This window comes from Streptomyces marokkonensis (assembly GCF_008312835.1).
Taxonomy (GTDB): Bacteria; Actinomycetota; Actinomycetes; order Streptomycetales; family Streptomycetaceae; genus Streptomyces; species Streptomyces marokkonensis_A.
The window spans coordinates 571,132-628,802 of sequence record NZ_VSKS01000001.1 but is presented as its reverse complement, the minus strand read 5'-3'; the positions used below and the strand labels follow the sequence as shown (position 1 = coordinate 628,802).

The 57,671-nt window shown below is 71.4% G+C and carries 41 protein-coding genes and 4 pseudogenes (2 of these 45 only partly in view); 22 read left to right on the top strand and 23 right to left on the bottom strand.

Annotation, left to right across the window (positions count from 1 at the left end):
- The 4 genes from F1615_RS02750 to F1615_RS02735 form a co-directional block, all read left to right on the top strand.
- Positions 1-421, top strand: partial view of a YcnI family protein gene (locus F1615_RS02750; RefSeq protein ID WP_149547201.1) — the 3' portion only. Its footprint begins 305 nt before the window's first position; only the last 421 of its 726 coding nucleotides appear in the window; its start codon lies beyond the left edge, outside the window; the stop codon is at positions 419-421.
- Positions 422-529: 108 nt separating this feature from the next.
- A complete protein-coding gene (locus tag F1615_RS02745) occupies positions 530-2,068 on the top strand; it encodes a GMC family oxidoreductase (protein ID WP_149547200.1) in 1,539 nt (512 codons plus the stop codon).
- Between the two features lie 50 nt (positions 2,069-2,118).
- Positions 2,119-6,114 carry a non-ribosomal peptide synthetase gene (locus F1615_RS02740; RefSeq protein ID WP_167533636.1) on the top strand — a complete coding sequence of 1,332 codons (3,996 nt, stop codon included), beginning with the start codon at positions 2,119-2,121 and terminating at the stop codon, positions 6,112-6,114.
- A 118-nt stretch (positions 6,115-6,232) separates the two neighbouring features.
- On the top strand, positions 6,233-7,282 hold the full coding sequence (locus F1615_RS02735; protein WP_149547251.1) for an NAD(P)-dependent alcohol dehydrogenase: 1,050 nt from the start codon (positions 6,233-6,235) through the stop codon (positions 7,280-7,282).
- An 82-nt stretch (positions 7,283-7,364) separates the two neighbouring features.
- Here the strand turns inward: F1615_RS02735 and mpaD are convergent, their stop codons facing one another.
- The 3 genes from mpaD to F1615_RS02720 all read right to left on the bottom strand — a co-directional run bounded on the left by mpaD (position 7,365) and on the right by F1615_RS02720 (position 15,148).
- Positions 7,365-8,672, bottom strand: a complete 1,308-nt coding sequence (gene mpaD, locus F1615_RS02730; protein WP_149547198.1) for a daptide-type RiPP biosynthesis aminotransferase — start codon at positions 8,670-8,672, stop codon at positions 7,365-7,367.
- Positions 8,673-8,688: 16 nt separating this feature from the next.
- Positions 8,689-9,672: a ketoacyl-ACP synthase III family protein gene (locus F1615_RS02725; protein ID WP_244328617.1), complete on the bottom strand. Its 984-nt coding sequence runs from the start codon at positions 9,670-9,672 to the stop codon at positions 8,689-8,691.
- An 85-nt stretch (positions 9,673-9,757) separates the two neighbouring features.
- The gene (locus tag F1615_RS02720) at positions 9,758-15,148 is read right to left on the bottom strand and encodes a type I polyketide synthase (protein ID WP_149547197.1); all 5,391 of its coding nucleotides are present in this window, start codon (positions 15,146-15,148) and stop codon (positions 9,758-9,760) included.
- A gap of 823 nt (positions 15,149-15,971) precedes the next feature.
- On the opposite strand from F1615_RS02720, the gene F1615_RS02715 reads away from it, so the two are divergent.
- From F1615_RS02715 to F1615_RS02695, 5 genes are all read left to right on the top strand, one after another.
- Complete coding sequence (locus F1615_RS02715) at positions 15,972-17,162, top strand: cytochrome P450 (protein ID WP_149547196.1); 1,191 nt, start codon at positions 15,972-15,974, stop codon at positions 17,160-17,162.
- Between the two features lie 72 nt (positions 17,163-17,234).
- Positions 17,235-18,101: a methyltransferase domain-containing protein gene (locus tag F1615_RS02710; protein ID WP_167533635.1), complete on the top strand. Its 867-nt coding sequence runs from the start codon at positions 17,235-17,237 to the stop codon at positions 18,099-18,101.
- 56 nt (positions 18,102-18,157) lie between these two features.
- Positions 18,158-19,411 (top strand): cytochrome P450, encoded by a 1,254-nt coding sequence (locus F1615_RS02705; RefSeq protein ID WP_149547194.1) that lies wholly within the window; start codon positions 18,158-18,160, stop codon positions 19,409-19,411.
- 60 nt (positions 19,412-19,471) lie between these two features.
- The gene (locus F1615_RS02700; RefSeq protein WP_149547193.1) at positions 19,472-19,915 is read left to right on the top strand and encodes a hypothetical protein; all 444 of its coding nucleotides are present in this window, start codon (positions 19,472-19,474) and stop codon (positions 19,913-19,915) included.
- Positions 19,909-20,154 (top strand): 4Fe-4S domain-containing protein, encoded by a 246-nt coding sequence (locus F1615_RS02695; RefSeq protein WP_149547192.1) that lies wholly within the window; start codon positions 19,909-19,911, stop codon positions 20,152-20,154. Before F1615_RS02700 ends, F1615_RS02695 begins: the two co-directional genes overlap by 7 nt.
- Before the next feature lie 307 nt (positions 20,155-20,461).
- Here F1615_RS02695 and F1615_RS36805 read toward each other — a convergent pair whose 3' ends face one another.
- Complete coding sequence (locus F1615_RS36805) at positions 20,462-20,743, bottom strand: heavy-metal-associated domain-containing protein (protein WP_149547191.1); 282 nt, start codon at positions 20,741-20,743, stop codon at positions 20,462-20,464.
- A 169-nt stretch (positions 20,744-20,912) separates the two neighbouring features.
- Positions 20,913-23,114, bottom strand: coding sequence for an MMPL family transporter (locus tag F1615_RS02685; RefSeq protein WP_149547190.1), 2,202 nt, complete (start codon positions 23,112-23,114; stop codon positions 20,913-20,915).
- 314 nt (positions 23,115-23,428) lie between these two features.
- Here F1615_RS02685 and F1615_RS02680 point away from each other — a divergent pair, with 314 nt between their 5' ends.
- The 3 genes from F1615_RS02680 to F1615_RS02670 all read left to right on the top strand — a co-directional run bounded on the left by F1615_RS02680 (position 23,429) and on the right by F1615_RS02670 (position 28,415).
- On the top strand, positions 23,429-26,629 hold the full coding sequence (locus F1615_RS02680; protein WP_167533634.1) for a BTAD domain-containing putative transcriptional regulator: 3,201 nt from the start codon (positions 23,429-23,431) through the stop codon (positions 26,627-26,629).
- 155 nt (positions 26,630-26,784) lie between these two features.
- Positions 26,785-27,921 (top strand): cytochrome P450 family protein, encoded by a 1,137-nt coding sequence (locus F1615_RS02675; protein ID WP_167533633.1) that lies wholly within the window; start codon positions 26,785-26,787, stop codon positions 27,919-27,921.
- Between the two features lie 89 nt (positions 27,922-28,010).
- Positions 28,011-28,415 carry a nuclear transport factor 2 family protein gene (locus F1615_RS02670; protein WP_167533632.1) on the top strand — a complete coding sequence of 135 codons (405 nt, stop codon included), beginning with the start codon at positions 28,011-28,013 and terminating at the stop codon, positions 28,413-28,415.
- An 893-nt stretch (positions 28,416-29,308) separates the two neighbouring features.
- On the opposite strand, the gene F1615_RS02665 is transcribed toward F1615_RS02670, so the two are convergent.
- The 5 genes from F1615_RS02665 to F1615_RS02645 form a co-directional block, all read right to left on the bottom strand.
- On the bottom strand, positions 29,309-29,716 hold the full coding sequence (locus F1615_RS02665) for a DUF6278 family protein (RefSeq protein WP_149547186.1): 408 nt from the start codon (positions 29,714-29,716) through the stop codon (positions 29,309-29,311).
- 75 nt (positions 29,717-29,791) lie between these two features.
- On the bottom strand, positions 29,792-30,571 hold the full coding sequence (locus F1615_RS02660) for an exodeoxyribonuclease III (protein ID WP_149547185.1): 780 nt from the start codon (positions 30,569-30,571) through the stop codon (positions 29,792-29,794).
- Between the two features lie 45 nt (positions 30,572-30,616).
- A complete protein-coding gene (locus tag F1615_RS02655) occupies positions 30,617-31,252 on the bottom strand; it encodes an MBL fold metallo-hydrolase (RefSeq protein ID WP_149547184.1) in 636 nt (211 codons plus the stop codon).
- Between the two features lie 48 nt (positions 31,253-31,300).
- The gene (gene pcaC, locus F1615_RS02650) at positions 31,301-32,602 is read right to left on the bottom strand and encodes a 4-carboxymuconolactone decarboxylase (RefSeq protein ID WP_149547183.1); all 1,302 of its coding nucleotides are present in this window, start codon (positions 32,600-32,602) and stop codon (positions 31,301-31,303) included.
- A gap of 32 nt (positions 32,603-32,634) precedes the next feature.
- Positions 32,635-33,732, bottom strand: coding sequence for an IS110 family transposase (locus F1615_RS02645; RefSeq protein WP_167533631.1), 1,098 nt, complete (start codon positions 33,730-33,732; stop codon positions 32,635-32,637).
- Between the two features lie 256 nt (positions 33,733-33,988).
- On the opposite strand from F1615_RS02645, the pseudogene F1615_RS02640 reads away from it, so the two are divergent.
- The 4 genes and pseudogenes from F1615_RS02640 to F1615_RS02625 all read left to right on the top strand — a co-directional run bounded on the left by F1615_RS02640 (position 33,989) and on the right by F1615_RS02625 (position 42,344).
- A pseudogene (locus F1615_RS02640) lies at positions 33,989-35,166 on the top strand (IS3 family transposase).
- A 488-nt stretch (positions 35,167-35,654) separates the two neighbouring features.
- Complete coding sequence (locus F1615_RS02635; protein WP_149547248.1) at positions 35,655-40,859, top strand: DUF6531 domain-containing protein; 5,205 nt, start codon at positions 35,655-35,657, stop codon at positions 40,857-40,859.
- Positions 40,859-41,125 (top strand): hypothetical protein, encoded by a 267-nt coding sequence (locus tag F1615_RS02630; RefSeq protein ID WP_149547182.1) that lies wholly within the window; start codon positions 40,859-40,861, stop codon positions 41,123-41,125. Before F1615_RS02635 ends, F1615_RS02630 begins: the two co-directional genes overlap by 1 nt.
- Positions 41,126-41,999: 874 nt before the next feature.
- On the top strand, positions 42,000-42,344 hold the full coding sequence (locus F1615_RS02625) for a hypothetical protein (RefSeq protein WP_244328614.1): 345 nt from the start codon (positions 42,000-42,002) through the stop codon (positions 42,342-42,344).
- Between the two features lie 157 nt (positions 42,345-42,501).
- On the opposite strand, the gene F1615_RS02620 is transcribed toward F1615_RS02625, so the two are convergent.
- Positions 42,502-43,074, bottom strand: a complete 573-nt coding sequence (locus F1615_RS02620; RefSeq protein ID WP_244328613.1) for a hypothetical protein — start codon at positions 43,072-43,074, stop codon at positions 42,502-42,504.
- A 417-nt stretch (positions 43,075-43,491) separates the two neighbouring features.
- Positions 43,492-43,710, bottom strand: coding sequence for a hypothetical protein (locus F1615_RS02610; protein WP_149547180.1), 219 nt, complete (start codon positions 43,708-43,710; stop codon positions 43,492-43,494).
- 71 nt (positions 43,711-43,781) lie between these two features.
- Between F1615_RS02610 and F1615_RS02605 the strand changes: the two genes are divergently transcribed.
- From F1615_RS02605 to F1615_RS02595, 3 genes and pseudogenes are all read left to right on the top strand, one after another.
- A complete protein-coding gene (locus F1615_RS02605) occupies positions 43,782-44,762 on the top strand; it encodes a Rieske 2Fe-2S domain-containing protein (protein ID WP_425385614.1) in 981 nt (326 codons plus the stop codon).
- Positions 44,737-45,339, top strand: coding sequence for a DUF1360 domain-containing protein (locus F1615_RS02600; RefSeq protein WP_149547179.1), 603 nt, complete (start codon positions 44,737-44,739; stop codon positions 45,337-45,339). Before F1615_RS02605 ends, F1615_RS02600 begins: the two co-directional genes overlap by 26 nt.
- Positions 45,323-45,727: pseudogene (locus F1615_RS02595) on the top strand (glycosyltransferase family 2 protein); the annotation flags it as partial. The gene F1615_RS02600 and the pseudogene F1615_RS02595, both read left to right, overlap by 17 nt.
- Positions 45,728-45,833: 106 nt before the next feature.
- On the opposite strand, the gene F1615_RS02590 reads toward F1615_RS02595, so the two are convergent.
- The 4 genes and pseudogenes from F1615_RS02590 to F1615_RS02575 all read right to left on the bottom strand — a co-directional run bounded on the left by F1615_RS02590 (position 45,834) and on the right by F1615_RS02575 (position 48,571).
- Positions 45,834-46,343, bottom strand: coding sequence for a hypothetical protein (locus F1615_RS02590; RefSeq protein WP_149547178.1), 510 nt, complete (start codon positions 46,341-46,343; stop codon positions 45,834-45,836).
- A pseudogene (locus F1615_RS02585) lies at positions 46,340-47,428 on the bottom strand (molybdopterin oxidoreductase family protein); the annotation flags it as partial. The gene F1615_RS02590 and the pseudogene F1615_RS02585, both read right to left, overlap by 4 nt.
- Positions 47,371-47,643 (bottom strand): annotated as a pseudogene (locus tag F1615_RS02580) (ornithine decarboxylase); the annotation flags it as partial. The pseudogenes F1615_RS02585 and F1615_RS02580, both read right to left, overlap by 58 nt.
- A gap of 439 nt (positions 47,644-48,082) precedes the next feature.
- A complete protein-coding gene (locus tag F1615_RS02575) occupies positions 48,083-48,571 on the bottom strand; it encodes a GNAT family N-acetyltransferase (protein ID WP_167533630.1) in 489 nt (162 codons plus the stop codon).
- Between the two features lie 126 nt (positions 48,572-48,697).
- On the opposite strand from F1615_RS02575, the gene F1615_RS02570 reads away from it, so the two are divergent.
- A complete protein-coding gene (locus tag F1615_RS02570) occupies positions 48,698-50,383 on the top strand; it encodes a ribonuclease J (protein WP_149547176.1) in 1,686 nt (561 codons plus the stop codon).
- A 183-nt stretch (positions 50,384-50,566) separates the two neighbouring features.
- On the opposite strand, the gene F1615_RS02565 is transcribed toward F1615_RS02570, so the two are convergent.
- From F1615_RS02565 to F1615_RS02550, 4 genes are all read right to left on the bottom strand, one after another.
- Positions 50,567-50,770 (bottom strand): cold-shock protein, encoded by a 204-nt coding sequence (locus tag F1615_RS02565; protein WP_030052720.1) that lies wholly within the window; start codon positions 50,768-50,770, stop codon positions 50,567-50,569.
- Positions 50,771-51,120: 350 nt separating this feature from the next.
- Positions 51,121-51,429 carry an SCO5918 family protein gene (locus tag F1615_RS02560; RefSeq protein WP_149547175.1) on the bottom strand — a complete coding sequence of 103 codons (309 nt, stop codon included), beginning with the start codon at positions 51,427-51,429 and terminating at the stop codon, positions 51,121-51,123.
- 177 nt (positions 51,430-51,606) lie between these two features.
- Positions 51,607-53,097, bottom strand: coding sequence for a DEAD/DEAH box helicase (locus tag F1615_RS02555; protein WP_149547174.1), 1,491 nt, complete (start codon positions 53,095-53,097; stop codon positions 51,607-51,609).
- A 342-nt stretch (positions 53,098-53,439) separates the two neighbouring features.
- The gene (locus F1615_RS02550; protein ID WP_149547173.1) at positions 53,440-53,643 is read right to left on the bottom strand and encodes a cold-shock protein; all 204 of its coding nucleotides are present in this window, start codon (positions 53,641-53,643) and stop codon (positions 53,440-53,442) included.
- Between the two features lie 584 nt (positions 53,644-54,227).
- Here F1615_RS02550 and F1615_RS02545 point away from each other — a divergent pair.
- Together F1615_RS02545 and F1615_RS02540 are read left to right on the top strand one after the other, a co-directional pair.
- A complete protein-coding gene (locus tag F1615_RS02545) occupies positions 54,228-54,602 on the top strand; it encodes a hypothetical protein (RefSeq protein ID WP_149547172.1) in 375 nt (124 codons plus the stop codon).
- 204 nt (positions 54,603-54,806) lie between these two features.
- The gene (locus tag F1615_RS02540; RefSeq protein WP_149547171.1) at positions 54,807-55,172 is read left to right on the top strand and encodes an ArsR/SmtB family transcription factor; all 366 of its coding nucleotides are present in this window, start codon (positions 54,807-54,809) and stop codon (positions 55,170-55,172) included.
- Between the two features lie 55 nt (positions 55,173-55,227).
- On the opposite strand, the gene F1615_RS02535 is transcribed toward F1615_RS02540, so the two are convergent.
- The 3 genes in view from F1615_RS02535 to F1615_RS02525 are tightly spaced (each overlapping or abutting the next) and all read right to left on the bottom strand, a layout consistent with a single transcriptional unit that may run on beyond the window.
- On the bottom strand, positions 55,228-56,139 hold the full coding sequence (locus F1615_RS02535; RefSeq protein ID WP_244328612.1) for an endo alpha-1,4 polygalactosaminidase: 912 nt from the start codon (positions 56,137-56,139) through the stop codon (positions 55,228-55,230).
- Entirely contained in the window at positions 56,136-56,810 is a 675-nt protein-coding gene (locus tag F1615_RS02530; RefSeq protein ID WP_149547170.1) for a spherulation-specific family 4 protein, read from the bottom strand. Before F1615_RS02530 ends, F1615_RS02535 begins: the two co-directional genes overlap by 4 nt.
- Positions 56,807-57,671, bottom strand: partial view of an NAD-dependent epimerase/dehydratase family protein gene (locus F1615_RS02525; protein ID WP_149547169.1) — the 3' portion only. The gene runs 59 nt beyond the window's last position; the window shows 865 of its 924 coding nt (coding positions 60-924); its start codon lies off the right edge, out of view — the gene reads right to left on this strand; its stop codon occupies positions 56,807-56,809. Before F1615_RS02525 ends, F1615_RS02530 begins: the two co-directional genes overlap by 4 nt.

Sequence of the window (57,671 nt, the reverse complement as noted above, 5' to 3'; positions counted from 1 at the left end):
CTCCGTGACCTGGGTCGCCCGCACCTCCGCCACGTCCATCCATGCCGGCGAGTTCGAGGAATTCAAACTGACGGTGGGACGAATTCCCGACACCGAGAAGATCTACTTCGACGCCGTGCAGACGTACAGCAACGGTGAGGTCGTCCGCTGGGACCAGCGTCCCACTGCCGAGGACCCCCACCCGGCACACCCCGCGCCCGCGCTGAAGGTCGTGCCGGCCGCCGATGCGTCCACGTCGGCCACGCAGACCATGGCCCTCGCGGGTTCCACCACGCCGGGCAACGAATCCGGCAATTCCTTCGCCGGAACGCCCGCCCTGGCCTCCGCCTCCGCCGCGGCGTTCCTCGCCGGCGCCGGCGCACTGATGTGGAAGCGCCGCCGCTCGCAGCGCGACGACGTGGTCACGAGCCTGAACAGCTGAGAGCCCGTCAGCCGCCCGCCCGCTCGAAGGCAGGACGCGCCATCCGCGTCGGCTGGAGCGGGCGGCCGCTCGACTGCCCCGCGCGGAAGCCGACCCGAAGAGGCACACATGCCCGAAGACCCATGGCTCCAGCACTGGGACGACGTGATCGTGGGGGGTGGCTCCGCCGGCGCCACGCTGGCCGCCCGGCTGTCCCAGGATCCTGAGCGTTCCGTGCTCCTCCTGGAGGCCGGCGTCGACCGCCTCGGCGAACCGCAGGACTCCTATCCACTGGGCATGTCCGTACTGTCGGGCTACAACTGGGACTACACCGCGTACATGGGCACCGAACCCAGGGGACGGCACGGCCCCTACGGTGTGGGGAAGCTGCTCGGCGGCTCCTCGGCGGTCAACGGCGCGATCGCGCTGCGCGGCCTGGCCGCCGACTTCGACTCATGGGCCGCTGGGGGCAGTCCGGAGTGGACCTGGGACGCGGTTCTGCCGTTCTTCCGGGCCCTGGAAACGGACGCCGACTTCACCGACGCGACACACGGTTCCGAGGGACCGGTTCCCGTGCGCCGGCCGGCCGTCGACGAGTTCGACCCGGTGGCACTCGCCTTCCTGCATGCCTGCAAGGAGCTGGGGATACCGCAGACCGCCGACATGAACACCGGCGCCGTCGGAGCGGGCCCCCTGCCCAGCAACGCACGTGACGGTCGCCGGATCTCCACGGCGGACGCCTACCTGGAGCCCGCGCGCCACCGGCACAACCTGAGTGTGTGGACCCGGACCGAGGTGTCCCGGGTGCTGTTCGACGGCAACCGGGCCGTCGGGGTGCAGGCGCTGCGCGAGGGGCGTCCCGTGCAGGTCCGGGCCGACCGGGTGACCCTGTGCGCCGGAGGCATCAACACGCCGCTGATCCTGGAGCGTTCGGGCATCGGGGAGAACCGCCGCCTGGCATCGCTCGGCGTGCCGGTCGTGGCCGAACTGCCCGGCGTGGGGGAAGACCTGGCCGACCATGTGGCGACGGTGGTCTGGGCGGTGCCCCGGGCGGGTGTGTGCCGCAAGGGCGTTCCCTGGCACCAGGTCATGGCGCGCGTGGCGCATGACGGGGGTGCGCCGGGCCTGGGCGTGTTCCTGGCGAGCAACGTCACCGAGGAGACCATCCCGGAGATCGGGAAGGTCACCGAGGACCGCATCGCCATCGTGCTGTCCGCCATGCTCCTGGATCCGGACTCCCGCGGCGCCGTGCACGCCACTGGCCCCGACCCCGCCCACGCGCCCGTGATCACTCTGGGGCTGCTGTCGGAGCAGTCCGACGTGGAGCGCCTCATGGAAGGCACCCGGCTGCTCTGGTCGCTGATGAACGCCTCGGCCATGACGCGGACCCTGGAGCACGTCCTGCTGTGGACCGAGCGGATGATCCAGGACGAGGACCGGCTGCGGAAGGCCGTCAGACGCTTCGCCACTCCGATGTGGCATCCCTCGGGCACGGCCCGGATGGGGCCGGAGCGTGATGCCTCCTCCGTGGTCGACCAGTACTTCAGGGTGCACCAGGTCGACGGTCTGCGGGTGGTGGACTCCTCGGTGATCCCCTCGCCCCTGCTGTCGCCCATGAACCTCAGCTGCATCATGCTCGCCGAACGTGCCGCCGCGTGGATGGCATGACGTCCCGCGCCGGGGAAGCCACAGGACACTCACAGAACGGGGTGCGCACCGTGAGGACAACAGACGAAGGACCCTCGGCCGCCGTCACGCCGTCCGGAGCCTCCCCCGGGTTCCCGCTGACGGACATCCAGTCCGCGTACATCGTGGGCAGGAGCCGTCTGCTGGAACTCGGCGGCCGCCAGCAGTACTACATCGAACTCGACGCGGTGGACCTCGACCCGGCCAGGGCGGAGACCGCCCTCGACGCGCTGGTGGACCGGCACGAGACGCTGCGCACGGTGTTCGGCAGCGACGGCTACGGACGCGTCATGGAGCCGGGCCGGCAGCCGAGGACACGGCTGGCGGTCGTGGACCTGACAGGCCGGAGCGAGGACGAGCAGGAGGCCGGCCTCGCACGGACCCGTGACCGCATGTGCACCCAGGGGCTCGACCCCACCGACTGGCCGCTGTTCGAAGTGGTCGTGAGCCGGCTCAGGCGGCATCGTTGCCGCGTCCACTTCCGGTACAGCCTGATTCTCGTCGACGCGCCGAGTCTGAACACGCTGGTCGACGAATGGCTGGAGCTCTACCACGCCCCGGACGGGCACCTCCCGCCCGTGGAGCGGACGTTCCGCGAGTGGCGCGGCGAACTCCTGGCGCACGAGCGGAGCGAGGACTTCCAGAAACAGTGGGCGTACTGGGAGAGCCGGCTCGACACACTGCCCCAGGCGCCCGGACTGCCCCTGGTCCGCGAGCCCAACACCATCGAGTCGGTGCAGTTCACCGCTCGCACCGCCTACCTCTCCCGGGAGCAATGGGACACCTTCTGCCGCAACTTCCGCGCACACAAGGTGCTCCCCGCCACCGCCCTGATGCACGTGCTCTCCGAGGCGCTCGCCTCCTGGGCCGGGACACCGCACTTCTGTCTGAACGTCGTCCACCTCAACCTGGTGGCGCGGCACCCGGGCCCGCCGGTGGTGGGCCAGCGCACCGCGACCCTTCCGCTGGAGGTGGACCACCGCGGCGACGCCGGCTTCTGGCAGCGCGCCAAGCAGCTGCAGCGCCGGCTGTGGAAGGACATGGCCCACAGCGACGTCACCGGCGTACGGATCAGCCGCGAACTCGCCGCCCGCAGCGGCTGGACGCAACGAGCCGCCTTCCCCTATGTCTTCACCAGCAACCAGGGCCCCGGCTGGGACACTCCGCCGCCGCAGTCCCGGCCGGCCTTCCGGGCGGTGGAGCGCGTCCAGCACACACCACAGGTGCTCGTCGACAACCAGATACGCGACCTTCCGGACGGCGGTGTCGCCTCCAACATCGACTTCGTCGACGAGGCGTTCCCACCCGGCCTGCCCGAACGGGTCGTCGCCGCCTACCAGCACATGCTGGACGTACTGTCCCGTCCGGACGGAGCCGAGAGCGAACCCGACCCGGTGCCCGACGCACACCGTGAGCTCGTCGCGGCGGTCAACGACACGGCGAAGCCGCTGCCCGAGGGGCGCCTCGAGGACCGCTTCCTGCTACAGGCGGACGCCCACCCCGACCGACCCGCGCTGCTCACCGACGCCCGCACCGTCACCTACGGGGAACTGGAGGCCCTCTCCCGCGCGGTGGCGCACTGGCTGCTGGAGCGGGGGGTGCGGCGCGGTGACGTCGTCCCCGTCGTCATGGTGAAGGGATGGGAGCAGGTGGTCGCGGCGCTGGGTGCGCTGCGGGCCGGCGCCGCCTATCTGCCGATCGACGCACGCATGCCCCGAGGTCCACTGCGCGACCTGCTCACCGAGTGCTCGGCGTCGGTGGTGCTCGCACAGTCCCACGCCCTGCCGGAACTCGGCGCGTCTTCGACGCTGCCCGTCCTGGCCGTGGACGGGACGGACCCGGCTTCGCGCCCGCTGCCGCAGGTGGAGGCGGCACCCGACGACTTGGCGTATGTCATCTACACGTCGGGCTCCACCGGCCGGCCCAAGGGTGTGATGATCGAGCACCGTGCGGCCCTGAACACCGTCGTGGACATCAACGAGCGCCTGCGGCTCAGCCCCGACGACCGGGTGTTCGGCATCTCCTCGCTGGCGTTCGACCTGTCCGTGTGGGACGTGTTCGGGACGCTCGCCGCCGGCGCCGCGCTGGTCATCCCGGATCCCACGGACCTGCCCGATCCCATCGCCTGGTCGGCCACCGCACGCCGGCACGGCGTGACCGTGTGGAACTCGGTGCCCGCTCTCGCCGAGATGATCGTGGAAGTGGCGGAGGAGCGCCCGGAGCTCGGGCACGCACCGATACGCGCCTTCCTGCTCAGCGGTGACTGGGTACCGACCACGCTGCCGGACCGTATGCGGCGGCGCCGGAGTGACGTGCGTGTCATCGCGATGGGCGGCGCGACCGAGGCGTCGATCTGGTCGAACATCTACGAGGTCGGCGAGACCGACCCCGCATGGCGCTCCGTTCCGTACGGCAGGCCGCTGACCAACCAGACGATGACGGTGCTCGACCACCGCCTCGACATCCGTCAGCCCTGGGCGGTCGGTCACATCCACATCGGCGGTGCCGGGCTGGCCCGGGGCTACTGGCAGGACGAGGAGCGCACCGCCGAGCGGTTCATCACCCATCCGCGTACCGGGGAGCGTCTCTACCGGACCGGCGACCTGGGACGGTACTGGCCCGACGGCACCATCGAGTTCATGGGCCGCGAGGACCGCCAGGTCAAGATACTCGGCTACCGCGTGGAGCCCGGATCGGTGGAGGCAGCGCTGCGCTCGCACCCCGGGGTCCGCGAGTGCGTCGTGTGCGTGGACGACGCGCCCGGCGGACAGCGGCGCCTGGTCGCCCTGGCCGTGCCCGAACCGGATGTGACGCTCGACGGCGCGGCCGTCTCGGCCCACCTTCGCGCACACCTGCCGCACTACATGATCCCCGGGCACACCGTGATCGTGGACCACCTCCCGCTCACGGCGAACGGCAAAGTGGACCCGGTCCGCGCCCTGGAACTGGTCTCCGCTCCGGGCACGGGTCCCGACCGGCACGACGGCACCGGCGGAGTGCCGGACGACGACCCGCTGCTCGAACGGCTCACCGAGCTGTGGGGTGAGCTGCTGGAGTCACCGTCCGTCGGCCCGGACAGCAACTTCTTCGCCCTGGGCGGCAACTCGCTGCTCGCGCTGCGCATGGTCAACCGCGTGCACGCGGAGTTCGGCGCGGACCTGCCGCTGGGACGGGTCTTCGAGGCGCCCACCGTACGGGAGTTCGCCGCATCGCTCTCGCAGAGCACGCAGGACACGCAGCGCCCGACGTGCATGGTGCAGCTCTCGGACGGTGAGGGACCCGGACTCACCCTGTTCCACGTGATGGGCGGCTCGGTGGCGCCGTACGTACCGCTGGCGCAGAGCTGGCCGGGTCCGGTGCACGCCTTCCAGAGCCGGCCGCACGTCGACACGTCGGAGGAGGCCTTCGCGCCGGACCTGCGGTCCATGGCGGCCGGCTACCTCCAGGAGCTGCTGAGAGTCCGCCCCGAGGGGCCTTACATCCTGGGCGGCTGGTCCATGGGCGGCTTCCTCGCCTACGAAGTGGCATGCCAGCTCAGGGAGTCGGGGCGTACCAGCCATGTCTTCATGCTCGACAGCCGCATCACCGATCTGCGGGTGGCCGACACCGAGCCGGAACGGCATCTCGCCTTCATCGTCACGCTCAACCTGGGCCCCGCGCCCGAGGCCGTGGCGGCCTCGGTCCGCTCGGCGCGTCCCGAGGACCTCTCCCAGGTCGCCAGGGACACCTGCGTCGCCCACGGTCTGCTGCCCGCCGAGGTCGACGTAGCGGGATACGAGCGGCTCATGCGCATCCAGCAGCACGAGACGCGGCTGACCGCCGCCTGGCGTCCGGGGCCGCACGACCAGCCGACGCTGCTGTACGTCGCCGACAAGGAACCGCTCGCCGACCCGGTACCCGTGTGGCTCGAGGTGTGCCCCGGCATCGACATCGAGCGGATGGCGACCGACCACGCGGGTATAGGACACCCCGAGCGCCAGCAGGCCATCGCCGCCCACCTCACCACCTGGCTGGCGCGCACCCGGTGAGCCATCCGGGCCGGGCCCGGCGACCGGGCCCGCCCGGAAGCCGGAACGGAGCGCGCCCCCGAAGCCGCCGAGCCCGGGCTCGCCCCGGAGAAGGACACCCATGAGCTCTCTGTCCGCCATGAAGGCCGTCCAGCTCCGCACCCCCCGACGCACGCCCGAACTGGTCGAGCTGCCAGTGCCGCGGCCCGGGCCCGGGCAGGTGCTGCTGTCCGTCACCGGCGTCGGCCTGTGCCATTCCGACTTCCTGCTCCTCGACACCCCCGCCGGCATGCTGCGGCGCATGGGCGTGTCACTGCCGCTGACGCTGGGACACGAGGTGGTGGGCACGGTCGCGGCGCTCGGGGCCGGCACGAGCGGCGTGAGCGAGGGAGAGGCCGTCGCCCTGTACGGCCCGTGGGGATGCGGGCGGTGCAGACGATGCGCCGACGGTGCCGAGAACCTCTGTGTACGGCGTGAGGTGCTCGGCATCAGTCCGCCCGGGCTCGGCTCCCCCGGCGGCCTCGCGGAGTACATGCTGGTGGACTCGCCGCGCCACCTGGTTCCGCTCGGCGGGCTGGATCCGCTGCAGGCCGTTCCCCTGACCGATGCGGGGCTGAGCGCCTACCACGCCGTCAAGCGCTCTCTGCCCAAGCTCCGGCCGGGCGGCGCGGCCGTCGTCATCGGCGTCGGCGGCCTCGGGCATCTGGCCGTGCAGTTGCTGCGGGCACTGACCCCGGTGCAGGTGATCGCGGTCGATGTGTCCGAGGAGAAACTGACGCTGGCCTCCGGGCTCGGCGCCCACGCCACGCTCGTTTCGGACGACTCCACCGCCCAGCGGGTGCGCGAGCTGACCGACGCCACCGGCGCGGACGTGATCCTCGATTTCGTCGGCACCCAGTCCACGGTGGAGATGGCGGGCGGCTGCGTGGCTACGGGCGGCGACGTGACGGTGGCCGGCGTCGGCCGGGGCGCCCTGCCGGTCGGCTTCGACACCCCCGCGTACGGGGTCTCGGTCGCCGGCACGTACTGGGGTACGCGCACCGACTTCACCGAGGTCATCGAGCTGGCCCGAGCCGGCGTGCTCACCGCCCGCCTCGAGACCTATGCCCTCCAGGAGGTACCCAGGGCGTACGACAGGCTGCGTCAGGGCCGGATCAGCGGCCGCGCCGTGGTCCTGCCCGACAGGTGAGGGGGCGCCCCACACCGGGACCCGGCGCAGGGCTGCCCGCCGTCCACGGGCCCGCCCCGCGCCGCGTCCCGGTGCGCGCGGCTCAGGCAGTGCGGGTGGCTGCCCTGGCCGCGGCGCGCGCCTCGCGCGCGGCGGCGAAGTCGCCGAGACCGTCCTCCAACGCCCGCAGGCACGTTGCCACTTCCTCTTCCGACCAGGTCAGCGCGGGGAAGACCTGGAGCGAGCTGGGCCCGGGGTAGACCAGGACGCCGCGGGCGCGGACCGCGTCGATCATCTGCATGACGTGCGGCTGCCAGAACGGCGCCCCGGTGTGCGTGCGCAGGTGCAGGGCCTGGAAGCAGCCGGTGCCCGTCGCCTCCGCGGCCAGCTCGGAGCGCGCCACGATGCCCGCGAGGCCCTCCGCCATCAGCCGGCCGTTGCGCCGGGCGGTGTTCAGCGCGTCCAGTTCCTCGATCTGCTGGAGGGTCGCGAGGATCGCCGCGCAGCTGGCCGGCGTGCCCGCCTGGGTCTCGCCGTGGATGAGCGTCGCATCGTGCCGGGCGAACTCCTCCCAGACCCGGTGGGCGGCCAGGACGGCGGAGGCGGCGCACGTGCCGTTCGTCAGCCCCTTGGAGGTGAGCAGCAGGTCGGGGGACTCGGGCCACAGCTCGCTGGCGAACAGGGTCCCGGTACGGCCGAACCCCGCGGCGACCTCGTCGCAGACCAGCAGGAACCCGTACTCGTGGCGCAGGGTCACCAGGGCCTTGATCATGTCGGTACCGAGCGCGAGCGAGCCGCTGCCCAGGACGGGTTCGACGACGACGGCCGCGACCCGGGAGCCGCACGCGCGCATCAGCGCCGTCAGCTCCTGCGGGTCGTCGTGCCCGACGTGCCGGATCAGGCTGGTGTCCGCCCCGTACATGGGCTTCTGGAAGTCCTCGCCCGACAGCGCGAATCCGCCGTAGGTCTGACCGTGGTAGCTGCCGTGCAGACCGACCACGAGTTTGCGGTCGTCCTCGCCGCGCAGACTGGCGTACTGACGAGAGATCTTCATGGCGACGTCGTTGGCGGAGCTGCCCGACGTGGAGAAGAGCACACGGGCGTAGCGGTCCGCCCCCGCCGCCTCGATGAGCGCGCGTGCGGCGTCCCGGGCGTAGTCGTGGCTGCGCCGGAACGTGCCCATGTAGGACGCCTCGGCCGTGGCCTCCGCGACCGCCCGGGCGATGACCTCGTTGCCGTAGCCGAGGTTGGCGTTCCACAGGCCGCAGGTGGCGTCGAGGACGTCGGCACCGTCGGCGAAGGTGAGACGGTGCCCGTGGGCGCGGACCACGTGCCGCTCGGGGGTGCCGTGCTCGCTCGGCGGCAGGAGCAGGTCCCACACGGGGTGGTCCGCTGCGGACTGTTCGATCATGGAGTTCCCCTTCGGTTCAGTCGAGCCAGGGCGGGCGTTCGGCGATGCGTACGGCGAGGGTGGTTCCGGTCCAGCCGGGCGCGGCGGCGTGGAGGATGACGTGGTCACCGGGCCCCACCGCCCCGGAGGCGAGCATGCGGTCGAGCGAGATGAACTGATCGCATCCGCCCACGTGGCCCACGGCTCTGCCGATCTCCCAGCTGGTGCGCCCCGCCGGGATGCCCAGTGGCTCCAGGAACCACTGCTCGAGCGCACGGCCGTCGGCGTTGACGGATATCAGTGCGGCGACGTCCGATGCGTTGATGCCCGCGTCGACGATGGAACGCTGGACGAGGTCGAGGCTGAACTTGCTGATGAGTTCGATTGCTTCGGTCATCGCCATGGTGGTCTTGGTGAACTGTTCGACGGTCCTGCCGAGGCTGAGCGGTGTGAACGCGGCCTCCTGAGGCGGCAGCAGGTCGTCGTCGCCTCGGTGCCAGCCCTCCAGCGCGGGCAGCGTGCTGGAGTTGGCCGCCACGATCTCGGCGAAGCCGCCCTCGGAGCTGAGCGTCACGGCCGCCGCCCCGTCCCCCATGACGATGCCGGGCGCGGAGTCGCGCCAGCGGTCGACCAGCGGTGTCGAGTGGTTCTCCGCCGAGGTGATCAGGGCACTGCCGCAGCGCGCCACGCCGGTGAGCCGGCCGACCGCCACCTCGGCGCAGGCCAGCATGCCGTTGCAGCCCTGGCGCACGTCCAGGGACGGAATGCCGTCCAGGCCCAGTTCCCGCATGATGTAACCGGGCACGGAGATCTCGTCGGGGCCCTGGTAGAACGCACCCGAGTGCAGGAAGGACTCGACGGGTTCGCCCGTCCCGCCCCGGCGCCTGAGGGCTTCCCTCGCGGCGAGCACCGCCATGTCCGGGGCCGACTGCCGGCCGGCCACGTGAGTGCCGCGCCAGCCGACGGTGTCGTACAGCTCCTGGTCGTACAGGCCCTGTGCGAGCGCCTCTTCGGCGCTCATGGGCTGAGGCAGGTACGTTCCGATGGAACTGACGTACACGCCGTGCACTTTCATGGATGGCCTTCCTCGGGTGGACGGTCGACGGTCAGCGGAGTTGTTCCGCGAGGTGCCGCACCAGCAGTTGCGCGGTGGGGAACGCGCGGACCAGCGTGGTCGGCAGTTTCAGCCCCGTGGCCCGGCTGAGACGGTTGCGGAACTCGATCGCGCTCAGCGATTCGAGTCCCAGGTCCTTGAACGAGCGCCCGGTGTCCACGTCGTCGGGTGAGGCCTGGGAGAGGACGGCTGCCACCTGGTCGCGCACGAGTCCGGTCAGGAACGCGTCGCGTTCGGTGTCCGCGAGCGCCGCGAGACGGGCGCGCAGCGCGCTGCCCGACCGGGGGGCGGCGTCCGTCGTGACGACTCTCCTGTCCGGCCACGGAACGAGGTGTCGCAGCAGGGGGTGGAGCTCCCCGGCCCGCGCCCGCAGCGCGCCTGCCCGGACCCGCGCCGGGAGGACCACCGCGGCAGGGCCTGGAGCGAGTGCCGCGTCCAGCAGGGCGGTGACGTCCCCGGTGCCGAGCGGGGTGAAGCCCGTGCAGTCGTCCCGGCGCACCGGCTCCCGCCCGCCTGCCGTCCCCTTCCCGCTCGCTCCGGCGCTCCAGCCGACCGAGACGCCGATGGCCGTCCGGTGGTTCGCGCGCCGCATGTGTGCGAGGGCGTCCAGGAGGCAGGCGTCGACGGCCGGGCCCGGAAGGTGCGGGGCGCCGAACGTTCCGTCCGCGGAGACGAACAGGACGAAGGCGTCGAGATCGTGGCCGCGCGTGAGCCGGTGCAGGTTCCAGGCGGCGATGGCCCCGGCCGGTACCTGCTCGGCTGCCTCGTCCTGGGGCGCGTCCGCCCCGGCGCCGGCCGTGTGGACGACAGCGGTGACCGGATGCGCGTCCTCCACGGTGTCCAGGACCGCGGCCAGCGCCCCGGCGTCGGTCACGTCGCAGTCGGCGACGGTGACCTCGGCCCCGAGCTCCGTCAGTTCCTCGACCAGCGCCCCGGCCTCCGGGGTCGCGGACGCGTGGGTGCCGGTCAGCAGCAGATGGCGCACGCCGCGGCGGACCAGGTCGCGGGCGACTTCCGCGCCGGGCGCACCCGTGCCACCCGTGATCAGAACGGTGCCGCCCGGGGTGAGCTCCCGCGGTTCCGGCGGACGTGCCGACGGCTCGAGCCGGGGTACGCTCCACGCCCCTCTGCGCAGCGCGAACTCCCCCGGGGCGCCGGACAGGGCTGCCGCGACGGCGCGCGACGACGCGGGCCTGTCGTCGACGTCGAGCAGGGTGACGCCACCCGGGTGCTCGTCCCGGACCGACCTGATCACTCCCCGGAGCGCGGCGTCCAGGAGTCCGGGGACGTCCTCGCCGTCCCGGGTCGCCACCGCGCGCCGGGTGACGAAGACGAGCCGGGTGGCCGCGAACCGTTCCTCGTCGCACCAGTTCCGGACGACCCGGCGTGCGCGCCCGGCGCTCTCGCACAGGTCCGTCGCACTCGGACCGCCTTCCGTGATGCCACCGGTGCCGCCCACGGAGGCGCCCAGGATCAGGACGGAGTCCGGAACCCGGTCGCCCGCGTCGATCGCCTCGCGCAGGGCGTCGAGATCGTGGTAGGCGTCCGTGTACGTGCCGGTGGCCATGAGGGCTCCGCGCAGACCCAGCGCGTCGGTGCCGACCAGCGCGCACCGCCCCGGTTCCCTCACGGCTTGCGGGGGCGGCGCGGCGGCCCAGCGCACGTGGTACAGGGCTTCCCGGGGCGCGGGGCCGTTCTCCGCGCGGTCCGCGTCGGCGGCATCCGCTGTGACGGCGTCGGGGGACGCCCCGTCCGTCGTGGGCCGGTGACCCGCCGGCCGCAGGCCACGCACCGACAGGACCGGCTCTCCGGCGTGGTCGGCGGCGTCGAGCGTGCAGCCGTCGGGACCCGGCGCGACACGCACTCGCAGCGACGTCGCACCGGTCGCGTACAGCTCCATGCCGCTCAGGCTCAGTCCGCGCGCATCGGCCGGTCGGCCGGACCGCGCGAGACACGCCACGTCCAGGGCGCTCTGCAACAGCGCGGGCTGAATGCCGTACGCCCGCGCGGTGTCGTGCAGGGCCTCGGGGAGTGCCACCTCCGCGAACGTCTCGGCACCGCGCTGCCACAGCCGGCGCACGCCGGGAGCGGGCGGCGCCTGGCCGCCGGTGAACTGTGCCACGGCGTCCGGCGGCGGCCAGGCGCGCAGGCCCGTGCTGCCGCCCCGCGGTCCGCCGTGCCCGGGGTCCGCCGCGGTGACACCCCCGGTGGCGTGGCGGGTCCACGGCCGGCCCGGCAGGGAGTCGTCCGGCCTGCTGTGCACGGTCAGGGGACGCAGTCCGTTCGCGTCGGGCGGACCCGTCGTCACGGTCAGGGCCAGCGCCTCGTGCTCCGGTGGCAGCAGCGGGGTATGGATGGTGAGGTCCTGGACCCTGGCACACCCCGCCTCGTCGGCCGCGCGGACCGCCAGCTCCAGGAGCAGGCCCGACGCCGGGGCGGCGGCGTTCTCCACGGGCGGAGGCAGGGTGCGCGCGGTCAGCCGTCCGGTGAGGGCGACAGTCTCGGAGTCCGGGAGCTCGAGTACGGCGCCGAGAACCGGATGGCCCGCGGAGGCGAGCCCGGCCGCGGTGACGTCACCGGCGGCCGACGGCTCCGGCTCGGCCCAGTACCGACCGCGCTGGAAGGCGTACGTCGGGAGGTCCACCCGCACCGTGGGATCGGTGCCGCCGGTCACCGCCGCCCAGTCGACCGGTATGCCGTGGACCCAGATCTGACCGAGTGCGGCGAGCAGGGAGGCGTGCTCCGGCCGGTCTCCGCGCAGCGCGGCGGCGAACACGGGTTCCTGCCCGGCCGCGTCACGAGCGGCGAGCGCCTCCGGTCCGAGGCCGCTGAGCACGCCGTCCGGGCCGAGTTCCAGGAAGACCGAGGCGCCTTGGCCGGCCATCGCGTTGACCCCGTCGCCGAACCGCACGGCTTGCCGGACGTGCCGCACCCAGTAGTCCGGCGAGGTCAGCTCCGCCTCCGTCGCCGGGCTGCCGGTCACGTTGGAGACGACGGGCAGCCGCGGGGCGTGGAAGGACAGTGCCTGCAGCTCTTCGAGGAACGCGTCGAGCATGGGTTCCATCCGCGGCGAGTGAAAGGCGTGCGACACACGCAGCCGCTTGGCCTTCCTGCCTCGTGTCCGCCACACCCGGGCAAGTGACACGACGGTGGTCCCGGTGCCCGAGATCACCACGGAATCGGGCGCGTTGACCGCCGCGACGCCCACGTCCCCGGCGGTGCCGATCAGCTCGAGAGCCTCCGCCTCGGTGGCTTCGAGGGCCGCCATCGCGCCGCCCTCCGGAAGGTTCTGCATCAGGCGCCCGCGCGCCGCCACGAGCCGGGACGCGTCCCGCAGTGAGAGGACCCCCGCGGCGTGCGCCGCGACGACCTCGCCGATGGAGTGTCCGCCGAGGAGGCGGGGCCGGACGCCCCAGGACTCCACCAGTCGGAACAGCGCGGTCTCCAGCGCGAACAGCCCCGCCTGGGTGTACACCGTCCTGTTCAACAGCTCTGCCGCGTCCGGCACTTCCTCTCCCCCGGGCCTGACGCCGAACACCACGTCGGCGACCGGCTCGGGAACGTGCCCGGCCAGTTCCCGGTCGAGCGCCGCGCAGGCGGCGTCGAAGGCCTGGGCGAACACCGGGTACCGGCACCGCAGTTCCCGTCCCATGCCCAGCCGCTGTGCGCCCTGCCCGGTGAACAGCACCGCGAGGCGGGCATCACCGCGCGCGACTCCTTCGACGACGCCCGGGGCCGGCTCTCCCTCGGCCAGCGCACGCAAACCGTCGAGGAGTTGGCCGAGGTGCCCCTCGGGCGCGATCACGACACCGCGGTGCTCCAGTTGCGCCCGGCCCCGGGCGAGCGCACCGGCGACGTCCGCCACCCGGTGGCGGCCCACCGCGGCACCGTCCACCGTGTCCCCCGTCGGCGGCGCGCCGCCGACGGCGGCCCAGGACCGCAGTCGCCGCGCCTGCTCGTGCAGCGCCTGTGCGCCGCGCGCGGAGACCACCCACGCCACGGCGCCGTCCGGGACGGCGTGGGCGTCCCGGCCCGGTGCGTCCGGCGGCACACCGGGACCCGGGGTCCGCGCGGCGGCACGCGGAGCCTCCTCCAGGACGAGGTGCGCGTTGGTGCCGCTGATGCCGAACGAGGACACCGCCGCCCGTCTCGGGCGCCCCGTCGACGGCCACGGCCGGGCCTCGTGCAGCAGCTCCAGCCCGCCCCGGCACCAGTCCACGTGCGGAGTGGGTTCGGCCGCGTGCAGCGTTCTGGGCAGCACGCCGTGCGTGAGGGACAGCACCATCTTGATGAGGCCGGCGACTCCGGCTGCGGCCTGGGCGTGCCCGAAGTTCGACTTCACCGAGCCGAGGTACAGCGGACTGCCCTGCCGGCGTCCGGGCCCGTAGACCGCGAGCAGCGCCTCGGCCTCCACCGGATCGCCCAGAGCGGTGCCCGTGCCATGGGCCTCGACGGCGTCCACGTCGGCCGGCGAGAGCCCGGCGTCCGCCAGGGCCTGCCCGAGGACCTGCTGCTGCGCACGTCCGTTCGGCGCGGTCAGACCGTCGCTGGCACCGTCCTGATTGACCGCGGAGCCGCGTATCACCGCGAGCACCGGGAGGCCCTGCGCCAGCGCGTCCGAGAGCCGCGCGAGGAGGACCACGCCGACGCCCTCCGCCCACGCGGTGCCGTCGGCGGCCGCGGAGAACGGCTTGGCCACACCGTCCGGAGCGAGACCCCGCAGCTTGCTGTACTCCACGAACATCGCCGGGGTCGACATGACCGTCGCGCCGCCCGCGAGGGCGAGCGTGCAGTCACCCTGCGCCAGCGCCCGGCACGCCAGGTGAATCGCCACCAGGGAGGCGGAGGACGCCGTGTCCACGGTGATGGCGGGCCCCCGGAGGCCCAGCGCATAGGCGACACGGCCGGACATGACGCTGCCCGCGGTGCCCGTCAGGGTGTGGCCCGCCGCCCGGTCCTGTGCCCGTTGGAGAACGGTCAGATAGTCCTGTCCAGCGGTGCCCGTGAAGACACCGACGGGTTCGCCGCGCAGGGAGGTCGGTGCGATACCGGCCCTTTCCAGAGTCTCCCAGGAGACTTCGAGGAGAAGCCGTTGCTGCGGGTCCATCGCCAGCGCCTCGCGCGGGGAGATCCCGAACAGGGCGGGGTCGAAGCCGGCCGCGCCGGACAGGAATCCGCCCCGGTGCGGGGTGGAGACTCCCGGGAGACCGACATCGGCGGACCGCAGCCGCTCCACATCCCATCCCCGGTCGTCGGGGAAGTCCGAGAGGCCCTCGCGTCCCTCGGCGAGAAACGTCCAGAACTCCTCCGGCGAGGTGACACCCCCCGGAAGCCTGCATCCCATGGCGATCACCGCAACGGGTTCGCGTTCCCCGGCGCTCACTGTCCCACCCCACAATCACCTCACGGCTCAAGCCCACACCAGCGGTCGGCCAGGGGCTCAGGGGGCCGGCCGTCCGGCCCGGACGGATGCTGCGGGCGACGGCCGCCCGACCCGTCGGCCCAGCCAAGACTGCGACGGCCCACCGAACCTGTCATCGCCCAGATTGCTCAGCTCGTCGCGGGCGCCGTCCGGTGCCGGAGGCCGGCCGGAGAGCGGGGTCGGCGACGGTGTCGCGGCGCTCACCTCGGATCCGCCGTGCCCGGTGTCGACACGCGGGGTGTGGAGCCGGGGGGCCGCCGGGCCCCTGTTCCTCGCGCCGCTGCCTGCCTCCCGCACACGGATGGGTGGGCTGCGCGGGACGAGACCGCCGTGATCGAGGCGATGCGCCGGGCCGGGGTGCCCGGCCTCGCGGACCGGCCCGTCGACGCCCGGCGTCGGCTGGTCCCGCTGGTCCCGCTGGTCCCGCTGGTCCCGCTGGTCATGGTGCTCGCCCAGCAGACGCCCGTCCTGCTGCTCCACGAGCCCCACCACGGCACGCGGACCCCACCCCGGCAGTGGGGGCACGTACGATGCCGGGCCGCCCCACGCCGGCGGCCGCACGAGCCCCGATCCGCCCCTCCGTCAGCGTCCCTCGCCCCGGCTCACGGCGTGGGCATCATGTGCAATCCAGGAGTTGAGCCGCTTCCACGCGGGGTGCGACGCTGTTCCGGGCCGACACCGCGCCCCGCCAGGCGGCGCCAGTCACGGATTCCGGCCGCACCCACACCTGATCCCGTGCGCACACGCCCCAGGCGCCGAATCCGGCTGAGCAGAGAGATTCCCGATGACTCAGACCTCCCCGGAACCGGTGGCCCTGCCCACGGTCCGCGACTGCCCGTTCGACCCGCCCCCCGAGCTGATACGGCTGAGCACCGAAGCCCCCCTGCAACCGCTGGCGTTCCCGGACGGCAGCGTGGGCTGGCTGGCGACCGGACACGAGGTGGTCCGCACCATCCTCAACGACGCCCGTTTCAGCGCGCGCATGGAACTGCTGCGCATGCCGGTTCCCTACCCGTGGCAGGCGACACCCGCGCCGCCCGGCTTCTTCGTCGGCATGGACGCCCCAGAACACACGCGCTACCGCAAGCTCCTCACCGGCCAGTTCACTGTGCGCCGCATGAAGCGGCTCACCCCGCACGTCGAGCGGATCACGGAGAGCCTGCTGGACGCGATGGAGGAACAGGGCGCGCCGGCCGACCTGGTGGACGACTTCGCCCTGCCCCTGCCGTCCCTCGTGATCTGCGAACTGCTCGGCGTGCCCTACGACACCCGCGACTCCTTCCAGCTCCACGCGGCCACCACGGTGTCCACCAACGGCACTCCCGAGCAGATGATGGCGGCACACGCCGCTCTCGACGAACTGATGCTGCGGACGGTCACCGGCAAGCGGGCGGCACCGGCCGACGACATCATCAGCGGCCTGGTGGCCGACGGCGGACTCACCGACGCCGAGATCGCCGGCGCGGGCAAACTGCTGCTCGTCGCAGGGCACGAGACGACGGCGAACATGCTCTCCCTCGGAGCGTACGCGCTGATCAGCAAGCCACGGCAACTGGCCCTGCTGCGTGAGGACCCCGGACGCGTCGACTCCGCCGTCGAGGAACTGATGCGCTACCTGAGCATCGGCCAGTTCGGGCCGTTGAGGGCGGCACTGGAGGACGTGGAAGTGGCCGGGCAGGTCGTGCGCAAGGGCGACGTGGTAATGACCTCGATCCCCGCCGCGAACCGCGACCCGGAGCGCTTCGAGCGCCCCCACGAGCTCGACGTCGGCAGGTCGGCGGCCGGCCACCTGGCCTTCGGCCACGGGATCCACCAGTGCATCGGCCAGCATCTGGCCCGGATCGAGATGCGCGTCGGCTACTCCGCCCTGTTCCGCCGCTTCCCGGGCCTGCGCCCGGCAGTGCCGGCCGAGGAGCTCCCGCTGCGCACCGACATGTTCATCTACGGCATGCACCGGTTCCCGGTCACCTGGTGAGCCCCTCCGGACGCCGGCCCGGGCCCCCCGTGCCGTCGCCGGCCCTTCCCACACACGAAAGGTGTGACGCACGTGGACGAAGCACAGGGCACCGGAGCAGCGCAGGACGGCCCTGCCGCGGCCGGACATGACCGGACGGAGGTCGGCGGCTTCTACGACCGCTTCACCAGGCTGACGCTCGGCAATGCTCCCGGCGCCAATCTGCATTACGGGTACTGGACATCGCCGGACGATTCCGCCACCTTCGAGGAGGCGGCCGCGCAGCTCACCGCCCTGATGATCCAGGAGGTACGGCTCCCGGCCTCCGGTCACCTGCTCGACGTCGGCTGCGGCATCGGCGGGCCCGCCGTCCAGCTGGCCCGTGTCACCGGCGCGGAAGTCACCGGGATCACGGTGAGTCACGATCAGGTCACCCTCGCCAACCGGCTGGCGGCCGACCTCGGCCTGGCCGACCGGGTGCGGTTCGAGTACGCCGACGCCATGGAGCTTCCCTACGCGGACGCCTCGTTCGACGCCTCGTGGCTGCTGGAGTCCATCATCCACATGCCTGACCGTGGCCATGTGCTCAAGGAGATCGCCCGGGTCGTCCGTCCGCGCGGGCGCGTGGTCTTCACCGATCTGTGCGAGCGGTCCCCGCTGACCGCCGACGAGCAGAGCACCGTCGACGAGTTCTTCCAGGCCGCGAAGATGAGCCCGATGGTGACGCTCGACTCGTATCCGCGCCTGGTGCGAGAGGCCGGTCTGGTGCTCGACGAGGTCCGCGACATCAGCGACAACGTCATGTGGCGCACCACCCGGGAACTCTCCCGTCAGATGCGCGAGGCCCGCGCGGAGATCGACGAGAAGTTCGCCAGCGACCCGGCCTATCAACTCGATCCGGCACGACTGAGCGACATCACCGCACTGGGGTACGTACTGGTGGTGGCCCACTGCCCGTAGACGTGACCGGTCCAGCGGCAAACAGTCCAGACACGAAGGCAGGTGAAGAGGCAGCCATGGAACAGACGCCGGCCGCCACATCGACGGTCACGGCCCGCCGCGACGACGACGCCGAGTCCGTCTTTCTCGACATCATGCAGAATCCCGCTTCCGACGATCCCTACTCGCACTACCGCGAGCTGCGGGACATGGCACCGGCTCTGATCACGAGCGACGGAACCCTGGTCCTGACCGGGCACGCCGAGTGCGATGCCGCGCTGCGGCACCGGTCGCTGGGGCGGGGTGACGACATGGACGGTTTCCGCCTCGCACCCGTGCCCCAGGAGCAGGTCACGGAGGTGATGGCCACGCTCAGGCGCAGCATGGCCTTCGTGGACCCACCGCACCACGCCCGGCTGCGCAGACCAGTCAGCTCCGTCTTCACCCACCGGCAGGTCGAGGGGCTGCGCCCCGCCGTGGTGGCACACACGGACCGGCTGCTCGCGCGCCTCGACGGGGCCGCGGGCGGCGACTTCATGGAGGCCGTGGCCAAGCCTCTGCCGGAGATCGTCATCTCGGACCTGCTCGGCATTCCCGAAAGCGACCGCGCTTCCGTCCTGCCCAACTCGCAGGCGCTGGCGGCGCTGATGGAACCCGTCACCGACGCGGCGGTGTTCCGCGCCGCCGCCGAAGCGCAGCGCGCGCTGTGCGACTACTTCGCCGAGCTCCTCGCCCGCCGCAGGGCCCGACCGGCCGACGATCTGCTGAGCCGGCTCGGCACCGCTGCCGAGGGCGGCGGCCTGAGCGACGACGAGATCGTCTCCACCGCGCTGCTCCTGCTGGGGGCGGGCATCAAAACCACCACTCATCTGCTCGGCAACGGCGTACGGGCCCTGCTCGACCACCCCGAACAGTGGGAGCGGCTGCGCGAGGACCCCGCACTGATCCCGTCCGCGGTGCAGGAGCTGCTGCGGTACGACACTCCGGCCCAGCTCGACGCGCGGGTGGCGCTGGAGCCGACGTGGTTCGCGGGCGTGGAGCTCGAACCGGGGCAGACGGTGATGACCGTCATCGGCGCGGCCAACCGGGATCCCTCGCGCTTCCCGGACCCGGAACGCCTCGACGTGGGCCGGGGCGAGAACGCCCATTTGTCGTACGCGGCGGGGGTGCACTTCTGTCTCGGTGCCCAGCTGGCCAACCTGGAGGCGGAGGTGCTGCTGCAGCGGCTGGTGACGGGTGCCGTAGCGATCGCCCCGGCGGGGCCTGCCCGGCGGCGGATCGGCCTTGGGCTGCGGGGTTTCGACACGCTGCCCGTCGCGCTCACCCGGTGAGGTGACCAAGACCCCGGGGACGAGGCGGATCAGACCGAGCGGAAGTCGAAAGGCCACCGGATGACGGAAACTGCCCAGGAGCCGGTGGCACTGCCCACGGCGCGTACCTGTCCCTTCGCCCCTCCCGAGGAACTCGCGAGGCCCGGCAGCCGAAGCCCGGTCGGACGCCTCACCTATCCGGACGGCACGCTCGGCCGGCTCGTCACGGGGTACGCACAGGCGCGGAGCGTGCTCGGCAACCCTTCGTTCAGCTCCCGCAGCGAGCTGCAGCGCCTGCCCGTTCCCCATCCGTGGGTGGCCGAACCGGCGGCGCCGGGGCGATTCATCAGCATGGATCCGCCCGACCGCACCCGGCTGTGCAAGCCGCCGGCCGGCCTGTTCACCGTCCGCCGGACGAACCGGCTCCTGCCGCGGGTCGAAGAGATCACCCGGGAGCGGCTCGACGTGCCGCTGCGGTCGGAGATGATCGTCCACGGCGTGCACGAGCTGCCGGTCACGTGGTGAGCGGCCGTGTTCTCCGGGTCGAGGCGGATCCCGGGCGCTGCTGTTCGGCGGGGATGTGCGCTCTGACGGTCCCGGCGGTGTTCGACCAGTCCGATGCGGACGGCACGGTGGTCGTGCTGGACGCGCAGCCGGCCGACCGGCATCACGCGGCACTCCGCGACGCGGTCCGGTCCTGCCCGAGCGGAGCGATCAGGCTGAGTACGCGGGATGCGTCAGGACAGATGGTCGCAGGTGAGTGAGGGGACATCGGCCATGCGAGGGATCAAGGCGCCCGACCCGGTCGAGGTCGGCGGTTTCACGACCGGTTCGCACAGTTCTCGGCCATGGCGGACCCGGCGGCCGATCCGCACTTCGGGTACCGGAACTCTCCGGACGACGGCTCCTCGCCGGCCGAGGCGGCTGCCCCTCTGACGGAAGTCATGATCGGCAAGGTGGGAATCGGACCGGACCGGCACCTGCTCGACGTGGCGCGTACCGGCAGAGGGCCGGGTACGGAGGGGGCGGCGACCTCGGCAGGTCGCCGCCCCCTCCGTGTCCGGCGGCCGTTCAGACACGGCCGGACATCTCGTACCCGATGTCGTCGAGGGCCTGGGCGAGGGCGGCCTCCTCGAGTTCGTGCTCGGAATCGACGGACACGTGCCCGCTCTGGACGTCGACGTCCACGTTCCGCACGCCGTCGAGGCCGGTGATGGCCTCGGTCACGGAGGTGGCGCAGTGCCCACACACCATGCCTTCGACGGCGTAGGTCACAGTGACGCCCCCGGCCTCGGAGGCTTCACCGGACCCGCTCGTCGCGGGATCATCATGGGAAGTTTCGGGGGAGCCCATGAACCACTCCTGTCGTCGGTACCCCGGTCCATTCCTCAGCAATACCCCAAGGGGGTATGGACAGGCTATCCTACCCGACGATTGATGACACCCTCGATCGCACGACTTCCCGAACGCGCCCTCGAGGGCGCAGGGCCCCGCGCGGAGCGCGTTCGGCAAGTCCGTCCGGTCACCGCTCGGTGACGAGGTCGTCCCGCTTCTGCGACGCCGGTGCTACCTGATCGGCCGGCGCCTCCAGGGCGACTCGCGGCAGTACTCTGCCCAGCGGGCCGGGCAGCCACCAGTTGGCGTCGCCGATGATGTGCATCAGCGCAGGCACCAGCAGCATCCGCACGATGAAGGCATCCACGGCGACCGCCCCGGCAAGCGCGACACCCGTCATCACGGCGGCCTGGTCGGCGCTGAGAAGGAACGAGCCGAAGACACACACCATGATCAGAGCGGCACAGTTGATCACCCGGCTGGTGTCCGTCAGGCCCAGGCGCACAGCGCGCGCGTTGTCCCTGGTGTGCACCCACTCCTCATGCATCCGGCTCACCAGGAACACCTGGTAGTCCATGGAGAGACCGAAGAGCAGCGGCAGCATGAACGCCGGGATGTACGAGGTGATCGGTCCTTCCTTGCCGAGGCCCAGCAGGTCCAGGCCCCAGCCCCACTGGAAGACCGCGACGATGATGCCGAACGCGGCACCCGCGGCGAGGACGTTCATCAGCGCCGCGATCAACGGCACCACGACGCTGCGGAAGGCCACCATCAGCAGCAGCGCGCCCAGCACGGCGATCAGCGCGATGAACAGCGGCAGCCTGTCGGTGATGGCCTCCGCGAAGTCCTTCTGCACCGCGGTGTTGCCGCCGATGGACACCTCCAGGGTGCTGCCCCGCTCCGCCTGAGGCACGATCGACCCACGTAGTTCCGCGATGAGCTCGTCGGTCGCCTCGTCCTGCGGCGCATGGGCGGGAACCACCTGGTACACCCGTGTCCCGGTACCCTCGGACACGGTCAGCTCACCGACGTCCGCGACGCCGTCCAGGGCGCGCACCCGGTCGACCAGCCCCTCCACGGCACGTAGGTCGGCCTCGCCGCCGGGGACGTCGGCGACCATGTGCAGCGGGCCGTTGAACCCCGGTCCGAAGCCGTCGGCCAGCAGGTCGTAGGCCTGCCGGGTCGTCTGCGACTCCGGGTGGTTCCCCTGGTCGGTGGCCCCGAGCCGCAACGAGAAGGCGGGGAGCGCGAGCAGCACCATCACCGCGACGGCGACGACGGCCACCACCCCGGGCCTGCCCTCCACGAACGCCGCCCAGCGCACGGCGAGCGAGCCGGCGCCGTCCTCGGCCCGCCCTCCGCCCTCTGCCTGCGCGCGGCGTTCACGCCGGCTGAGCACCTTCGTCCCGAACAGCCCCAGCAGGGCCGGCAGCAGGGTCGCGGCGCATGCCACGCTGAGCAGCACCACGACGATCACCGCAACGGCCAGCCCGTTCAGGAACTGCATGCCGAGCGCGAACATCGCGAGGAAGGCCACGCACACCGTGCCGCCGGCGAACACGACCGCACGTCCCGAGGTGTTCAGCGCCCGCTCGGCGGAGACTTCGGGGGACAGCCCCGCCTTCAGTCCCTTGCGGTGCCGCGTCACCACGAACAGCGCGTAGTCGATGCCCACTCCGAGCCCGATGAGGGAACCGACGATCGGCGCCGAGGCGGGAAGCGTCATGACGTGGCTGAGCACTCCCAGCAGCGAGACAGCCGTGCCGACGGCGACGATCGCCGTGATGATCGGCAGGAGCATGCCGAAGAGCGAACCAAAGGCGATCAGCAGGACCACGGCCGCGGCCACGACGCCCACCAGCTCGGCGGCACCCTCCGCCGGCTGCTGCGCGTACTCGACCGCCATGCCGCCCAGTTCGACGTCGAGGCCGTCGGTGCGGGCGTCCTGGGCCCGGTCGATCACCTTCTCGGTGTCGCCCTTGTCCAGCTCGTTCGCCTGCTCCGTGAAGATGACCTCGGCGTAGGCGATCTTGCCGTCGTCGCTGATGTGCGCGGTCTCCGCCGAGTCGTACGGACTCAGCACATCGCCGACGTGGGGCAGGTCCTCGATGTCCCGCAGCGCGTCCGTCATGCGGTCACGGACCGCGGGGTCGCGCACCGTACCGTTCTCGGTCCGCCACACCACGGTGGACACATCACCCGCAGCCTCGGGGAAGACCTCCTCCATGCGCTCCATGGCACGCGTCGACTCCGTGCCGGGCACGTCGAAGGCGTTGGAGAAGGCGCTGCCTCCCACCGATCCGCCGGCCGCTGTGCCGAACAGTGCCCCCAGCCACAGGAGCAGGACCACGATCCGGTGCCTGAAGCACCATCGTGCCAGGGCAGTCATGTCAATCCTCGTATCTCACGTCCCGCGGCACGGAGGACCGCGGGAAATCGGCGGGGCGGAGGGAGGGGCCACTGGACGACGGGGCGCCGGACGGGGGTGGCAAGCAACTCCACGTCGCCCCCGTGCCCCCTCCCGCATCGGCCCAACGGCCAACGCCGTCGAGGGTGCCGCCACCCGCTCACAACCCGCCTACACGTCGCTCACATTGAGCAATTATTCGCAGCTCGTCCGGGCGATCCGGATGGCACCATGGGCCCATGCATGTGGGCTTACTCGGACCATTGGAAGTCCGGAGCGGCGAGAGGTCCGTCGCTGTGGGCGGCGTCCGGCTCCGAACCCTCCTGATCAGGCTGGCACTCGAGTCGGGCAGGTCCGTCCCGGTCGGTTCGCTGGCATCCGCGCTGTGGTCCCAGGAGTCACCGGCCGACTGCGGCCACGCCGTGCAGGCGCTCGTCAGCCGTCTGCGCAAGACCTTGCCCGACGGAACGCCCCTGCGGTTCGCGGGCGGCGGCTACCGCCTGGACATCGGGCCGGACAGTGTGGACGCGCTGAGGTTCGAGGCCCTCGCCCGCAAGGGCAGCCGACTGCTCCAGGAGGACAATCCGCGTGCCGCCGCGCGGGTCCTCGGCGAGGCGCTCGGCCTGTGGCGCGGCGAACCGCTCGCCGACATGTCCGATTCGGCCTACGCGCAGGGCACCGTCGTACGTCTGACCGAGCTGAAGCTCACCGCCTTCGAGGACCGCGCCGCGGCCGGCCTGTCGCTGCGCACCGAACCACCCGGCATGATCGCCGAGCTGGAGTCCCTGGTCTCGCTGTACCCGCACCGTGAGCGTCTGTGGTCGCTCCTGATCCGAGCCCTGCACGCCGACGGCAGGTCCGCGGAGGCGCTGGGCGCCTACGAACGCTTCCGCACCTGGCTCGCCGACCAGCTGGGCACCGACCCGTCGCCGGAACTGCAGGAGACGCACCTGAAGGTGCTGCGTGGCCAGAACGGCGCGGACCGGCGGCACGGTACGGCCAGGGACGTGCGCCGCGACAACCTGCGCGCGGAACTCACCAGCTTCGTCGGGCGGAACAAGGAGACACTGCGGCTCGGCGAGCAGGTCGCGAAGCACCGCCTCGTCACTCTCGTGGGCACGGGCGGGACCGGGAAGACCCGCCTGGCCACCGCACTCGCGGGCGAACTGGCGGACGGCATGCCCGGCGGCGTGTGGCTGGCCGAACTGGCTGCGGTGACCGACGAGAGGGACGTGGCACCGGCCGTTCTGGCGGCTCTCGGCACCCGCGGAGTCAGCCTGTCCGAGTCCGCCGACGGCAAGGGCGACAGCACGGACCGGCTGATCCAGGTGGTCCCGGCCGCCGAGACGCTGATCGTCCTCGACAACTGCGAGCACGTCATCGGGGCGACCGCCCGGCTCGTCGACGACCTCCTGTCCCATTGCCCGCGGCTGACGGTCCTCGCGACCAGCAGGGAGCCGCTCGGCATTCTCGGGGAAACACTGTTCCCCGTTCCTCCGCTGGAACTTCCCGCGCCGGGCTCCAGCGCGGCCACGGTGGCGGCCTGCCCGGCGGTGCAGCTCTTCGCCGACCGTGCGGACGCGGTCCGTCCCGGCTTCACGGTGACCGCGGACAACGCCTCGGCGGTGGCCGACATCTGCCGCAGGCTCGACGGGCTCCCGCTGGCCATCGAGCTCGCCGCGGCCCGGCTGCGCACGCTCTCCGTGGAGCAACTGGCCGCCCGGCTCGACGACCGGTTCCACCTCCTGACCGGCGGCAGCCGCACCGCACGGCCCCGGCACCGCACGCTGCGCGCCGTGGTCGCCTGGAGCTGGGACCTGCTCACCGACCACGAGCGGGGACTCGCGGAGACGCTGGCGGTCTGCCCGGCCGCGATCACGCTCGAGACCGCGGAGGCCCTGGGCGGCCTCGGCGTCCGCACCCTCGACACGCTCACCTCCCTCGTCGAGAAGTCGGTGGTGCAGGTCGTGCATGTTCCGCAGACACGCTTCCGGATGCTCGAGACGATCCGTGCCTACGGTCTGGAGCGCTTGGCCGACCGCGGTGCGGTGGACGCGGCGCTGCGTGCCCACGCCCGCTGCTTCCTCGCCCTGGCCGAAGGCGCGGAACCGCATCTGCGGGGCGGTGCGGGCCAGATCGGCTGGACCAGGGCGCTCACGGCCGACCGCGACAACCTGCTGGCCGCTCTGCACTTCGCCTGCGAGTCGGGCGACGCCGATACCGCCGTCCGGCTCGGCGCCGCGCTCTCGTACTTCTGGACCCAGCGTGGCGAGTACGGCCAGGCGGTGCACCTCCTGCGGGCCGCACTGAGGGTGCCCGGCCCGACTCCACCGCAGCAGCGAGCCGTTGCCACGGCGGGGTGTCTCCTCAACTGCGTCCTTTCCGGCGACTCGGTCAACGCGCTGAGCATGCCGGTGGACACGGGGCCCGGCACCACCCGCGTGCCGCAGCCCGGTGACCATCCCGCCGCCGCCCTCCTGGCGCCGCTGCTCGCCTGGACCGGGGGCGACGCGGACAAGGGGCTGCGGGCGATCGACCAGCAGCCCTCCTCGCCCGGCCGATGGACCCAGGCGATGCTGTGGCTCATCCGTTCCATGATCAGCCTCAACGAGGGGGACCTGCAGCAGGGCTGTCACGATCTGCGCCGGAGCGCACGGGAGTTCCGTGTCATCGGCGAACGCTGGGGCCTGGCCACGTCGCTGACGTACCTGGCCGTGGGGCTGATCTCCCAGGGCGAGTACGACGACGCCGTGGAGGTGCTCACGGAGGCGATGGCCCCGGCCCGCGAGCTGGGCGGAGACGATCTGCAGCGGGTCTGGCTGGCCATCGCCCACCGGCACGCGGGCCGGGGGGAGGCGGCCCGCGAGGAACTGCTGCGCGTCGTCAACAGCCCCTCGTCCGCACCCCACCTGCGCATGGCGCGCCTGAACCTCGGCGACCTGGCACGCCTGGAGGGCGACGTCGGGGAAGCGTCGAGGCAGTACGCCCTGGCCCACGAGGCCTGCTCCTCCGACACCTTCCACGACGTGGCCTTCCACACCCTGTACTGGACGGGCACCGCCCGCATCGCCCTCGCCCGGGACGATCTCGAGGGAAGCCACCGAGCGCTGCGCAAGGCTTTGGACCTGGCTCTCGACGCGGCCGACATGCTGCTCGTGGCGATCGTCTGCGCCGCCGTGGCTCATCTGCTGCAGCGCCGCCAGGACCCCGAGTCGGCGGCGCTGCTGCTGGGCGTCTCCCACGCCCTGCGCGGCGCCTCCGACGCGGGCAACCCCGACATCGCCCAGCTCGCGGCGGCCCTGACCCGGGACCTGGGTGAGGCGGCGCACGCCCGGGCCTATGAGAAGGGCCGGTGCCTCGGGCGGTCCGACGCCGTCGCGGTGATCCGTACCCGCCTCGCCCGGGGCGGCATCCTCGGGACTCCCGACCGGCGCGAACCTGACGGGTGGGTTCAGCCATTACCCGCCGGGGCGGCACCAGAGCAATCGCGGACATGACACCACCCGGCCGCTGCACAACGATGGGCTGGTGACCGCCCCCATCGCCAGGAGCAACGATGGCGCCTGCCTGTGAACCACTGCCGGTCCTGCTCGGAGCCCCCTCCTCGGGAGATCCGCATGCCCGGTTCGCCCGGCTCCGGGAGGCAGGACCAGTGCATCCCGCACGTCTGCCGGACGGCACCGTCTGCTGGCTCGTCACCCGGTACGACGAGGCCCGAACGGCCCTCTCCCACCCCTTCCTGAGCACCGATCCCGCCCACGCCTCACCCCCGCACGAGCGCCCGCCCTGGGAACACGGCGCCCCGCAGGCCGTGCTCGACAGGGCCGCCGGCCGGCACCTGCTGCACACCGACCCGCCCACGCACACCCGCCTCCGGAACCTGGTGAACCGTGCCCTCAGCAGGCAGGGTTCGGCGGTCGGACGCCGTGGGGTCGAGCGGACCGTGGACCGCGCCCTGGGCCGGCTGGCGGGCCACGAGGAGTCGGAGCTGCTGAGTGAGTTCGCCCTCCCCACGGCGTTCGCGGTGATCTCCGAGTTGCTCGGCGTTCCGCACGCCCTGCGGGCCCGTCTGGAGGAATCAGCCGAGGCACTGGTGGTGATGGGCGGTCGGCCCGCGGCCCCGGATGCCGAGCGTGCCGCGGCTGGTGAGGTGATCGATCTCGTGACCGGTCTGTTCCGCGAGAAGCGCACGACGCCTGAGGACGACCTGCTCTCCCGCCTCGCGTCCGCCACCGACGAGGAGGGAACGCGCTTCGACGAGGGCGAACTCGTGGCGACCGCCTGCCTGCTGCTCTTCACCGGCTACGGGACCGTGGCCTACGCCCTGTGCAACGGCGTCATCAACCTCCTCACCCGCCCCGACCAGTTGGCGGCCGCCCGCACCTCCCCCGCGCTCCTCGTGTCCGCCATCGAGGAGGTGCTGCGCTTCGAGGGCCCGGGCGACTCGGCCGCCCTGCGCTACACCACCGCGTCGGTGCGGCTCGGCGACGTGGACATTCCTCCGGGCGAGTGCGTCGTGGTGTCGATTCAGTCAGCCAATCGCGACGGGTGCAGGTTCGCCGCCCCCGACCGGTTCGACATCTCCCGCAAGCCGGGCGGCCACCTTGCTTTCGGCCACGGAATCCACCACTGCCTCGGAGCTCCTCTGGCCCGGCTCGAAGTCGAGGTCGCACTCACCCGGCTCTTCACGCGCTTTCCCGCCCTGCGCCTCGCGGTGGACCCGGACGAGCTGGAGTGGCATCGCTTCCTGCCACTGCGCAGCGCGCACCGGCTTCCCGTACGCCTTTGAGCCACGGGAGAACAGCGCCGTTGATGCGCTTCCCGGCGGGGGTGTATACCTGGGGAGGGTATACAGCAAGCAGGGACGAAAGGAATGGCATGTCCGTCGATCTCGGCACCACCCCCGAGGAATTCGCCAGCGAATTCCTCAACTCGTACGTGAAGGACGTCATCTTCGGGGGTGAGAATCCCGAGCAGAGCATCGACCGTTACTACACGCCGGACTTCGTACAGATCACCGACGGCACCGAAACGGACCGGGCGGCACTCGCCGAGCACGCCCCCGCCGCGAGCCAGACTTTCGAGAACGCCCAGTACACGGTGCACGAGGCGCTGCTCAGTGGAAACACGCTCGCCCTGCGCCTCACCTTCGACGGCTCCCTCAAGGCCGGCGGCACCATCACGATGGAGTACTACACGTTCGCGGAGCTTTCCGACGACCGGCGCTTCAAGCGGGTCACCCAGATCACCCGCACGCTGAGGAACGACATGATGTCCTCCTGACATCAGGCGCGGCCCGGCGACCGGCCGGAGCGCTTCGGCGTACCGGAAGGGCCGGCCCCACCCGTCCGGCGCGCAGCTGACCTTCTCCTCGTGGGCGGACGACCCGTCCTACGGTGTCGGTTCGCCACGCGAGCAGTGATCTCCGGCTGCCGCCGGACGGGACTGGCCTTGTGGTGACCGCCTCCCGCGGCGAGACCCGCGGTGGGCCCCTCCCGGCGACGGTGTCCGCTCTCCTGGCACGAAGTCCCCTCCCCCGCCGGGACGGAGGGAACATCGTAGTCGAAGGTCCGGGCGGGCGGGTTTCCCGGCGTCACCCGCTCAGTGCTCGAGGATCTTCGACGCCGAGCGGGTGAAGCCCTTCTCGTGCCGGCACACGATCATGGCCGTGCCCTCATGGGCCGGTTGGCGCATGACCTCCAGGACCTCGCTGACCTCCTCCGGGTCCAGCGCGCGGGCCGGCTCGTGCCTCGAGGGCCCGGAGGGGGTGGCCCCGGCTGCCGGCCGCCCGGGAGCCGCGCCGGGTACGTGCCCGGCCGGCCGGCGACGCCGGCACGGTCGAGGCGCACACGCGAACGCCGTTCGGCGTCCCCCTCCTTGCGTCCGCGGACTATGGCCTGGACCGGCGAGGCGTTCCGCAGCGCGGGCTCGTGGGCGAAGAGGTCGAGGTCGACGTCCCGCGTGACATGCGGGTCCCCGACGTACGTGCTGACGCCTCGCAGCTCGGTCAGCGGATCGACGGCCATGCCCACCCCTACTCGTTCTCAGCCGTGTGGTGGCCGCCGCAACGTATCCGGGCAAGATCGCCGTGATGGCGCGACACGCACTTCCCGTTCATTAGCCGTATTTACACCGGCCAGTGGGGCGGGACGGCACGGAGCCGCCGGCCCCGGGCTTCACGCCTCGGCCACCTCCGCGTACAGCTGCGACAGTTCGGGCACTCCGTTGGCCGCCCACTCGTGTCCCGAGTCCACGACGTCGAACTCCCGGCCGGAGGCGAGCCGCACGACCGGCTGTCCGTCGGAACGGATCTCCCAGGCGGCCCCCGGCACGGTGCGCACGATGACGGTGCCGAGGTACAGCCCCGCGTCGTTGCCCAGCCAGGTGGACGTCTCCTCGTCGTCCCGCCAGCCCGGCACGAGCTGGTCCAGTGCCTCCAGCGAGGCCGGGGAGTCGTCCAGCCGGACTCCCGCCCGGTAGGCCTGGGACCGCAACAGTTCGCACTCGGCGAGGAGTTCGGCGATGCCCTCGGGACCGGGAAACCCGGCCTTCCGGCGCCGGTTGCCCAGGAATGGGATGTTCATACCTCCAGCCTGTCATTCGTCCCGCCCCGCGCACCACAGGGCGCGCGGGACCGGTCGGCGGCCGGCGGCGCCCCGTTACACGTCCAGGTCCACCACGACCGGCGCGTGGTCCGAGGCGCCCTTGCCCTTGCGCTCCTCGCGGTCGACGTAGGAGTCGGTGACGGCCTTCGCGAACGGCGCGTTGCCGTACACCAGGTCGATGCGCATGCCCCGGTTCTTGGGGAAGCAGAGCTGGCGGTAGTCCCAGTACGTGAAGGGGTGCTCGTACTTGAGGGGGCGCGGCACGACGTCGGACAGGCCGGCCTCGCGCAGGGAGGCGAGGGCGGCGCGCTCGGCGGGGGTGACGTGGGTGGAGCCCTCGAAGGCGGCCCGGTCGTAGACGTCGTCGTCGGTCGGTGCCACGTTGTAGTCGCCCATGACCGCGAACGGGCGGCCGCCCGCCGCGTCGCCGGCCACGGCGGCCTTCAGCGCCTCGAACCACTGCAGCTTGTAGGCGTAGTGGGGGTGGTCCACCTCGCGGCCGTTCGGCACGTACACCGACCAGACGCGGACGGGGCCGCAGGTCGCGGAGATGGCGCGGGGTTCGACGGAGCCGTCGTAGCCGGGGTCGCCCGGCAGTCCCCTGACGACGTCCTCCAGGCCCACCTTGGAGAGCACCGCCACGCCGTTCCACCGGCCGGTGGCGTGCACCGCCGACTCGTAGCCCAGCTCGCGCAGCTGCTCGGCCGGGAACTGGTCCTCGGCGACCTTGGCCTCCTGGAGGCACAGCACGTCCGTGCCGCTGCTCTCCAGCCAGGCCAGGAGCCTCGGCAGGCGGGCGGTGATCGAGTTCACGTTCCAGGTCGCGATGCGCATGTCCCACAACCTACCCGGCGGGTCCGACAACGCTCGACCGCCGGCTCACAGCTCAGCGGAGCCGCCCGGCGCGAGCCGCAGGTGCTCGGCGCCGCCGAGGGCGCCGATCTGGCGGTCGTAGATCGGCCGGGCGAGGTCGGTGAGCAGGGCGTCGTGGATGTCGTAGGCGCGCCGCGGCCGCACCTCGCGGACGTAGTCGATGACCTCGGAGATCTTGTTCCAGGGGGCCATGACGGGCAGCATCAGCGTCTCGACCGGGCGGTCGGGGACGGTGAGGGCGTCGCCCGGGTGGAACAGCTTCCCGCCGTCGACGAGGTAGCCGACGTTGGTGACGCGCGGGATGTCCGGGTGGATCACCGCGTGGAGCTCGCCGTGGACCTGGACGTCGAAGCCGGCGGCGGTGAAGGTGTCGCCGTGGCCGACGGTGTGCACGCGGCCCGGGAATGCCGCCGAGATCTGGTCCGCGACCGATTTCAGGGTCCAGATCCCGGCTGCCGGATTGGCGTCCAGGGCGGTCCGCAGCCGGCCCTCGTCGAAGTGGTCGGGGTGCTCGTGCGTGACCAGGATCGCGTCCGCGCCGAGGGCGGCGTCCTCCTCGCTGAACCCTCCGGGGTCGAGGACGAGGACCCGTCCGTCCTTCTCCAGGCGGACGCAGGCGTGCGACTTCTTCGTGAGCTTCATGGATCCATCCTGCCCCCGGTGCGCGCTGCCGGGCGGAGGAGCCTCGGCTCACTCCTGGGGCGTGGTCTCCTCGCGGACGACCTGCTGGGCCACCCGGAACGCCCTGTTCGCCGCCGGGACGCCGCAGTAGACGGCCGCCTGGAGCAGCACCTCCTTGATCTCGGCCGGGGTGAGGCCGTTGCGCAGGGCGGCGCGGGTGTGGAAGGCGAGCTCCTCAAGGTGACCACCGGCCACGAGGGCGGTGAGGGTGATACAGCTGCGGGTGCGCCGGTCGAGTCCGGGGCGGTCCCACACCTCGCCCCAGGCGTAGCGGGTGACGAGTTCCTGGAAGTCGCCCGAGAACGCGTCGGTCTGCGCCAGCACCCGGTCGACGTGCGCGTCGCCCAGCACCTCCCGGCGGACCTTGATCCCCGCGTCGTAGGGGTCAGGCCTGCCCTGCGGCTGCTGCGGCACGGCGGCCGGGGCGATCTCGGCCACGGGGACCGGCTGGGCGGGGGCGGCGGCCGGCACCGGCTGCGCCGCCGCTCCCGCGGGCAGGGCGATCTGGCCGGTGGCGGACTCGAAGGCGGGCTGCCAGGCGGTGGAGAAGTGCCGCACCAGCAGGTCGGTGACGGCGGCCGGCTGCTCCACCGGCACCAGGTGGGAGGCGCCGGGCACGACGGCGAGCCGGGCGTCGGGGATCCCGGCGACCAGGGTGCGGGCCTCGGCGGGGCCGGTCACCTGGTCCTCGGAGCCGACCAGCACCAGGGTCGGCACACCGACGCTGCCGAGCTCCGCGCGCACGTCGAACGAGGCGAGCGCCTCGCAGGCGGCGATGTAGCAGCCGGGGTCGGTGGTGCGCACCATCTGCACGGCCCACTCGGTGATCGCGGGCTGGGCGGCGGCGAAACCGCCGGTGAACCAGCGCTCGGGCGCGGAGCGGGCGATGGGGTCGAGTCCGTTCGTCCGCACGATCACCCCGCGCCGGCGGAACTCGTCCGCCGTGCCGAAGCGGGGCGAGGCGGCGATCAGCGTCAGGGACGCGAGGCGCTCGGGGTGGCGCAGGGCCAGCTCGATGCCGACGGCGCCGCCGAGCGCGCAGCCCGCGTAGCCGAAGCGCTGGACACCGAGGCTCTCGAGAGTGGTGAGCAGGCGCGCGGTGAGGTCGGCGACCGAGCCCGCGGGGTGGGCGGGGGCGCCCCCGTGTCCCGGCAAGTCGAACCGGAACACGCGCCACTGGTTGGTCAACTCGGGGACCTGCCGGTCCCACATGTGCCATGTGGTGCCCAGTGAGGGACCCAGGATCAGGACCGGAGCGTCTTCTGGCCCGTCAAAGCGGTATTGCAGGGTGTTGGGTGGTGTCTCGCTCACGCCCCAGACCCTCTCACGTCTCATGGACGCCCCTATAACGCGGGGGTGCGGGACACTGGTCTGACCAGGTTGAAGACCTCGCGGGCTGCGTACCGCTTGAGGCATCGGATGATCTCCCGTCGGCTTTTGCCCTCCTGGGTGCGGTGTTCGTAGTACGCCTGGGTGCGCGGGTCATGGCGTAGCCCGGTGAAGACGATGCGGTGCAGGGCGGCGTTGGCCTGCCGGTCGCCGCCGTAGTTGAGCCGGCGCGTGCGCCGTCGGCCGGAGGAGTACTCGATGGGGCTAACGCCGCAAAGGGCAGCAAAGGACGCCTCGGTGTTCAGTCGCTCGGGGTTGTCTCCCATGGTGATCAGGAGAGTGACGGCGCTGTCCGGGCCGATGCCCACCGGTTCGAGCAGCTGCGGGGCGTGGTGTTCGACGAGCCGGGTCAGGCGTTGGTTCAGCTCCTTGATCTGAGCGGTGAGCTGTTCGATGCGCTCGGCGAGCATGCGCAATGTCATGTGGGTGGCCTGGGCCACCGTGTCCTCGTCTCCCCCACCATCGGGTGGGCCGAGGGTCGCGCAGGTGCGGAACAATTCGGCGTTGCCCAGGCTCGACAATTGTTCCCGCAGGGCGGGGTCGGCGATGACCAGGACGGCCTTGAGCTGGTTGATCGCCTGGGTGCGGGCCTTGACCGCGGAGTCCTTGGCGAGTTTGTACATCCGGGCGCTGTGCACCGGACCGTCGCCGGACTTGGCCCGGACCCGGGCGCGACCGCTGAGCACGGCTCGCGCTGCGGCCTGCGCGTCGAGCGGGTCCGACTTCCCGAGCAGCCGACGGGCCGCGCGATCGGGCCGGTTCACTTCGAACACCTGGATCTGCTGGGCCAGCAGGTAGCGGGACAGGCCCGCGCCGAAGGTACCGGTGCCCTCCACACCGGCCCGGCGCACCGTCCCCCGTTTGCGGGCCCAGACGAGCAGCTGACGGTAGCCGGCCGCCGTCGCCGGAAAGGACTCGGTACCCAGGACCTTCCCCAGCAGGGAAACCACGGCGGCGACATGCACCTCGCCGTGCGTGTCCACGCCCAGAACAACCTCGCCCCGAACGGGCGGATCCGTGCTTGAGGAGGTGCTGCTCTGTCGGGTCGTCATGGTGGTTCGCCTCCCGCATGGTGACGTGCTGGGTGGATGGCACCGGCCTGCTCGGACGGTCTGAACCGTGATGGCGCCTGAAACTCGGCAAGGCCCCTATTGGCACACGCCCTTTGGCTCGGCGGCAGGCAGCATCCCGCGACGACAGTCGACAGGTCTGTGACTGGACGCTTCGGTCATAGATCTCACGAGTCAGACCTCCGCCTGGGACGGCACTGCACAACCGTCATCCTGGCCCGAAGGAGAACCACGAGCAGTGCCAGCACCACGTAAGTACCCGGACGAACTCCGCGAGCGGGCCGTCCGCGAAGTCCGCACCACCGGCCGTCCGATCGCGCATGTCGCGAAGGACCTGGGCATCCACAAGGAGGCCCTGCGCGGCTGGGTGCGCCAGGCCGAGGCGGACACCGGCGAACGCGACGACCGGCTGACGAGCGCCGAACTTGCGGAGTTGAAGCAACTTCGCAAAGGAGTAGCGAACGAGATCCTCAAAGCGGCGAGTGCGCTTTTTGCCCAGGAGCTCGACCGTCCCCGGACGAGGCCGACCAGGTGATCGACAGCCTGCAAGAAGACGGCTTCGGGGTCGGGCCCGTATGCCGGGTGCTCGGCTGGTCCGAGTCCGCCTACTACGCCCGCAAGAAGCGGCCGAAGTCCGCGCGCCGGCTCCGTGACGAGCAGCTCATGCGGCTGATCGAGCAGGTTCACTCCGAGTCAGGTGGCATCTATGGGGCCCGGCGGATCACCCGCGCCCTCAAGCGCAAGGGCGTCGTCGTGGCCCGCTGCACCGTCGAGCGGCTGATGGGCGAGCTGGGCCTGGAGGGCGTGATCCGCGGGCAGCGGCGGCGGACCACCGTGCCGGAGCCGTCGGCGCCCCGCCCGCCGGACCTGGTCGACCGTGACTTCACCGCCTCGCGGCCGGACCAGCTGTGGGTGGCGGACATGACGTACGTGCGCACCTGGTCCGGCTGGGCGTACGTGGCGTACGTCCTGGACGTGTACTCGCGGATGATCGTCGGCTGGCAGGTCGCGAACCACATGCGGAGTGAACTGCCTTTGGGTGCCATGGAGATGGCGTTGTGGAGACGGAGGATCAAGAAGGGCTCCGGCCTCATTCATCACAGCGACCACGGGTCGCAATACGTATCCATTCGGTATACCGAGAGGCTGTCCGAGATCGGGGCTTCGGCCTCGGTCGGCTCGGTCGCGGACAGCTATGACAACGCGATGGCCGAGGCCCTGAACGGCACCTTCAAGGCCGAGCTGATCGAGATGCAAGGCCCTTGGAGGGACGTCGACCAGGTCGAGCGGGCGATCTTCCAGTGGGTCGCCTGGTACAACGAGGAACGGTTCCACTCCGCCCTCGACTACGTACCGCCCGCCGAGTACGAACGCGCCTGGCGTCGACAACAGGAAGCCACCCCGCAGTCCGCCTGAACAAGATCACCGGACTCTACGAAACTCGGGGCAGCTCAAGCAGCCGGTTCTTTCCTTTCATGCCCGCTGCCTTCTCTTATCTCTCCGTCAAAGGTCCGTTTACCCGCCCCACCTCGCACTTTGAATCACTTTCGCGCCATATCGAGTGGCCAAGCGGGCCCTTCGGTCACGCAGCCAGCGAACTCATGGCCAGGGCGATTGGGGACCTCGTCGGGTTTCGGCCCCGCTTCCCACGGCACGTTAGTTCGAGGGTTTGCCTGATCATGCATCACCGCGACCTCTCTTCACTCCTGACTCACAGGTGATGCACTGTGCGCACACAAGCGCGAAGACTTGTCACGGCCGTTCTGGCCCTGGCTCTGCTGGCAATAGCGGGTGTCGCCCCCTCCTGGGCGTCGCCAGGGGACCGGCCTCACTCCGCAGGCCCCGGGGCCATCGCACAGGCGCAGGCCCGGACAGCTGCGGATTTGCCCAGGCCCCCCAAGCCGATGACGCTGGCCGAGCGCCGCAAGCAGGTCGGCGAGGACCGGCACGAACGGTCTCCGATGCGCGACTACATGAACGCGCCGGAGCGGGCGCCCAAGGGCAAGCCCCACGGCCGACCGGACACAGACCGCATCGAACGCGGGCCCGCCGCCGAGTCGAAGGTGGCTTTGCAGCCTCTCGCGGCGGCGGCCGAGAACCCGACCTGGGTGTCGTCCTGGGCCACCGCGTATCCGGGCATGCTGTCGATCGGCGGGCAGGTGAAGCTGCCCAAGCGGGGAGATTCGTACACCGGGATGTGGCTGTACGTCCTGGACGAGGGCGGCTCCCCGGTCGTCCAGCAGGAGATCAAGAAGTCCACGGACGATCCCAGCGGCGCCACCCCCGACACCGGGGCCTGGTGCTACGACTGGTGGTCGAGCAACTCCTACCCCACCGACCAGTGTTTCTGGTGGGCCGGCAGCGCGCTGGGCGGAATCCTCCAGGACGGCAAGGAGTACTACGCCTGGGTCTTCCTCAACAGCGCCGACGGGACGTCGAGCCCCGGCGGGACCACCTCGCCGCTGGTGGAAGCGTTCTACACTCCGGTGATCCCCGGTGCGCAGGCGGGAATCTGTACCTGCTACGCACAGGCGCACCGCGCCGACCCGGTCAACACGGCGACCGGCATGTTCTTCGAACAGCTCACCGACGCCTCCCTGGTGAGCCCCGGCGTGCCTCTGACCCTGGAACGCACCTACCGCTCCGACTCAAGTGCCGTCGGCCTGTTGGGGCGCGGCTGGGCAACGCCGTTCGACGCCAAGCTGACCGCGGCGACGGGGAAGGTGACCTACCGGACGGACGACGGGGCGTCGTTCGTCTTCACCCAGAACAGTGACGGCACGTACGCCGCCCCGGCCGGGTCGGCGGCCAAGCTGGTCAAGGGCGCGAGCGCCTACACGATCACCACGCCGGACCACACCAAGCGGACCTTCAACAGCAGCGGCCAGCTCACATCCGTGGTCGACAGAGCCGGCAAGGGACTGACCCTGACGTACGCGTCCGGCACGCTCGCCTCCGTCAAGGACGCCGCCGACCGCACCACCACGTTCACGCCCGGTGCCGACGGGCTGCTGTCCAAAGTGGGCCTGCCGGACGGCACGTCGGTGTCGTACGGCTACACCGGTGGTCTGCTGACGTCGGTGACCGACCCGGCCGGCAGGACGTCGTCGTACGCCTACGACGCGAACAAGCGACTGTCCTCCTACACGGACCCGGCGGGCGGCAAGGTCACCAACGTCTACGACACCGCGGGCCGTATCAAGTCCCAGACGGACCAGAACGGCAAGACCACGACGTTCACCTGGGACGGCAAGAGCGAGTCGCACACCACAGCGCCCGACGGCGGCGTGTGGACCGACGTGTACGCCGGCAACGTCCTGATGGAGACCATCGACCCGTACGGCAAGAGCATCGCCTACGACTACGACCGCCATCTGCGGCCCGTCTCCATCACCGACCAGCGCGGCAACACCACGGAGATGACGTACGACAGCGCCGGGCGGATGCTCACCCGTAGCGCCCCGTCCGCGCTCGGTTACGTGGAGAGCTGGACCTACGACGGTGCGGGCAACATCACCAGTCACACCGACGGCCGCAAGAACAAGACGACGTACACCTACAACACATCGAACCAGCTGACGTCCACCACGGACCCGCTGGGCGGCAAGACCGCCTACACGTACACCCCGCTTGGTTCGCTGGAGACCGTGACGACGCCGCGCGGCAAGGTCACCACCTACGGCTACGACGCGGCCGGCAACCGGACGTCGGTCACCACGCCGCTGGGTGAGAAGACGACGTTCACCTACGACAAGGCCGGCCGGATCCTGACGAAGACGGACCCGCGCGGCAACGTCACCGGCGCCGACCCGGCCGACCACACCACGTCATACACCTACGACGGCCGCGGGCTGCTCAGCTCAGCCACCGATCCACTGGGCCGGACCACGACCTACGCGTACAACGGGGCCGAGCAACTGACCTCGGCCAGGAACCCGGCGGGCGACACCGCCACGTTCGCCTACGACGACGCCGGGCACCTGACCCGGTCGACCGACCCGTCCGGCAACTCCGTCACCCGCACCTATGACGCAAGCGGACGCCTGGCCTCCGAGACCGATGCGACGGGCGGCAAGACCACCTACACCTACGACAAGGTGGGACGCCTGCTGAGCAGCGTCTCGCCGCGCGGCAACGTCTCCGGCGCCGACCCGGCCGCCCACACCACGAGTTACACCTACGACGCGGCCGGCAACACCATCAAGGTCACCGGCCCGACCGGCGCGTCCACCACCACGACCTACGACGCCATCAACCGGCCCCTCACGGTCACCGACCCGCTGGACCACACCACCAGCTACACCTACGACGCCAACGACAACGTCACCAAGATCACCGACGCCGCAGGCGAGACGGTCACCTCCGTCTACGACAAGAACAACCGACTGACCAGCAGCACCAATCAGCTGGGCAAGACCACCACCAACGCCTACGACGCCGACGGCAACCTGCTCAGCCGCACCTCCCCGCTCGGCCACAAGGAGAGCTGGACCTACGACGACGACGGCCGCCGGGCCACCGCCGTCGACCCGCGAGGCAACGCCGCCGGCGCCGACCCCGCCCCGTACACGACCACCTACGGCTACGACCCGGCCGGCAACCCGACCACGGTCACCGACCCGCTCGGCGGCGTGACCACCACCGCCTACGACGCCGTGAACAACGTCGTCAAGCAGACGGACGCCGACAAGCGCGCCACCGCCTACGGATACGACAAGTTGGACCGGCTGACCGAAGTCACCGCTCCGGACGGCGCGGTCACCACGTACGGCCACGACACGGCTGGCAACGTCACCGAGCGCACCGACGCCAACGGGCACGTCACAACGTACGGCTACGACGCGGCCCGCCGCCTCACCTCGGTCACCGACCCGCTGAAGCGGGAGACCACCTACGCCTACGACGCCGCCGGCAACCTCACCAAGAAGACCACGCCCCGCGGATCCACCGGCTACATCTACGACCCGCGCGGCCTGCTCACCAAGGTCGACTACTCCCACTCCACCCCCGACGCGACGTTCGGCTACGACGACGCCGGCCGCATCACTGCCCGCGCCAACTCCAAGATCTCCGAGGACTTCGTCTACGACCCGGTCGGCAACCTCACCAAGACCCGCGGTTTCGCCTACACCTACGACGCCGCCGGGCAGATGCTCACCCGCAAGTACTCCGACGGCAACACGATCACCTACACCTACGACAACGACGGCCGCACCGCCACGATGCTGGCCGACGGCAAGACCACCACCTACACCTGGGACCCGGCCGGCAACCTCACCAGGTCCGCACTGCCCAACACCGAGACAGAGGATCGCGCCTACGACCGGGCCGGCCGCCTCACCGCCGTCACCTCCGCCAAGGCCGGCACCACGGTCACCAAGACCGCGCACGCCCTCTCCCCTGCGGGCCTGCCCACCCACGTCGACATCACCCGTGCCAACGTCGGCACGACCGGCTACGACCTCACCTACGACACCGCAGGCCGTCTCACCTCCGGCTGCTTCCCGCAGCCCTGGGTCGCCGGCTGCGCCGCGAGCCGCGCCACGTCCTACACCTACGACAAGGTCGGGAACCGCCTGACCTCCAGCCTCGGCACCACCTCCACCAGCTACGCCTACGACGCGGCCGACCAGCTCACCTCCACCACCACCGGCACCACGACCACCGCCTACGACTACGACGCCGAAGGCAACCAGACCAAGAAGGGCGCCGACACCTACACCTACGACCTGGCAGGACAGATCTCCGCCGCCACCGTCGCGGGCACCGCCTACACCTACGACCACGACGCCAGCGGCAACCAGGTCGCCACCCTCAAGGACGGAGCGGTCACCCACCGCACCCAGTGGGACCCCAACGCACCCCTGCCGATCCTGGCCACCGAATACGACAGCGCCTGGACCATCAAGCAGTCCTTCCGCTACGACCCCCTCGGCCAGCCCACCTCCGCCAAGACCGGCACAGGTGCACTCTTCTACTACCACCACGACACCCAGGGCTCCCCGGTCGACGTCACCAACAGCACCGGCACCCTCTACCAGCGCTGGGCCTACGACCCGTTCGGTACCCGGGTCCTGGGTACCGTCACCGGCGGCGCCCCCGCGAGCCCTCCCTCCTACACCGGCGCCCGCTACGAGACCACCACCGGCAACCTCGACCTCCACGCCCGCCAGTACGACACCGCCACCGGCCGCTTCACCCGACCCGACCCGGCCACCCGCGCCCGGACGACCCCGTACATATCGCCCTACGCCTACGCCGACAACGTCCCCACCCTCCTGACCGACCCCAGCGGACTGACCCCCGACGACCCCAACAACGACCGCGTCGACAGCCTCGGCGAAGCAGCGGGCATCTTCGGTGACGCGTTCGTCGACGTCTTCAAGTCCCCCTTCGTCTTCCTCGGAGACGCGTACGACGCATTCACCGGCCAGAACGGCGGCGCCGGCGCCTTCGTCGACAAGTACCTCCCCGTCCGCCCCGCCTACCGCCTCTACCGCGCCGAATACATGCTCCGCCAGCAGGGCTGCGACGCCCTCGCCGACCTGTACGCCGAAACCGCCGAAGAACTCACCCAACAGATCGCCCTCGTAGGCATCGGCGGCCTCACCGGCTGGCGCCGGGCCGCCGTGGCCCCCGAAACCGCGACGGTCAATGTGGGGAACCTGAGGTTCGGCCTTGGAGGTGGCGGCGTGACCAGGGGATACGGAGGCATCCCCTACAAGACCCCGATCACGGAGCAGCTCAAAGCACTGGTGAACCCTCAAGGCGGCAACACGAACTGCCGTGCCTGCGCTGTGGCAGTCGACCGCCTGCTGGCCGAGGGATCTCCATCCTCAGCGCCCGGAGGTCTCAGGGCGGGCTCCACAGCACCCATCGAAGTGTTGTACGGAGGACGCCAGTTCAAAGCGTCCACGCTCTCGGGCATCGTCAATCAGATCAAGAAGGCGGGAAATGGCGCCCGAGGTATCGTGATGGGGCAGAAAGGAAGGCAAGCCCATGTCTTCAACGTGGTGAACATCAAGGGAGACGTGGTGTTCCTGGATGGCCAATCAGGGCATGCCGATCTCTCACCGTGGCGCAACTTCTCCCTCCTGAGGACAGATTGATGCTGGACATAGAAGAAGCGACCAAGCTGGCCAAGAAGTTCCTGGACGAGAAGGTCAGCCACGAGGGCACGGCCCTTGCGCTCGTCGAAGGAGAGCGCGCCCAAGTGGGAAGCACCTTCTACTTCGACTGCCAATCGGTCGCTTACCTCCATACCGGGGACCTCCGGGACCTGGCTGTCGGCACGGGCTACGTTCGCGTCGACGGGGAAACAGGGGAGTGCCACATGCTGGGAGCAACCGAGTCCGCCCAGCTCGATCTGTTCTGACCTGCCTTGGCACGCCCTTTGGTGTGACGTCATGAGAAAACAGGCCGGTGGCATGCGGCGATGTCCGGCGCATGCCACCGGTCCGGTAACGTCGCACGTCTGCGGGACACCGATCAGAACCGCGGGTCGGGGATGTTCGAAGCAGCACAGCGATGCGGCGAGTCCAAGGAAGGCCAGGAAAGGGCTCGCAGAGAATCAACATGCTGCTCCTGGCTGTGAGGGTGGGATGGTGCAGCCGTGCTGGGCCAGAAGGGGCTGGACTCGGCGAACGTCCCTGGTGACGTGTTCGGTGCCAAGGCCGCTGTCGGCCGCACCACGGTGATAGCCGACAGCGGCTACTGAATCTGTGCAGCCCAGGCGTACAGTTTGGATAACCACTCGCAGCCACCGGCAAGTTGCCCAGGGTTCGTCCGATCATGGCAAGCACAGCCGCAACATGAAAATCGCGATGCGAGAAGGCCCCGCCAAACACTCGGCGGGGCCTCTTCTTCGCACTCGCGCCAACACGGACATCCCCAGCAGCTGCGATCGCAAACCCGTCGCCACACGCGACAGCGATGCAGCCGTGGCCTGGCCACAGGCCGAGATGACGAGTTCAGCTGCCGGTGGCCAGCCAGTCGATCCGGCCGTCGATCCCACACTCACGCGTCCCAGTCGCGCTGGGAGGAAAAGGCGCCCCGGTACGGACGGATGAGCGGGTGCGATCGCAAATCAGGCACCCGAGAGAGTTACAGGCACGGCCGTCTTCCTCGTCGGTCCACTGTCCGGAGGCGGCAACTGCGTACCGCGACTCCCATGTACCCGCGCGGGTCCTGCAGCGGCTGACCGGCCTGCCCGAACGACCCGGCCCCAGCCGCTGCCGGTCAACTGGGCCATGCACTACGGCCAGGCCGCGCTCCTCGGGGTGCTCCGCTCGGTCATGGCCCAGGCCGGACTGCGCGGACCGCTCGCCTCCGCCAAGTTCGCCGTCGTCCGCCTCACCAACGACCAGATCCTGGAGAACGCGACCGGCGTCGGCGCCCCAGCGCAGACCTGGCCCCGCAAGGAACTCGTCGTGGACCTGCTGCACAAGGCCGTCTACGCCTTCGTCACGGGTGCCGTCGCCGACGCCCTGGCCGCCCGCGGCGGCCCGGGCCCCGGACAGCGCCACGCCGCCGCCCGCCCCGGCCGCCACGCCCACGTCGGACCGCTGCCCCGCAGGCACGCCTACGGGGCGTGAATCCGGCAATCGTCACAGAACTGCGCGCCGGGAGCCGCACGTCACTCACCGTCGGCCGCTCCTGACGTCCTCTGTACTCCGAGTGGGGGACGAGCGCAGCCAGGCGGCGATCCATCCGGTCCGCAGGGTCCGGCCGGGTACCCCTGCCCAGGCGCCGTCACCCCGGGCCGAGTTCGACCGTCGTCGTGACCCGGGTGACGGAGGGATTCCTCGGCGCAGAACCGAAGCCGAAGCGCACGGGCGGCTCGACGGGTGCCATCGCCCCGAGGTCCGCGCCCCCGTAGGCGGCCGAGACGGCACGGATCGGCAGCAGGTCCCGGGCGCCGTACCACTCCCGGCGGCCCTGCCCGGCGCTGCCGCGGGTGCGCACGCCGGGCAGCAGCAGGCGGGCGGGCCGGTCCGTCAGCGCGCTCCATGCCGGACGGCCGGCGAGCGCGCCGGGCACGGTCCGCAGCGCGAAGCCCAGAAGCCCTCGCCGGCCGGTGGTGAAACGCAGGTCGAGTGGCTCGGCGGTGACGGTCCAGGCGTCGTCCGTGACGCTCACCTCGACCGGGACGACACGGACCGTGTCGAAGACGTAGGTGCCGCTGATGAAGTCCGCTGTCTCGCGCGTGGGGGCCAGCAGGAATCTGTCCCCGTCGTCCCGCTCCAGCATCACGTCGCTGAACGCTCCGAAGGGTGACCGTTGCCAGTGTCCGAGCACGATCCGTGTGCCGGAGGAGGTGCCCATGCCCGCGATCCATCCGTCGAAGCGCACGCGCGGGCGTCGCGTGACGGCGCCGGAATGCCGTCGAGGGGAGTCAGGAAGGCTGCGCGACATGCTTCCGGACGCACGGCCTGGAGGGCCCGAGCCGTACATACCCGACTCCTTCCGAGAAGTGCACCAGGGGCTCACCGAGGGGGGCTTCCCGCAGGCCCGCCGCGGCGGTGAGTGTCTCCTCCAGTACATCGACGCCGGCGTCGGCCACCCCGCCCGCAGCGCCGGCAGGCGCACCCGCTGCTCTGCTCCGTATGCCACCACGGGCGTCGGGTCCCCCGCGCACGATCGAAGGAAACCCGCAGGCAGCAGCACGGCGCGCGGTACAGCACCGACCAGGTCACGGCGAGGGCCGGGACGCCGGGCGTCCGGGCGACACCCTCGCCCGGCTCAGGGAAGGTAGTAGGTCTGCCGCAGGAACGCGGCGGTGTCCCGCAGGGCCTGGGTGCAGCCCGCCTCATAGCGCGCGTCGGTGTCGGTGCGCCGGCTTTCGGCCTCCGCCCACTGGTCGAGGTGGAGGGCGACGTCGAGGTGGCCGCGGCACGATTCCTCCTTCGCTCCCCCAGGCCGAGGCGAGCAGCCCAGCCGTCCCTCCCGGCTACCCGTCATCGGACCCCAGTCGCATCCGGGCACCGGTGGTCGGCCGTTTGCGGTATGTGTGGGTGGGGACCCGGCTGCCCATGACCACGACGCCACGCCGTCGGATGCGGCAGAACCGGATCCTGGCGCTGCTGGACCAGCTGGAACGGAACCCCCGGGCCGATGCGGTGATCGACGCGATCGGCCGGGGTGTGCGTGCCCTTCCGCTCGGTCGCGGCCGGGACGCGCTGCACGGAAGGTGGCTGGGCCACCCCCTGCATCCGCTGATGGTGCAGGTGCCGATCGGCAGCTGGCTGTCCGCGGCCCTGCTCGATCTACGGCCCGGCCGCTCCCGTGAAGCGGAAGCGCTCATCGGCGTCGGCCTGACCGCCGCCGCCCCCGCGGCCCTGGCCGGCTGGGTCGACTGGGCGGAACTGCACCGCCGGCAACAACGCGTCGGCCTGGTGCACGCCCTGAGCAACGTGACAGCCGTCGCGCTGTACGCCACCTCACTCACCTGCCGCCTCAGGGGACGCCACACGGCCGGCCGAGCCTACGGCCTGCTGGGACTGACGGCGGTCGGAGTCGGCGGCATGCTGGGCGGCCACCTCGCCTACCGTCAGGCATCCGGCGCCAACCACGCCGAAGAGGTGCCGCACGTGGTCACGGAGGGCTGGCACCGGATCGGCACCGTGGACGAGTTCCCGGCCGGCCGGGCCGTGCGGCGCAGTGTGGACGACGTACCGGTCCTGGTCGTGCGTGAAACCGGCGGCAGCGTCCATGTGCTGGCCGACCGGTGCAGCCACCTCGCCGGCCCGCTGTCCGAGGGCACGATCGCCGACGGATGCGTCCAGTGCCCCTGGCACGGAAGCGTCTTCCGCCTCTCCGACGGCTGGAACGTACGCGGCCCCGCCACCGCTCCCCAGCCCGCCTTCGACACTCGGATCACCGACGGCCACGTCGAGATACGCCTGCGCCTGGACGACCGGGCTGACCACGCGGACAACAGCCGGGAGACGGAGCGGGAACCGGGCGCAGCGGAGGAGGGTGTGCCCCATGGATCCCCTGGCCACCACGGCTGAGGACAGGGCTGACACCACAGGTGACGCCACAGCTGACAAGACGGCTGACAACCGCCTCGCACCACGCCTGCGCGAGCTGGCCCGGCGCACCGGACGACGGTACTCCGCAGGGCACGACCGGCCGCTGGGCGGCTATCTCGCGTCCATGACGGGATTCGGGGCGTACACGGCGGCCTGGGCCACGGCGGTGCGGCTGCGCGGGCGCCCCCTGCCCGACCGGCCCCAGCCCTGGGACGTGGTCCTGACCTCGGTCGCCACCTTCCGGCTCAGCAGGCTCCTGAGCAAGGCGTCCGTCACCAGTCCGCTGCGCGCGCCCTTCACGCGGTACGTCGGTCCGCAGGGTCCCGCCGAGCTGCACGAGGAGGCGCAGCCGGAGGGCGGCAGGGACACCGTCGGCGAGCTGGTGACCTGCCCGTTCTGCACGAGCGTCTGGGTGGTGTCCACCCTGACCGCCGGCCAGTTGCTGTGGCCTCGGGCAACCCGGACCGCCATGGGCGCGCTCACGGCACTGGCCGGCGCGGACGCGCTGCAACTGGCGTACGGCGCACTGGTGAGCCGGACCACCGGGAACGACTGACCCGGCCCGCGGAGAGCCGGAGTACGACGGTGCCCACGCCGGCCGCGACGACGACTCGTGGTGGGCACCCGGCTCCCTGGCCGCCGCGACCGTGCTGCGCGCCGACGCATTCCCGGCCGCGGGCGGCTCCCACCCCCGGCTGTGGCTGGGCGGCGAGGAGGAGCTGCTCACCGTGCGCCGCCCGGCCGGTCCCGCGTTGCGCCGCACTCTGCACCTGGCCCGTGCGGTGCCCCGCGACACCGTGTCACTGCGGGCCTTCGCGCAGGCCGCGGCCGCGTGGCCGTGGGTACTGCGCGAGCGCCGGGTGCTGCCGGCGCAGGTCGAGGCACGGATGCGGGTGCTGGAGGAGGCGCAGCGGCGCTCGTCCGCCCGCCGTTACGTCGGCTGACGTCCGAGGAGCGCGGACACCCCGACGGGGTGGGACCCCCGGGAGCCCGGGAGCGTGCCGATGGAACGCACCGGGGTGGAGTCGACGTCGGTGTCCCGGCCGACCGCTAGAGGCTGGTCAGGATCTGCGGGCCCAGGTTCTTGATCATGGTGTTGGTCCAGCGCATCTGCCGCAGGGTCTGCGGGTGGCAGGACGAGGCGAGGGTGAGGAGCCGGTCGTCTTTGGCGGCCTGGGCGGCCTGGGCGGCCTGGGCGGCCTGGGCGAGCATCTCCCAGTACAGCGAGTTCTCGGTGGCTCCCAAGTGCAGGTCACGAAGATCGCGCAGCAGGAGCAGACCGGGTTCGGGCCGGCGTCCCACGGCCTCCGCCGCCTTCTCCCGGAGCATCGTCAGGACGCCCGAATCGGATGCGTCGGGAGCCTCACCGAGGTCCAGGCCGTAGTGGTGGCCCGTGTCGGCCAGTCGCCGGACGTGCTCACGGGACCAGAGAGCCACATCGGTGGCGACGTGGTGGATCTCGTGCTCGGTGCGGTGGCGCCCCGCGACCGCGGTCAGGTGCTCGGCGAGGTGCTTCTCGCCGTGGTGCAGCGCGCGCAGGGCAAGGGTGACGCCGTTCACCGAAGGCCCTCCTCACGACCGTGCCACGGGGCCTCGCCGGACTGCGTGACCCGCGCGGTGGGGCCGCCCTCCGTCGGGGGGACGCCGGCCTTGCCGGTCCGGGACGGGGCGGACGCGGTGGTGGTCGGCGCGGGGGCGGCCCGGCCGTCGCCGCGTTCGACGAGCGTGAGGGCCGCCGCGGCGGTCTTGAACAGCGGCTGCTTGGAGGCCGGATCCCAGTCGGTGATGGTCGTCTCGTTGGCGGCGCGCCCGGGAGTGTTCCCGTCCGGACCGTGGCCGGCCGGGGTGTCCCAGTAGCCGTAGTGGAACGGCACGAACAGCAGTCCCGGCCGGATGTCCGTGACACGCAGCCGCCCCCGCAGCGCGCCGCGCGGTGTGGAGACCTCCACCAGGTCGCCCTCGTTCAGATCCCGCTCGGCCGCGTCGGCCGCGGACACCTCCACCCAGACGTCGGGTGCGGCGGCGTTCAGCTGTGGGGCGCGCCCGGTCTTGGTGCGGGTGTGGAAGTGGTACAGCGTCCGGCCGGTGGTCAGCTGGAACGGGTGCTCCTCGTCCGGCATCTCGTGGAGCGGCAGGTAGGCTGCCGCCTTGATCATGGCCTTGCCGTCCGGGTTGAGGGAGCGGTACTCCACCACGCTGTCCGAGGCGCCGGTGACGAGGTCCTTGCCGTAGTTCTCGCACACGTCGGGGTGTGCCCAGCTGATGCCGTCGGTGTAGAGGCGTTCCGTCCCCTGCGCGGCATGCTCGTTGCACGGCCACTGGATGCCGGAAGGGCCGCGCAGCTTGCCGTAGGTGAGACCGGTGTAGTCGCACGGCCGGCCCGCGCTGCACCGCTTCCACGCCTCGAACGCCGACTCCGGGTCGTGCCAGTGGACCAGCGGGCCGCCGTCCTTGTCGCGGAAGCCCATGCGGGCGGCGTAGTCGAGGAAGATGTCCAGGTCCGGTTTGGCCTCGCCCGGTGGGTCGACGGCCTTGTCGGACAGGTGCACGGTGCGGTCGGCGTTCGTGAACGTACCGGTTTTCTCGGGTCGGCCGCGTCCGGGATCAGGACCCCGTGCTCGCCACCGCTGCGCAGGTAGTCCAACACCTCGCCGGTGATGACTTCACCGGGAGCGACCACAGACACCCCCGGCGGGTACGGGCTGATCATCTCCGCGGCGATCCGTCCCGCGGCCCGCTCGACGGGCACGTGCTCCACCGCGGCGAAGAACGCCTCCCGCGGCAGCATCGCCTGCTCCAGTTCCAGGGACGAGGGCCCCGGCAGGCGCACCGGCGGCTGCTTCTCGATGGAGTCGGCGCGCGTCGTTTCCCCTGGCCCCACCAGGCATGGTCGCCCAGGCCCACATCGCCCGCTCCCCGCCCGACCCCCATGGCGAAAAGTGCTCTGACCTGGCCTTAAAACGGCCACCTGGGACTGACCTGGACGCCTGTAGACGGTCTCCACAACCTGTGCCAGGTGGTGCCCAGGGAAGGGCCCAGGATCAGGACGGGACCGTCTTCTGGCCCGTCACATCGGTATTGCAGGGTGTTCGGTGGTGTCTCGCTCACCCGTCAGAGCCTCTCATCTCTCACAGATGATCTCACGTCGGGTCTCGCCCTCCTGGGTGCGGCGTCCGGGCGCTGTGCACCGACCGTCGCCGGGTTCCGCCCGGGCCCGGGCGCGACGCTGAGCACGGCCCGCGCGGCAGCCTGCGCGTCGAGCGGGTCCGACTTCCCGAGCAGACGGCGGGCGGTGCACGTCAGGCCGGAGGAATGCGGAACTCGAATTCGGGACGGTCCCACGGCACGGCGGGCGGGTTCGCGAGCGCGGTCCCGGTCCGCACCGCACCGACGCGGTGGTAGAAGTCCTCGGCGGGAAGATGCGACACGACCCTGACACGGTCAAGCCCGGCCGCACGGGCCTCGGACTGCATGTGCGCGACGAGCAGTCGTCCGATACCCCGTCCTTGCGCTTCGTCGGCGACGAACAGCAGATCGAGCTCCGGTGGAGCGAGGACGAGCGAGTAGAACCCGAGGACCCGGTCTCCGTGCTCGTCGGCGCCGACGGCTACGAAGGCGCGGTGGGCCTCGATGTAGTCAGGACCGACCCGGTAGCCCGCGACTGCGGCCGCGTACTTGCCCTCGTAGGCGCCCGAGCCGCGCACGAGCCGCGTGAGCCGTTTGGCATCCCGCGCGACGGCCCTCCGTATCGTGATCGGTCGGCGGACCGGGGAGGTGCGTGAACTCATCGGGGAAGTATGTCGCACCGAGGTCCGGAATGTTCCTCAACGGGGCCTCGCCGTCCCGCCCGCTGTCCCAGAGAGATCACACAGACAACGGATCATCTCGTTCCGCACTGCGGGTAACGTCGAGGTATGAGTCATCCACACCCCGACCTCAAAGCCGCCCCACCCCTTCCCGAGGGAGGGCTGCGGGTCATCGCCCTGGGCGGCCTGGGTGAGATCGGCCGCAACATGACCGTCTTCGAGCACGCCGGCAAGCTGCTCATCGTCGACTGCGGCGTCCTGTTCCCCGAGGAGACACAGCCCGGCGTGGACGTGATCCTGCCGGACTTCACCTCGATCCGGGACCGCCTGGACGACATCGTGGCCGTGGTGCTCACCCACGGTCACGAGGACCACATCGGCGGCGTGCCGTATCTGCTGCGCGAGCGGCGCGACATCCCCGTCGTCGGTTCCAAGCTGACGCTGGCGTTCCTCGAGGCCAAACTGAAGGAACACGGCATCCGGCCGCGCGCGGTGCGGGTACGGGAGGGTGACCGGCGCAGTTTCGGCCCCTTCGACTGCGAGTTCGTGGCGGTCAACCACTCCATCCCGGACAGCCTCGCGGTCGCGATCCGCACCCGCGCCGGGATGGTGCTGCACACCGGCGACTTCAAGATGGACCAGTTCCCCCTCGACGACCGCATCACCGATCTGCGCGCCTTCGCCCGCCTCGGCGAGGAGGGCGTGGACCTTTTCCTCACCGACTCCACCAACGCCGAGGTCCCCGGCTTCACCACCTCCGAGCGTGAACTGAACCCGGCGATCGAGCAGGTGATGCGCACCGCTCCGCGCCGGGTCATCGTCTCCAGCTTCGCCAGCCACGTGCACCGCATCCAGCAGGTCCTGGACGCCGCCCACCAGCACGGCCGCAAGGTCGCCTTCGTCGGCCGGTCGATGGTCCGCAACATGGGGATCGCCCGTGACCTGGGTTATCTGAAGGTCCCGTCCGGTCTTGTCGTGAGCACGAAGGAGCTGGAGAAGCTCCCGGACCACAAGATCACTCTGGTGTGCACCGGCTCGCAGGGCGAACCGATGGCCGCGCTGTCCCGGATGGCCAACCGCGACCACCAGATCCGCATCGGCAAGGGCGACACCGTCCTGCTCGCCAGTTCGCTCATCCCCGGCAACGAGAACGCCATCTACCGGGTGATCAACGGGCTGACCCGGTGGGGCGCCCACGTGGTCCACAAGGGCAACGCCAAGGTGCACGTCTCCGGACACGCCAGCGCCGGCGAGCTCGTCTACTGCTACAACATCGTCAAGCCGCGCAACGTCATGCCGGTGCACGGCGAGTGGCGCCATCTGCGGGCCAACGGCGACCTCGCCATCCGCACCGGCGTCGACCCGGAGCGGGTCGTCATCGCCGAGGACGGCGTCGTCGTCGACCTCGTCGACGGGCGCGCGTCCATCACCGGCAAGGTCCCCGCCGGCAACGTCTACGTCGACGGGATGGAAGTCGGCGGCGCCACCGAGGCGTCCCTCAAGGACCGCCTCACCCTCGCCGAAGAGGGCGTCGTCACCGTCGTGGCCATCGTCGACGCGGACACCGGCGCCCTCGCAGAGGCCCCCGACTTCCTGGCCCGCGGCTTCGTCCACGACGACGCCACGTTCGAGCCGGTCATCCCCGTCATCGAGAAGACTTTGGCCAAAGCGGCCGAGGAAGGCGTCGGGGACGCCCACCAGCTCGAACAGCTCGTCGCCCGCGCCGTGGCCAACTGGGCGTTCCGCACGTACCGCCGCAAGCCCCTCATCATCCCCGTCATCATCGACGCCTGAGTCACGGCCCGGCAGCCGGTCGCCGGTTCCGGTCGCGGTCCCGCCGGCATCGCGGCCGGGCACGGGAGTCAGCAGCCACCCCAGGAAGCCGGGTCAACAGATCAGGGGCCGCGCAGCCATGGCTGCGCGGCCCCTGATCCCTGTGCACGCCCGGCACGCGATCCGCCGGGCAGGTCCGCGAGGTCAGGCCAGGTTGATGTTCTCGGCCTGCGGACCCTTCTGGCCCTGGGTGACGTCGAACGTCACGGCCTGGCCCTCCTGGAGCTCACGAAAGCCCGTGGAGTTGATCGCGGAGTAGTGCGCGAAGACATCCGGGCCTCCGCCGTCCTGGGCGATGAAACCGAAGCCCTTCTCCGCGTTGAACCACTTCACAGTTCCCGTTGCCATGTCTGACGCCTTCCAGTCGATGAACGCCTCCCACTTCATGTGGAAGGCAGAGGTGATCGCCCTGGTCCCTGCGGCACAGCACAGCAAAACGCCCACACCGGAGGCGTGGGCAAGAGGGAATTCCGAACCACGACAGCTGACGCAGACGCTACACGCCCGCACGCCGCGTCACCATAGGAAGCGATCACATGGCACGGCAGACCATGTGGCGCGGCGGTATCCGGCGTTGAGGCGCTGGGCTTCCCCCGAGTCGGTGGGTGACGGGAACCCGCTGCACGCGGTGTGGGCCCGACCGGCGTACCGGTCGGGCCCACACCGCTGCTCAGGTGTGCTCGTGTCCGTTCACCCGGTCAGACCGTGACGGGGGTGCCGAGCAGCGCGGAAGCGTGCTGCATCGGGGTGAGAACGCCCAGGGGCGCTGCCTTGGGAACGGCACGGCAGGTGAAGCCGAGCTGGGCCATGGCCCGCAGGACCTCGGCGGCGCTGAAGTCACGGCGGTCCTGGCGCGTGATGACCTGGCCGACCTGCTTGACGGGGTAGTGGCGGCGGCCGATGATCACCGATTCGCCGGTGACCGGTTCGGGCTTGACGCCCTTCATCGATTCCAGTACGCCGCCCTTGGTGAGCTCGAAGGGGAAGCGGGCGATGACGCAGCGCATGTGGCCTCACAGAGAGAAGGGAAGAACGGTCCGGCCAGGGGCCAGGTGCTTCAGCGGGAGAGGTCGAGGATGCCCGGCGCTGCCTTGTCCGGTCGCGTCCATGACCTCAGCCACCGTCCTGTGCACGGGGAAGGTGCCTCTTGCGGAGGTGGGCCGGATTCCTGATCCCGAAGGGCCTCAGGCCGCCCCGCCGGCGACAGACTGGCGCACAGGCTCGCGGCGGATCGCCGAGGCGCGGCGGCGCCGGCCTCGGGAGGTGGCGCCGCGCTTGGGGCGGTCGGTCACCGGTGCGGTGATGACGACCGGGATGCCGGAGGGGGCCTGGGCTCCGGTGATCCGGTTCAGTGCCTCGTCGCCCGAGCGGACCTGGGTGGTCTGCGGCCGGATCCCGGCGTCCGACATCAGGCGGACCATGCCCCGGCGCTGGTTCGGCGTGACCAGGGTGACGACGCTGCCGGACTCGCCGGCGCGGGCGGTACGACCGCCGCGGTGGAGGTAGTCCTTGTGGTCGGTCGGCGGGTCGACGTTGACGACGAGGTCGAGGTTGTCGACGTGGATGCCGCGCGCCGCCACGTTGGTCGCCACCAGCACGGTGACGTGCCCCGTCTTGAACTGCGCCAGCGTGCGGGTGCGCTGCGGCTGCGACTTGCCGCCGTGCAGCGCGGCGGCCCGGACACCGCTGTTGAGCAGGTCCTGGGTCAGCCGGTCGACGGCGTGCTTGGTGTCCAGGAACATGATCACGCGGCCGTCGCGGGCGGCGATCTCGGTCGTGGCGGCGTGCTTGTCGGCGCCGTGGACGTGCAGGACGTGGTGCTCCATCGTCGTGACCGCACCGGCCGACGGGTCGACGGAGTGCACGACGGGGTCGGTCAGGTAGCGGCGCACCAGCAGGTCGACGTTACGGTCCAGGGTGGCGGAGAACAGCATCCGCTGCCCCTCCGGGCGCACCTGGTCGAGCAGCGCGGTGACCTGGGGCATGAAGCCCATGTCGGCCATCTGGTCGGCCTCGTCCAGCACCGTGATGCCCACCTGGTTCAGCCGGCAGTCGCCGCGGTCGATGAGGTCCTTGAGCCGGCCCGGGGTCGCGACGACGATCTCGGCTCCGCCGCGCAGCGCACTGGCCTGCCTGCCGATCGACATGCCGCCCACCACCGTGGCCAGCCGCAGCCGCACGGAGCGGGCGTACGGGGTCAGCGCGTCGGTCACCTGCTGTGCCAGCTCACGCGTGGGTACGAGGATCAGCCCCAGCGGCTGGCGGGGCTCGGCACGCTGTCCGGCGGTGCGGGCGAGCAGGGCGAGGCCGAAGGCCAGGGTCTTGCCGGACCCGGTGCGCCCGCGGCCCAGCACGTCACGGCCCGCCAGCGAGTTCGGGAGCGTCGCGCCCTGGATCGGGAACGGCACGGTCACCCCCTGCCTGCCGAGTTCGGCCAGCAGCTGCTCGGGCATGTCGAGATCGGCGAAGACCTCAACTGCCCGCAGCGCGGGGGTGATCGTCCTGGGCAGCGCGAACTCACCCTGCACGGCGGCGGGCCGACGGCCGTAACCGCCGGAGCGGACGGGCCCGCCGGTACGACGCGGTGCCTGCGAGCCGTGACCGCCGCCCCTTCCGGCGTCGGCACGGCCCCCACGGGAGCGGGCGGGGCGGTCGTTCGTGTACGTGCGGTTCATGCGGAACCTTCCTCGATGTGGCACATATCAAGGAATTCCCGCTGCGATGAACGGCATGGAGAATTACAAGTATGGACCGGTGGCAAAAGAAAGCAGATCTGGCCGGCGGAAAAATCCGTGGGCACAGGTGCTGAAATGAGCGACCCGATGGGGACCTTGCGATCCGGGCGCCGGATGCGGTGCGGCGCTTCAGGATGCGTCTGCGTCCTGAGGGAGGAACCGCTGGGTGGTACTGCGGATTCCTCCGGGTCGTCCCGCGGGTGAAGCCGCTGCGGGATACGCGTGCAGCTGGGGCCCGCACCCCGAGGGATGCGGGCCCCAGCTACGGATTACGCGTGAGCGTCAGGCCGGAACGATGTTCTCGGCCGTCGGGCCCTTCTGGCCCTGCGCGATGTCGAAGGTCACCTTCTGACCCTCGAGCAGCTCACGGAAGCCCTGCGCGGAAATGTTCGAGTAGTGGGCGAACACGTCGGCGCCGCCACCGTCCTGCTCGATGAAGCCGAAGCCCTTTTCCGCGTTGAACCACTTCACGGTACCAGCAGCCATGTCATATCTCCTTCGGGGCAGTGCGTCGGCGTCCGCACCACGCGGACGCCGTGTCGCCGCGATGATTACCCCGCCCGGAAATGACCGGAAATACAAAAGTGCTCCCGCCCGCAGAAGCGGGCGGAGGCACTTGAAGTTTTGGGAACCACAACTGCAACTGAGATGAACAGTAGCACGCCGGAACGGCCCGTGCACGTTGGATAATTCCACTCCGCTCTTCACGGCAAAAACTCCCGCTGCGCGGCCCTTCAAAAACTGATGCCTCGGGAACAGATATTGATTCCGCTGCCGCCAGGAAACACGGCTGCGGGACTGCGGGGACGACCAGGCAGCGGCTGCTGTGGAGATGGCTGCGGCCGACGCGGGGCCGGTCCTCGTCCCGCCGCTCAGACCGAAGCGTTCCGAACGCGTGACAGTCAAACGGCAGTTCCCTGACGCAAGTATTCGATCATCGGCTGTCATCCCTGGAAACCAGCGCCCCCGGGCCGGTGCCGTCCGCCTACGGTTCCACCGCGGCCAGGGCGAGGACCGGCGTCCCGTCGAGGCCGACGCAACCCACGAAACGACTGTAGAGGGAGACGCCCATGGCGACCGTGGAAGTGTCACTGAAGGACATCATGACCGAAGCGGAGGGGGCCCTCGGAGCGGCCGTCGTCGACTACTCCAGCGGTATGGCCCTGGGCACGCTGGGCGGGGGCAAGGACCTCGACCTCAACGTGGCGGCCGCCGGCAACACGGATGTCATCCGGGCCAAGGTGCGCACCATGGAACTGCTGGGCCTGAAGGGTCAGATCGAGGACATCCTGATCACGCTCGCCACCCAGTACCACCTCATCCGGCCGGTCACCGGCCGGAGCGGCAACGGCCTGTTCCTGTACCTGGTGCTCGACAAGACCCGGTCGAACCTGGCGATGGCCCGCCACCAGCTCAAGCGGATCGAAGAGCAATTGGAAGTGTGAACGCCCCGGGAACCGGGCCGACGCGCGCCCATGATGTGAAGACTTCTTCAAGTCACCACATCAACATGGTCCCAAGCCATGGGTGCGCGCCGCGCCGAGCCAGAAGGATCGGTGGCGACGAACGGCGGATCGTGCGGCGGCGCGCCCTCGGGAGCGCCGCCGCGCCCCGCACAACATCCCCGATGCGGCAGGGAGCACGCACCCATGCAAGTCCCCCTCTATCAGGCCAAGGCAGAGTTCTTCCGCATGCTGGGACACCCTGTGCGCATCAGGGTCCTGGAGCTGCTGCAGCACGGGCCCGTGCCGGTACGGGACCTGCTCGCCGACATCGACATCGAGCCGTCCAGCCTCTCGCAGCAGCTGGCCGTGCTCCGCAGGGCCGGGATCGTCGTCTCGGTCCGCGAGGGCTCCACCGTCCGGTACGCCCTCGCCGGCGGCGACGTCGCCGAGCTGCTGCGCGCGGCCCGGCGGATCCTGACCGAACTGCTCGCCGGGCAGAGCGAACTCCTCGCCGAACTGCGGCAGTCCGACGCGTCCATGGCGTCGGTCACGAGGAGCGGGCCGGGCTGAGGGATCCGTTGCGGTCGCTCCCGTGTCCGCCTCGAACGGCAGGGGCCCGGCGGGGTCAGCACGGGTCCCGCCACACCCCCAGCTCCGGCCTCTTCCGCATGGACGACAGCCCCAGCTCGCGGGAGAGGCCGCAGAACGCGCCGGTCGGCTCGGAGTACTCCACGTGGAAGACCGCCTTGCCCGCCTCCACGAACGGGGCGAGCTCGGCGCACTCGCCGTACTGCGCGCACTCCTCGTTGACGGCGAAGTCGAAGTGGTCCACGAGCTGGGGGATCTGGGGCAGGTCGTTCTTGAGGCCCACCGACAGACCTCGGTCGTGCGCGATGTCCGCGATCATCCGGTTGTAGCGGAGCTGGTCGCCCGCGGTGAGCGGGAACCCCGTGTCGTTGCCGTAGCCCTCCACCAGGTCGGGTTCCACCGCGTCGAATCCCTTGTCCCGGCACATGTCGAAACGGCGCTCCATGATCGGCCGCAGCGCGGAGACCCGGCGGATGTCCAGCCAGCGCTCGCCCCGCCAGCCGTTGGGCCGGCCGAGCACGGAGCGCGGGAACGCGTCCCGGTCGGGCCGGAAGTCCTCCCACGCGCCGACGTTGACATAGCAGATCACCTTGCGGCCCTCGCGGTGGAGGCGGGCCACGTCCTGCGCCGTGTTCTCGAAACCGTCGATGTCGTAGACGGGCACGTCGGCCGACGGGTCGGCCCGGCCGTCGAGCTGCCACTGCCAGGCGAGCCCGGGGCGCGGGCGCCATCGTGTACCGGCGGGGGTGTGCGGGGGGCGGGGCGGGGACGGTGAGGCACGGGGGCCCGGCGGCGGGGCGGCCGACGCCGTGCGGGCCGGGCCCGGGCCGCGGTCGGCGCTCCCGGCACGGTCCGGTCCGGAGCACCCGGACAGGGCCGCGACGGCCAGCACGGCCCACACGGCCCACACGGCCGGAAGAAGCGCGTACTGCGGGAGCGTCCTGCTCATGCTCGTCCCTCGGGGGCGGTCTCGGTCAGGGCCGGGGTCAACGCGGCCCAGGGATTGGGCAGTTCACCCGTCACGGGGCCGCACACCCCCGCGCCGCGGTCCCGCGCGGTGCGCACCGCCAGCGGTACGAGGGCCTCGGGCACGCCGTAGACGAGATGGCAGAGCCGTTCGGGCGGGTGCCGTTCCGCCCGGGCGGAACGGCTGAACGCGGAGACGTAGGTGGACCAGTGGCCCTCGAACGTCACGGTCAGGTCGGCGATGCGGACGTAGCCGGGCGCAGGCTCCACGCCCGGGTTGAGCACGACGGTCCGCGTGCCCGTCCGGCGCAGGGCGCGGACCAGTCTCCGGCAGCCGGGCAGGCCGTCGGGTCCCGCCGTCATCCGGTCCAGGAAGCAGCCGTCGGCCGCGTACCACTCCCGGTGCCGGCGCGCGTCGGCGACGACCTCGGCCGGGGGGCGGGCCCCGTAGGCGGTGTCGACGTACCCGAGCAGCCGGGCGCCGGCCGCCCGCAGCGCCTCCGCCGCCGCCACGAAGGCGCGGTCCGGTCCGGCCCCCGGGCCGTCGGCGGGGTTGAGCACGACGGCGTGGGTCCGGGCGGCGGCCATGACGAGCCGGTGCCAGGCACCCGGGTCCTCGGCCGGGTGGACGTACAGGGGAATCAGCAGACTCACGGAGCGCGGCCGCCTTCCGGGCCGGCGGTGTCCCCGCCGCCGTCCTCCCACAGCGCGGCCAGCGACTGCTCGAGGGAGTACGCCGGACGCCAGCCCAGCGCCCCGGCCGCCGCCGTGGTGTCGGAGCACTGCCACGACACCGCGGCCGAACGGGCCGAACCGCCGGTGTCCTCCTCGATCCGTCCGCCGAAGCCGGCCCGGCGGGCCAGCCGGTGTACCAGGTCGCGCACCTGGACCGCCTCACCTCCGCCGATGTTCAGGACGGGCGGCAGGGGCCCGGCGGTCGTGACGGCGAGCACCACCGCGCGAGCGACATCACGTACGTCGACGAAGTCGCGGTAGGCGGACAGGTCCCCGAGGCGCAGCACCGCCTCCGGACCCGGGCCGGCGTCGCGCAGCAGGGCGGCGACCCTGCCGGGCAGCCCGGTGGGCGGGGCGCCCGGCCCCACCGGATTGCCCACTCGCAGCACCACCGCGTCCAGGCCGGAGGCGGACACCGCCGCCGTGCCCGCGAGTTTGGTCGCGCCGTACGGTCCGAGCGGCCGGGTGGCCGCCGATTCCGCCGCCCGGGTGCCCGGCTCCCCGGGGCCGTACTCGGCGGCCGAGCCCAGGTGCACCAGGCGCGCCCGGGGCGCGGCCTGCCGCAGCGCGGCGCACAGGGCGGCGGGGCCCCGGGCGTTGACCTCGGCCAGGGTGACCGCGTCGCCGCCGGTCGCGCCCGCGCAGTTGACGACCGCGTCGGGTGCCGCCTCCGCCAGGGTCTTGGCCAGCCGGTCCGGCGGGTCGCAGGCCAGGTCGACGCGCGGGCCGCCGCCGGCCGCCCGGCCCGCGGCGGCCACCTGTGCGTCCGGCAGGTCACGC

What these genes read in the sequence shown, in the direction of transcription:
- F1615_RS02745 (WP_149547200.1), top strand. Translation starts at nt 530, where the DNA reads ATGCCCGAAGACCCATGGCTCCAGCACTGGGACGACGTGATCGTGGGG.
- F1615_RS02735 (WP_149547251.1), top strand. Translation starts at nt 6,233, where the DNA reads ATGAAGGCCGTCCAGCTCCGCACCCCCCGACGCACGCCCGAACTGGTC.
- mpaD (WP_149547198.1), bottom strand. Translation starts at nt 8,672, where the DNA reads ATGATCGAACAGTCCGCAGCGGACCACCCCGTGTGGGACCTGCTCCTG.
- F1615_RS02725 (WP_244328617.1), bottom strand. Translation starts at nt 9,672, where the DNA reads ATGAGCGCCGAAGAGGCGCTCGCACAGGGCCTGTACGACCAGGAGCTG.
- F1615_RS02715 (WP_149547196.1), top strand. Translation starts at nt 15,972, where the DNA reads ATGACTCAGACCTCCCCGGAACCGGTGGCCCTGCCCACGGTCCGCGAC.
- F1615_RS02705 (WP_149547194.1), top strand. Translation starts at nt 18,158, where the DNA reads ATGGAACAGACGCCGGCCGCCACATCGACGGTCACGGCCCGCCGCGAC.
- F1615_RS02700 (WP_149547193.1), top strand. Translation starts at nt 19,472, where the DNA reads ATGACGGAAACTGCCCAGGAGCCGGTGGCACTGCCCACGGCGCGTACC.
- F1615_RS36805 (WP_149547191.1), bottom strand. Translation starts at nt 20,743, where the DNA reads ATGGGCTCCCCCGAAACTTCCCATGATGATCCCGCGACGAGCGGGTCC.
- F1615_RS02685 (WP_149547190.1), bottom strand. Translation starts at nt 23,114, where the DNA reads ATGACTGCCCTGGCACGATGGTGCTTCAGGCACCGGATCGTGGTCCTG.
- F1615_RS02670 (WP_167533632.1), top strand. Translation starts at nt 28,011, where the DNA reads ATGTCCGTCGATCTCGGCACCACCCCCGAGGAATTCGCCAGCGAATTC.
- F1615_RS02665 (WP_149547186.1), bottom strand. Translation starts at nt 29,716, where the DNA reads ATGAACATCCCATTCCTGGGCAACCGGCGCCGGAAGGCCGGGTTTCCC.
- F1615_RS02660 (WP_149547185.1), bottom strand. Translation starts at nt 30,571, where the DNA reads ATGCGCATCGCGACCTGGAACGTGAACTCGATCACCGCCCGCCTGCCG.
- F1615_RS02655 (WP_149547184.1), bottom strand. Translation starts at nt 31,252, where the DNA reads ATGAAGCTCACGAAGAAGTCGCACGCCTGCGTCCGCCTGGAGAAGGAC.
- F1615_RS02645 (WP_167533631.1), bottom strand. Translation starts at nt 33,732, where the DNA reads ATGACGACCCGACAGAGCAGCACCTCCTCAAGCACGGATCCGCCCGTT.
- F1615_RS02635 (WP_149547248.1), top strand. Translation starts at nt 35,655, where the DNA reads ATGACGCTGGCCGAGCGCCGCAAGCAGGTCGGCGAGGACCGGCACGAA.
- F1615_RS02630 (WP_149547182.1), top strand. Translation starts at nt 40,859, where the DNA reads ATGCTGGACATAGAAGAAGCGACCAAGCTGGCCAAGAAGTTCCTGGAC.
- F1615_RS02625 (WP_244328614.1), top strand. Translation starts at nt 42,000, where the DNA reads ATGCACTACGGCCAGGCCGCGCTCCTCGGGGTGCTCCGCTCGGTCATG.
- F1615_RS02620 (WP_244328613.1), bottom strand. Translation starts at nt 43,074, where the DNA reads ATGGGCACCTCCTCCGGCACACGGATCGTGCTCGGACACTGGCAACGG.
- F1615_RS02610 (WP_149547180.1), bottom strand. Translation starts at nt 43,710, where the DNA reads ATGACGGGTAGCCGGGAGGGACGGCTGGGCTGCTCGCCTCGGCCTGGG.
- F1615_RS02605 (WP_425385614.1), top strand. Translation starts at nt 43,782, where the DNA reads ATGACCACGACGCCACGCCGTCGGATGCGGCAGAACCGGATCCTGGCG.
- F1615_RS02600 (WP_149547179.1), top strand. Translation starts at nt 44,737, where the DNA reads ATGGATCCCCTGGCCACCACGGCTGAGGACAGGGCTGACACCACAGGT.
- F1615_RS02575 (WP_167533630.1), bottom strand. Translation starts at nt 48,571, where the DNA reads ATGAGTTCACGCACCTCCCCGGTCCGCCGACCGATCACGATACGGAGG.
- F1615_RS02570 (WP_149547176.1), top strand. Translation starts at nt 48,698, where the DNA reads ATGAGTCATCCACACCCCGACCTCAAAGCCGCCCCACCCCTTCCCGAG.
- F1615_RS02565 (WP_030052720.1), bottom strand. Translation starts at nt 50,770, where the DNA reads ATGGCAACGGGAACTGTGAAGTGGTTCAACGCGGAGAAGGGCTTCGGT.
- F1615_RS02560 (WP_149547175.1), bottom strand. Translation starts at nt 51,429, where the DNA reads ATGCGCTGCGTCATCGCCCGCTTCCCCTTCGAGCTCACCAAGGGCGGC.
- F1615_RS02555 (WP_149547174.1), bottom strand. Translation starts at nt 53,097, where the DNA reads ATGAACCGCACGTACACGAACGACCGCCCCGCCCGCTCCCGTGGGGGC.
- F1615_RS02550 (WP_149547173.1), bottom strand. Translation starts at nt 53,643, where the DNA reads ATGGCTGCTGGTACCGTGAAGTGGTTCAACGCGGAAAAGGGCTTCGGC.
- F1615_RS02545 (WP_149547172.1), top strand. Translation starts at nt 54,228, where the DNA reads ATGGCGACCGTGGAAGTGTCACTGAAGGACATCATGACCGAAGCGGAG.
- F1615_RS02540 (WP_149547171.1), top strand. Translation starts at nt 54,807, where the DNA reads ATGCAAGTCCCCCTCTATCAGGCCAAGGCAGAGTTCTTCCGCATGCTG.
- F1615_RS02535 (WP_244328612.1), bottom strand. Translation starts at nt 56,139, where the DNA reads ATGAGCAGGACGCTCCCGCAGTACGCGCTTCTTCCGGCCGTGTGGGCC.